General features: G+C 40.8%; 57 protein-coding genes and 1 pseudogene (1 of these 58 running past the window's edge). 47 read left to right on the top strand and 11 right to left on the bottom strand.

All coding sequences use genetic code 11. The features are described 5' to 3' along the window. From DP73_RS21945 to DP73_RS21935, 23 genes are all read left to right on the top strand, one after another. Nucleotides 1-279, top strand: the end of a protein-coding gene (locus DP73_RS21945) for a cell wall-binding repeat-containing protein (RefSeq protein ID WP_052090374.1). It extends 1,242 nt beyond the left edge of the window; 279 of the gene's 1,521 nt are visible here — the last part of the coding sequence; the start codon falls outside the window, past its left edge; it ends in the stop codon at nucleotides 277-279. 296 nt (nucleotides 280-575) lie between these two features. Continuing rightward, complete coding sequence (locus tag DP73_RS03835; RefSeq protein ID WP_034597558.1) at nucleotides 576-845, top strand: hypothetical protein; 270 nt, start codon at nucleotides 576-578, stop codon at nucleotides 843-845. A 220-nt stretch (nucleotides 846-1,065) separates the two neighbouring features. Continuing rightward, on the top strand, nucleotides 1,066-1,335 hold the full coding sequence (locus DP73_RS03830; RefSeq protein ID WP_034597556.1) for a hypothetical protein: 270 nt from the start codon (nucleotides 1,066-1,068) through the stop codon (nucleotides 1,333-1,335). Between the two features lie 2 nt (nucleotides 1,336-1,337). Next, nucleotides 1,338-2,951, top strand: a complete 1,614-nt coding sequence (locus DP73_RS03825; protein ID WP_034597554.1) for a chitobiase/beta-hexosaminidase C-terminal domain-containing protein — start codon at nucleotides 1,338-1,340, stop codon at nucleotides 2,949-2,951. 157 nt (nucleotides 2,952-3,108) lie between these two features. Continuing rightward, complete coding sequence (locus DP73_RS03820) at nucleotides 3,109-4,839, top strand: tetratricopeptide repeat protein (protein WP_165574377.1); 1,731 nt, start codon at nucleotides 3,109-3,111, stop codon at nucleotides 4,837-4,839. Between the two features lie 240 nt (nucleotides 4,840-5,079). Further along, nucleotides 5,080-5,214, top strand: coding sequence for a hypothetical protein (locus DP73_RS24155; protein WP_282432650.1), 135 nt, complete (start codon nucleotides 5,080-5,082; stop codon nucleotides 5,212-5,214). Between the two features lie 225 nt (nucleotides 5,215-5,439). Beyond that, nucleotides 5,440-6,585, top strand: a complete 1,146-nt coding sequence (locus DP73_RS03815; RefSeq protein ID WP_034597551.1) for an AAA family ATPase — start codon at nucleotides 5,440-5,442, stop codon at nucleotides 6,583-6,585. A 20-nt stretch (nucleotides 6,586-6,605) separates the two neighbouring features. After that, nucleotides 6,606-7,823: a CpaF family protein gene (locus DP73_RS03810; RefSeq protein ID WP_034597548.1), complete on the top strand. Its 1,218-nt coding sequence runs from the start codon at nucleotides 6,606-6,608 to the stop codon at nucleotides 7,821-7,823. Between the two features lie 23 nt (nucleotides 7,824-7,846). After that, nucleotides 7,847-8,770, top strand: coding sequence for a type II secretion system F family protein (locus tag DP73_RS03805; RefSeq protein WP_242865683.1), 924 nt, complete (start codon nucleotides 7,847-7,849; stop codon nucleotides 8,768-8,770). 4 nt (nucleotides 8,771-8,774) lie between these two features. Further along, on the top strand, nucleotides 8,775-9,626 hold the full coding sequence (locus tag DP73_RS03800) for a type II secretion system F family protein (RefSeq protein ID WP_034597547.1): 852 nt from the start codon (nucleotides 8,775-8,777) through the stop codon (nucleotides 9,624-9,626). A 32-nt stretch (nucleotides 9,627-9,658) separates the two neighbouring features. After that, nucleotides 9,659-9,874, top strand: a complete 216-nt coding sequence (locus tag DP73_RS03795) for a Flp1 family type IVb pilin (RefSeq protein ID WP_034597545.1) — start codon at nucleotides 9,659-9,661, stop codon at nucleotides 9,872-9,874. 19 nt (nucleotides 9,875-9,893) lie between these two features. Further along, nucleotides 9,894-10,529 (top strand): hypothetical protein, encoded by a 636-nt coding sequence (locus tag DP73_RS03790; protein ID WP_034597544.1) that lies wholly within the window; start codon nucleotides 9,894-9,896, stop codon nucleotides 10,527-10,529. Between the two features lie 24 nt (nucleotides 10,530-10,553). Beyond that, nucleotides 10,554-12,578, top strand: coding sequence for a DUF5702 domain-containing protein (locus DP73_RS03785; RefSeq protein WP_034597543.1), 2,025 nt, complete (start codon nucleotides 10,554-10,556; stop codon nucleotides 12,576-12,578). 11 nt (nucleotides 12,579-12,589) lie between these two features. Continuing rightward, a complete protein-coding gene (locus DP73_RS03780; RefSeq protein WP_034597541.1) occupies nucleotides 12,590-13,393 on the top strand; it encodes a TadE family protein in 804 nt (267 codons plus the stop codon). Then, the gene (locus DP73_RS03775; protein WP_052090373.1) at nucleotides 13,384-13,929 is read left to right on the top strand and encodes an A24 family peptidase; all 546 of its coding nucleotides are present in this window, start codon (nucleotides 13,384-13,386) and stop codon (nucleotides 13,927-13,929) included. The genes DP73_RS03780 and DP73_RS03775 overlap by 10 nt, the downstream gene beginning before the upstream one ends. A gap of 11 nt (nucleotides 13,930-13,940) precedes the next feature. Further along, a complete protein-coding gene (locus tag DP73_RS21940; protein ID WP_052090372.1) occupies nucleotides 13,941-15,338 on the top strand; it encodes a DUF6382 domain-containing protein in 1,398 nt (465 codons plus the stop codon). 5 nt (nucleotides 15,339-15,343) lie between these two features. Then, nucleotides 15,344-16,240 (top strand): protein phosphatase 2C domain-containing protein, encoded by an 897-nt coding sequence (locus tag DP73_RS03765; protein WP_034597540.1) that lies wholly within the window; start codon nucleotides 15,344-15,346, stop codon nucleotides 16,238-16,240. 261 nt (nucleotides 16,241-16,501) lie between these two features. Continuing rightward, a complete protein-coding gene (locus DP73_RS03760; RefSeq protein ID WP_034597537.1) occupies nucleotides 16,502-18,499 on the top strand; it encodes a serine/threonine-protein kinase in 1,998 nt (665 codons plus the stop codon). Nucleotides 18,500-18,514: 15 nt separating this feature from the next. After that, nucleotides 18,515-18,904, top strand: a complete 390-nt coding sequence (locus DP73_RS03755) for a hypothetical protein (RefSeq protein ID WP_034597535.1) — start codon at nucleotides 18,515-18,517, stop codon at nucleotides 18,902-18,904. Nucleotides 18,905-18,948: 44 nt separating this feature from the next. Then, complete coding sequence (locus DP73_RS03750; protein WP_034597532.1) at nucleotides 18,949-20,019, top strand: tetratricopeptide repeat protein; 1,071 nt, start codon at nucleotides 18,949-18,951, stop codon at nucleotides 20,017-20,019. 459 nt (nucleotides 20,020-20,478) lie between these two features. Beyond that, complete coding sequence (locus DP73_RS03745) at nucleotides 20,479-21,675, top strand: tetratricopeptide repeat protein (protein WP_034597530.1); 1,197 nt, start codon at nucleotides 20,479-20,481, stop codon at nucleotides 21,673-21,675. A gap of 6 nt (nucleotides 21,676-21,681) precedes the next feature. Beyond that, on the top strand, nucleotides 21,682-23,043 hold the full coding sequence (locus DP73_RS03740; RefSeq protein WP_128751376.1) for a tetratricopeptide repeat protein: 1,362 nt from the start codon (nucleotides 21,682-21,684) through the stop codon (nucleotides 23,041-23,043). A gap of 159 nt (nucleotides 23,044-23,202) precedes the next feature. Then, nucleotides 23,203-24,453 carry a tetratricopeptide repeat protein gene (locus DP73_RS21935; RefSeq protein ID WP_052090371.1) on the top strand — a complete coding sequence of 417 codons (1,251 nt, stop codon included), beginning with the start codon at nucleotides 23,203-23,205 and terminating at the stop codon, nucleotides 24,451-24,453. Between the two features lie 163 nt (nucleotides 24,454-24,616). On the opposite strand, the gene DP73_RS03730 is transcribed toward DP73_RS21935, so the two are convergent. Further along, on the bottom strand, nucleotides 24,617-25,417 hold the full coding sequence (locus DP73_RS03730) for a DUF3102 domain-containing protein (protein ID WP_034597524.1): 801 nt from the start codon (nucleotides 25,415-25,417) through the stop codon (nucleotides 24,617-24,619). 220 nt (nucleotides 25,418-25,637) lie between these two features. Here DP73_RS03730 and DP73_RS03725 point away from each other — a divergent pair, with 220 nt between their 5' ends. Continuing rightward, nucleotides 25,638-25,922: a hypothetical protein gene (locus tag DP73_RS03725; protein WP_034597521.1), complete on the top strand. Its 285-nt coding sequence runs from the start codon at nucleotides 25,638-25,640 to the stop codon at nucleotides 25,920-25,922. A gap of 155 nt (nucleotides 25,923-26,077) precedes the next feature. Here DP73_RS03725 and DP73_RS03720 read toward each other — a convergent pair whose 3' ends face one another. The 5 genes and pseudogenes from DP73_RS03720 to DP73_RS22330 all read right to left on the bottom strand — a co-directional run. Continuing rightward, a complete protein-coding gene (locus tag DP73_RS03720; protein WP_034597519.1) occupies nucleotides 26,078-26,317 on the bottom strand; it encodes a DUF2922 domain-containing protein in 240 nt (79 codons plus the stop codon). 70 nt (nucleotides 26,318-26,387) lie between these two features. Beyond that, nucleotides 26,388-26,612, bottom strand: coding sequence for a DUF1659 domain-containing protein (locus DP73_RS03715; protein WP_034597517.1), 225 nt, complete (start codon nucleotides 26,610-26,612; stop codon nucleotides 26,388-26,390). Between the two features lie 214 nt (nucleotides 26,613-26,826). Next, complete coding sequence (locus DP73_RS03710; protein ID WP_034597515.1) at nucleotides 26,827-27,456, bottom strand: membrane protein; 630 nt, start codon at nucleotides 27,454-27,456, stop codon at nucleotides 26,827-26,829. Nucleotides 27,457-27,906: 450 nt separating this feature from the next. Next, nucleotides 27,907-28,218 carry an AbrB/MazE/SpoVT family DNA-binding domain-containing protein gene (locus DP73_RS03700; RefSeq protein ID WP_034597511.1) on the bottom strand — a complete coding sequence of 104 codons (312 nt, stop codon included), beginning with the start codon at nucleotides 28,216-28,218 and terminating at the stop codon, nucleotides 27,907-27,909. Nucleotides 28,219-28,339: 121 nt separating this feature from the next. Next, nucleotides 28,340-28,510 (bottom strand): annotated as a pseudogene (locus DP73_RS22330) (helix-turn-helix transcriptional regulator); the annotation flags it as partial. An 88-nt stretch (nucleotides 28,511-28,598) separates the two neighbouring features. On the opposite strand from DP73_RS22330, the gene DP73_RS03695 reads away from it, so the two are divergent. From DP73_RS03695 to DP73_RS03635, 14 genes are all read left to right on the top strand, one after another. After that, a complete protein-coding gene (locus DP73_RS03695) occupies nucleotides 28,599-29,552 on the top strand; it encodes a multidrug resistance efflux transporter family protein (protein WP_034597510.1) in 954 nt (317 codons plus the stop codon). A 246-nt stretch (nucleotides 29,553-29,798) separates the two neighbouring features. Beyond that, nucleotides 29,799-31,376, top strand: a complete 1,578-nt coding sequence (locus tag DP73_RS03690; RefSeq protein ID WP_242865682.1) for a sodium-dependent transporter — start codon at nucleotides 29,799-29,801, stop codon at nucleotides 31,374-31,376. Between the two features lie 36 nt (nucleotides 31,377-31,412). Further along, entirely contained in the window at nucleotides 31,413-31,517 is a 105-nt protein-coding gene (locus DP73_RS22325; protein WP_081962936.1) for a methionine/alanine import family NSS transporter small subunit, read from the top strand. 194 nt (nucleotides 31,518-31,711) lie between these two features. After that, nucleotides 31,712-32,878, top strand: coding sequence for an ABC transporter substrate-binding protein (locus DP73_RS03685; RefSeq protein WP_034597509.1), 1,167 nt, complete (start codon nucleotides 31,712-31,714; stop codon nucleotides 32,876-32,878). A gap of 19 nt (nucleotides 32,879-32,897) precedes the next feature. Further along, a complete protein-coding gene (locus DP73_RS03680) occupies nucleotides 32,898-33,776 on the top strand; it encodes a branched-chain amino acid ABC transporter permease (protein WP_014904824.1) in 879 nt (292 codons plus the stop codon). Further along, a complete protein-coding gene (locus tag DP73_RS03675; protein WP_034597508.1) occupies nucleotides 33,777-34,718 on the top strand; it encodes a branched-chain amino acid ABC transporter permease in 942 nt (313 codons plus the stop codon). Further along, entirely contained in the window at nucleotides 34,715-35,476 is a 762-nt protein-coding gene (locus DP73_RS03670; RefSeq protein WP_034597507.1) for an ABC transporter ATP-binding protein, read from the top strand. The genes DP73_RS03675 and DP73_RS03670 overlap by 4 nt, the downstream gene beginning before the upstream one ends. A gap of 3 nt (nucleotides 35,477-35,479) precedes the next feature. Continuing rightward, nucleotides 35,480-36,196, top strand: a complete 717-nt coding sequence (locus tag DP73_RS03665) for an ABC transporter ATP-binding protein (protein ID WP_034597506.1) — start codon at nucleotides 35,480-35,482, stop codon at nucleotides 36,194-36,196. 116 nt (nucleotides 36,197-36,312) lie between these two features. Continuing rightward, a complete protein-coding gene (locus DP73_RS03660) occupies nucleotides 36,313-38,475 on the top strand; it encodes an LUD domain-containing protein (RefSeq protein WP_034597505.1) in 2,163 nt (720 codons plus the stop codon). Between the two features lie 5 nt (nucleotides 38,476-38,480). Beyond that, nucleotides 38,481-39,548: an LUD domain-containing protein gene (locus tag DP73_RS03655; protein WP_034597503.1), complete on the top strand. Its 1,068-nt coding sequence runs from the start codon at nucleotides 38,481-38,483 to the stop codon at nucleotides 39,546-39,548. 31 nt (nucleotides 39,549-39,579) lie between these two features. Next, the gene (locus tag DP73_RS03650; protein ID WP_034597501.1) at nucleotides 39,580-40,275 is read left to right on the top strand and encodes a FadR/GntR family transcriptional regulator; all 696 of its coding nucleotides are present in this window, start codon (nucleotides 39,580-39,582) and stop codon (nucleotides 40,273-40,275) included. A 282-nt stretch (nucleotides 40,276-40,557) separates the two neighbouring features. After that, nucleotides 40,558-40,872, top strand: a complete 315-nt coding sequence (locus DP73_RS03645; protein ID WP_034597500.1) for a nucleotidyltransferase domain-containing protein — start codon at nucleotides 40,558-40,560, stop codon at nucleotides 40,870-40,872. Further along, nucleotides 40,844-41,251, top strand: coding sequence for a nucleotidyltransferase substrate binding protein (locus DP73_RS03640; protein ID WP_034597498.1), 408 nt, complete (start codon nucleotides 40,844-40,846; stop codon nucleotides 41,249-41,251). The genes DP73_RS03645 and DP73_RS03640 overlap by 29 nt, the downstream gene beginning before the upstream one ends. 130 nt (nucleotides 41,252-41,381) lie before the next feature. Further along, nucleotides 41,382-42,248 (top strand): chemotaxis protein, encoded by an 867-nt coding sequence (locus DP73_RS03635; protein ID WP_034597495.1) that lies wholly within the window; start codon nucleotides 41,382-41,384, stop codon nucleotides 42,246-42,248. A 40-nt stretch (nucleotides 42,249-42,288) separates the two neighbouring features. On the opposite strand, the gene DP73_RS03630 is transcribed toward DP73_RS03635, so the two are convergent. Beyond that, nucleotides 42,289-42,603, bottom strand: a complete 315-nt coding sequence (locus DP73_RS03630) for a hypothetical protein (protein ID WP_034597493.1) — start codon at nucleotides 42,601-42,603, stop codon at nucleotides 42,289-42,291. A 42-nt stretch (nucleotides 42,604-42,645) separates the two neighbouring features. On the opposite strand from DP73_RS03630, the gene DP73_RS03625 reads away from it, so the two are divergent. Beyond that, nucleotides 42,646-43,248: a hypothetical protein gene (locus DP73_RS03625; protein WP_034597492.1), complete on the top strand. Its 603-nt coding sequence runs from the start codon at nucleotides 42,646-42,648 to the stop codon at nucleotides 43,246-43,248. A 536-nt stretch (nucleotides 43,249-43,784) separates the two neighbouring features. Here DP73_RS03625 and DP73_RS03615 read toward each other — a convergent pair. From DP73_RS03615 to DP73_RS03605, 3 genes are all read right to left on the bottom strand, one after another. After that, nucleotides 43,785-45,719, bottom strand: a complete 1,935-nt coding sequence (locus DP73_RS03615) for a cell wall-binding repeat-containing protein (RefSeq protein ID WP_052090369.1) — start codon at nucleotides 45,717-45,719, stop codon at nucleotides 43,785-43,787. A 287-nt stretch (nucleotides 45,720-46,006) separates the two neighbouring features. Further along, on the bottom strand, nucleotides 46,007-46,345 hold the full coding sequence (locus tag DP73_RS03610; RefSeq protein ID WP_034597488.1) for a P-II family nitrogen regulator: 339 nt from the start codon (nucleotides 46,343-46,345) through the stop codon (nucleotides 46,007-46,009). 21 nt (nucleotides 46,346-46,366) lie between these two features. Continuing rightward, nucleotides 46,367-47,710, bottom strand: a complete 1,344-nt coding sequence (locus tag DP73_RS03605; RefSeq protein WP_034597486.1) for an ammonium transporter — start codon at nucleotides 47,708-47,710, stop codon at nucleotides 46,367-46,369. Between the two features lie 582 nt (nucleotides 47,711-48,292). Here DP73_RS03605 and DP73_RS03600 point away from each other — a divergent pair. Together DP73_RS03600 and DP73_RS03595 are read left to right on the top strand one after the other, a co-directional pair. Further along, on the top strand, nucleotides 48,293-49,654 hold the full coding sequence (locus DP73_RS03600) for a DUF5667 domain-containing protein (protein WP_034597484.1): 1,362 nt from the start codon (nucleotides 48,293-48,295) through the stop codon (nucleotides 49,652-49,654). 523 nt (nucleotides 49,655-50,177) lie between these two features. Then, entirely contained in the window at nucleotides 50,178-51,125 is a 948-nt protein-coding gene (locus tag DP73_RS03595) for a hypothetical protein (RefSeq protein WP_034597483.1), read from the top strand. Nucleotides 51,126-51,263: 138 nt separating this feature from the next. On the opposite strand, the gene putP is transcribed toward DP73_RS03595, so the two are convergent. After that, the gene (gene putP, locus DP73_RS03590; RefSeq protein WP_165574379.1) at nucleotides 51,264-52,733 is read right to left on the bottom strand and encodes a sodium/proline symporter PutP; all 1,470 of its coding nucleotides are present in this window, start codon (nucleotides 52,731-52,733) and stop codon (nucleotides 51,264-51,266) included. A gap of 490 nt (nucleotides 52,734-53,223) precedes the next feature. Here putP and DP73_RS03585 point away from each other — a divergent pair, with 490 nt between their 5' ends. From DP73_RS03585 to obgE, 6 genes are all read left to right on the top strand, one after another. After that, nucleotides 53,224-53,616, top strand: a complete 393-nt coding sequence (locus tag DP73_RS03585) for a hypothetical protein (protein WP_034597482.1) — start codon at nucleotides 53,224-53,226, stop codon at nucleotides 53,614-53,616. A gap of 643 nt (nucleotides 53,617-54,259) precedes the next feature. After that, a complete protein-coding gene (gene rplU / locus DP73_RS03580; RefSeq protein ID WP_034597479.1) occupies nucleotides 54,260-54,571 on the top strand; it encodes a 50S ribosomal protein L21 in 312 nt (103 codons plus the stop codon). Then, nucleotides 54,477-54,923, top strand: a complete 447-nt coding sequence (locus DP73_RS03575) for a ribosomal-processing cysteine protease Prp (protein ID WP_348982378.1) — start codon at nucleotides 54,477-54,479, stop codon at nucleotides 54,921-54,923. Before rplU ends, DP73_RS03575 begins: the two co-directional genes overlap by 95 nt. Further along, on the top strand, nucleotides 54,917-55,225 hold the full coding sequence (gene rpmA, locus DP73_RS03570) for a 50S ribosomal protein L27 (RefSeq protein WP_034597477.1): 309 nt from the start codon (nucleotides 54,917-54,919) through the stop codon (nucleotides 55,223-55,225). Before DP73_RS03575 ends, rpmA begins: the two co-directional genes overlap by 7 nt. Nucleotides 55,226-55,415: 190 nt before the next feature. Further along, complete coding sequence (locus DP73_RS03565; RefSeq protein ID WP_034597474.1) at nucleotides 55,416-55,940, top strand: Spo0B domain-containing protein; 525 nt, start codon at nucleotides 55,416-55,418, stop codon at nucleotides 55,938-55,940. Between the two features lie 164 nt (nucleotides 55,941-56,104). Then, a complete protein-coding gene (obgE, locus tag DP73_RS03560) occupies nucleotides 56,105-57,373 on the top strand; it encodes a GTPase ObgE (protein ID WP_034597473.1) in 1,269 nt (422 codons plus the stop codon). The last annotated feature ends 298 nt before the right edge of the window (nucleotides 57,374-57,671 follow it).

Below are 57,671 nucleotides of genomic sequence, written 5' to 3'. Positions count from 1 at the left end.
ACCTTTGTAGGAGATGATATATCATTAGTCTTAAATAGGTTTAGGAATGATGATTACCCAGTTGAATATAACAACGGTTATATGTACAAACCACTCTACGGTAAAGACTATAAATACATTGATGGACATTATTGGGGTTCGGCAAGCTGTGATCAGTCTGGAAACTTAACAAGTGTATACTATGGTATTGATGGTCCTGGGTTTGGTAGCTATGGACTTAGTTATATGGTAAACAACGGAAAGGTGATGGAATACTCAATTGGACTAGGTATTATGTAAATGTATAAACTGGTCGGACTATTAGGCCGACGACAGTTATAAAGCAGGTATGAGAAAAGTTAATGAAATAGGCTTATCTTATAAAGGATGTGTTGATATAAAATGAATTAGAGATATTGTAATAAGACCTGAAGGCTCGAGGATTATCTTCGAGCCTTCTTGTTTTATCTACTCTTATATATAATCGGATAGTTAGACAATTCTAAAAAATGTGGGTATTAGTACTTAACACTGACATAATTAATTCTTTTGAAGTATATATTTAGCTAGGATATTAAGGAGTAAGGGGGAATTGCATGTCTGATCAACAAGCTGGTAATGTTCAAACCGTAGTCACTGTTTCAACCAAAAACGTAGGTGTATCGTTAATCCTTACGTTTTTATTTGGTTCACTCGGTATGTTTTATTCAACGATTATTGGTGCAATCATTATGTTGGTAATCGAAGCTATCGTAGGGTTTCTCACCGTCGGATTTGGCCTTTTAGTTACTCATCCAATATGTATGATTTGGGGCGCAGTAGCAGCTAATAGATATAATAAAAAGCTATTACAGGGCAATGTCTGATAATTACGTTTATAAGTCTTAACGGCGATTTCAGCAAGCAAAGCTGGATTAAAGCCGTTTTTTACTTCAATCTCGTTACGACGATTTTAAATCACCACACTTTCTTGAGCTGAAAAAACTTATATATCCCGTCGTCATCCTAAGAAGTTCCTTATCAAGAAAGCTTGAGATAAGGAACTTGTGCTTTGTTTAGCTACGCCCTTAAAGGAGTGTGTTTAGCATGTTTAAAAAAGGTTTGCAGCGGAATATTATTTCCGCAGTGGTTCAACTAATTGCCTTGGGGATATATGCAGTAAGCATCATTAAGATGATTAAAGTTGAATCCGTAGTACTTAACCCTATACCCTATTTCCTAGGTCTTGGCATGGTAATAATTGTGATTGATACCTTAATACTTCTATACCTTTTAAAAGAACAGGATGCTCCGGATAGTGCATCGCCCAATGTAGAACCGACAGAAAATCCTATCCTCAACAAGGAGGTGGATTAAAAATGTTGAGTGTTAATCTTAATAAAAGACTTCCCAAGGTACTTATTATAGTGTTAATGACAGCCATACTAATGGCTGTATCCAGTGCGAGTATTTACGGAAACATTGCTAAGCCGGAATTCTATCAGAAATTTATGGATTTAGGTAATAAATATTTGCAAGAAGGAAAGTATCAAGAAGCCATTTTAGAGTTCACTAAAGCAATTAAGATAGAGGCGAAGAGTACAGGCGCCAGGGTAGGAGCTGCTAAAGGTTATATTGGTATCAGTGATCTCCCGAATGCTGAAAAACTTCTGCGTGAAGCTCAAACGATAGATCCTAAGAATGAAGCTTTACTCCTGGAAATGATCGATATTCTCAAGGATCTTGCCCCGCAGACTGCCTACGAGATGCTTCAAATATACTTGAAGTTAACAGATGGAATGGAATTATCAGATCCCATGAGAGCTTTGCTTGATTCTTCCATAGAGAAGCCGGTTATTCCTCAATTACAACCTGCTCCGGGGGCCTATGTTCAGCCAATAGTAGTAACCTTAAATTCAGATAAGACAAGACTAGGACATGTATATTACTACACAGCTGATGGAAACGAGCCGGACAAATCTTCTGCCCAATACCAGGCTCCGATTCCAATTAACGAAGGTTCGGTGACCATTAAAGTTATCGGGTATAACCCTAGTGATGAACTGACAGAGGTTTTTACGGCCCAATATTCCATTGATCCCCAACTGAAACAACTGGTTGAAGCAATCTTTGATGAAGCCCAAAAGGTTTATGATAATACAACTGAAGGAAATGACATTGGAAACTCCGTACCTGGCGCAAAGGAAGAATTTATGAACGCTATAACTAAGGGTAAGGAGCTGTTTGACAATCCGATCCTAACTGTCGGGCAAACTCAAGAAATTAACAACTATCTAAAAGGTGCCTTAGACAACTTTAAGCTCAAAATCATAGAACCTTGTGACAAAACTGCCTTGAACAACGTCATAGAAAAAGCTAAAAAAGTAATGGCATCCAGTGTGGAAGGATCCCAGGATGGTCAAATTAAACCCGGCTCGAAAAAGATCTTAAATAACCAAATTGAGGCGGCCACTAAAGTAGCTACTGATATTTTAACAAGACAATCTACTGCTGATAGTGCTGCAAGTAATTTGCAGGCTGCAATAAAAGCATTTGAAAATTCCAGAGTCAGGGTTGTAGTAAATCCGGATGGCACAAATTTCACCTATGGATTTAAAACTTTGATGGGAGATGCGAAGAGCAGAACCTTTACCGGAAGATTTACCGTAGTTACCACCGGAACAGCACATTTGTATAGGGCTGATAAGAAGATTTACAAGGGGGATACGGGGACTATAAAAATACAGCTTACAAGAAGGGATAATTCTGTAACGACTTATGCAACGGAAACATGGGATAAGGATAAATCGTCCGTGCTTACTCGTGGAACCTGGTATGCTGAGTACAACGGGGCGGATAATACTTTTAAACTTTATCCCGAAGGTGGAAGTGATAGTGCGGATAGGTTTGTTGGTACTTATATCAACGGGAAAATGACAGGGAAGGTTTATTTGAGTGGAGTAGGATATTGTATGGATTTTACAGCCCAATAATTGAACGGTCTGCCATGGGCTCAGGGAGTAATCCTCGAGCCCTATTTAGTAGAGGTCGGATTTCTTACAACTTTGGCAATAAAGTGCTAACCTGTAAGAAAACAATATAAATGTAGAATAAAGGAATTTCATTAATTACATAGAATAGATTGATTTGGTGGAATTAAGGAGCAATTCAGGCGATGATATTGTATCCCATAAATATGATGAAGTAAGGTGGGGAAAAGGTGAAATTATGATAAGGAGATTTATAGGGGGAAATATTAATATGCTAAAGACTACCGGAGTAAGAAGATTATTCTCGATACTACTTGTATTTACAATATTATCAGGCTCGATGATAGGATGTTCCAGTACGCCTGTTACTGCTAAGGTCGATGATAAACTGGAGTTGGCAATTAAATACCTTAGTGAAAGCAATTACGAAGAGGCTATATTAACATATCAAGAAGTTATTAAAATTGATCCCAAGAATGTTCAGGCTTATAAAGGTATGAGTATTGCATATTGTTTAAATGGTAAGCCTGATGAAGCTGAAGAAATTTTAGTTGTTGGCCTGAAACAAACAGAAAATGATCGATTACTCCAATTAACTAAAGCTGGTTTGTTAGAGGATAATGGTAAAAAAGAAGATGCTGAGAATTATTACAAGGATCTAGCTGCAGCAGATAAAAAGTACTCAAAATACTACGTATCATCTTTGATTAGACATGAAAAAACTGAGAAAGCAATCGAATTTCTTGAGTCTATAGGTGTACAAGAAAACTACGAATTATTGAACTTATTAGCAGAGACTTATTTTCTGAATGATGACAAGGATAAGGCATTAGCATGTATCTCTCAATCGCTTTCACTTCAGCCTGACCAATCCGGTGCATATAATCTGGCCCTAAAGATTTACATAAATAGGTCAGAAGAACTTATTGTTTTAAGCAACAAGCTCTTAGAACAAAACCTTGATATTCAAAGTCAGGTTCTAAAATTTATAGCCTTAAGTAAACAGAAAAAATATGATGATCTATTCAAGTTTTACGAACAGCTAGCGGATCAAACTAAGAACATGGTCCTAGTAAAAACAACTATAGCATCGGCCTGGTTTGATCAAGGCAACATTGATAAAGGAACTGAGATTTTAACCAATATTAAAGTTGACGAACTATCAGACGCTGGCATATTAGCTAGTTTGGGAAATTATTATCTGGCAAATGGGGATAAACAAAAAGCTCGTTTATTTGCTGAGCGAGGAGTAAGTATTAACAGCGAAAAGCTGGACAATTATCTGATACTATACAAAAGCTACCTTGAAGAGGACGATTCGCTGGCAAAAATATGGCTAATGAGATTTTTACTTAGCAATCCATATGGGTTAAAGGAAGCAAAATCAGAGTTATTTAAATCTGGAATTAAGATTTTCTTAAATGAAATAGAACAAGAAGATATAAGTAAGGATATTGTATCAGACATACTGCTTGATGGTGAAGAACCTGATGACTGGTGCGCCTACTGGATGAATTCTGTCTATCTTGATATCCAAAATAATGTTGCCTACTTTAATGTAATGACAAAGGATGAAGCGGTGACATGGGTTATCCCAACAGCGAACGGCCTTGTGACTCACACCTTTAACAATATTGAGAAAAAGAATTATATAATGCGTATTCATAATCCTGTTGTTGTATCCTCAGAACTCGAGATGTATCCATATTCTAAGCAAGGCAATGGTGATAGATATCAGCAAGCCATAATTCAGTGTTTGAAAGATGATAGTGAGGATTCAGAGGATTCACTGGGTGTAATTATTGGACAGGGTGGCCCATTTGAAGAAATCCTAGCGAAATCGGGTTATTCATTAGATAAATTTACTTTTATTGATATTGGTAACAATTAGGGGTTCGAGGAGTAATCCTCGAAATTAGTTAAATCAGAGACTTAAAACAAAGGAATAAATGTCTGATCAAGGGAGAAAATTATCTGAAAATTAAGTATTAAACACCACATTCTGACAAATAATTTAGATTTCGGAAGATATAATTATTAGTGGTACTGTTGCTTGATTATACATAAGAGGTTCACCATAACTCGTGCTCGAATTTAAATTATAGTTATCCGTAGAGGTGTTATAAAGGGGTTGAGAAAATGGCAAGATCTAAAAGAATTACCAGTAATAATGACGGGTAATGATTTTGAAAATGACCTTATTAAGGCTGGTATTTCATTAGAATCTATTACATTTGCGGATAAACCGAGTTATCCAGTTAACTAATAAATGAAAAAATTTAATGGATTAGAGGTATTGGAATACTTAAAAATGATATCGGTAATAAGTCTTATACTAAGACGAAAAATATTGAGAGGTGTTTTTAGAATTGAGTGATGATAGACAAACGCTCAGAATTGTTATCATGTTGGCAGTCATGGGAACTGTTTTGGTTCTTGGGGGAGTATTGAAACTTTCAGGTATAATTTAATATCGTCCGGAGGGTAGATAATGGGTAAGCTAAACTTAGTTATTGCTGACAATGACACTTCCTATCTCGAATCATTATGGAAGTATATGCAGTTAATTAATGTCAGCGAAGTAGTATTAATTCATAAATTCACGAGCAGGGAAGCATTGGAATCCTTTCTTGAACAAAGAAAAAGAGGGGACATTCAAGAAATCAACGTGCTATTGGTAAGACCTGATTTGTTGCCATTAAGTTATATTACGCCAAAAGGCCAAGAGAATATTGATATAGCAATGATACTGTTTTTAACAGACAATCCCGTTGACAGCAATGAATATACATTTCCCCAAGTCTATAAATATTTAACAGCAGATGCCCTCTTGAAAAAGGTTACAGACCTTTATCTAAAGAAGATGCAAATTAACTCAGCGCTAAGAACGAGTCAACAAAGATCAACATGTTTAGCACTATTTTCTCCATCGGGAGGCGCAGGAAAGACAACTTTATCCCTGGCTCTGGCAAAAACTCTTGGTCAAGAAGGAAAACGAGTTCTCTATGTTAATCTCGAGTCCACAAATAGTCTAAACAAGTTATTGCCTAACCAAACAGGAGCTAGTGCTTCTCAACTTTTGCTATATATCCAGGATGAAGAAGCTGATTCAATGCGAACAAACGAGAAAATACAGGAAGCAATTGCTCGTAATGATGAATTAAATTTGGACTACCTAAATTTATTTGATAATTCCTTTCATATACTTGATTTGAGTAAAAAGAATTTGATTTCTCTAATGAAATTAGTATTGAACATGAGCTTATATGATTTTATTATTATCGATTTGGAATCGAGTCTCAATGCCAGGACTATCACGGTTTTGGAGGAGATTTGCGATCGTTTTTTCTGGGTTCACGGCACTTTGGACGACAATTACCACCAAATGAAATCACAACAGTTAGAGAAAGATATAGACAATCTTTCGTATGAACGCTCCCAGAAATACATAAAAAGGTGTATTCCGGTTATAAACCGGTATTACTACGGAGATACGGAAATACTGGGGCAGACTGTTATGCTCAAAATACCATATACCAGAGATATCTTTAATCTTGAAAAGGGTTTTTCTAACCAAGTTGACGGCATTAACTTTTGGAGAGGAGTATCGCAGATCGCACTTACCGTTTCCAATTAAAACTAAGAAGGTGATCCTTTATGGATGATTTAGTTAGCCGCTTGCGTAAGGAAATCAGAGTTGGTATAGACTTATCAACAGAAATCAATGATAGAGACTTAAGAGAGAAAATTCGCTCCAAAGTATTAGGTGACCAAGAAGCGCGCAGGCTAAGTATATCTGAACAAAAAGAGATTATTGATAGGATCTACGATTCCATGCGAGGGCTTGATATTCTTGAACCTCTTCTGAGAGATCCTACAATTACTGAAATAATGATTAATAGCAAAGATGAAATATTTATTGAACGTAAAGGGAGCACACAACAAATTGAGTTAAAATTCGAAGACGAAGAAAGGCTGCTTAATGTAATTCAGAGTATCGTGGCAACGGTTAATCGGAGAGTTAATGAATCTAGCCCGATTGTTGATGCTAGGCTTAAAGATGGATCCCGGGTAAATGTTGTTCTTCCCCCGATTGCCCTCAAAGGCCCAACCATGACTATTCGGAAATTTCCGGCGAAACCTGTTACGATTGAGGACCTTATCGAATGGGGTGCCATCAGCCAAGAAGCAGCCGATTTTATACAATCTCTTGTTACCGCTAGATACAATATTTTTATTAGTGGTGGTACAGGTTCAGGAAAAACAACGTTTCTAAACGCTTTATCAAACTTTATCCCAGAAGATGAGCGGGTTATTACTATAGAAGATTCGGCGGAACTCCAGATTAAGAAGGTTAAAAATTTAGTGGCTATGGAAACCAGAAATTCCGCCTCCGGTAGTGAGGCAAAGGAAATATCTATTAGAGATTTGATTAAAAGTTCCTTACGAATGCGGCCTGATCGTATTGTTGTGGGAGAAGTACGGGGGGCGGAAGCTTTAGATATGCTTCAAGCTATGAATACAGGTCACGATGGTTCTTTGTCAACGGGACATGCGAATTCTCCACAGGATATGCTAAGTCGTCTAGAAACAATGGTTTTAAGTGGTGGGGCGGGCTTGCCAATTGAAGTTGTGCGTAAGCAAATCAGTTCAGCCATCGAAATTATGGTTCACTTAAGCAGATTAAGAGATAAAACACGCAAAGTCATGGAGATATGTGAAGTTACAGGTTATAGCAATGGGGAGGTGAGGCTAAAAACCTTGTACAGTTTTGAGGAAGAAGGTAGTCGGAAAAAGGTGGAAGGAAGACTTGAAAAAGTTGCTGAACTGAAGAATACATCAAAACTTAAAACATACGGTATACAACTCAGTTAGTTTCTTTAAAGGAGTAACTGTTTATGAAAATTGCAATTATTGCGGGAATCGCAGGGATGCTTACTTTTTTTATATTCATCATTCTGGATAAACGGAAATTGCGTAATTCTGAAGAGTCGGAACTCAAGGTAGATTCTATAATTAAAAAAGAAAAGTTTAAAATAACGAAAAAAGATAAGGCCCCTGTTGTCAATGAATTAGGGTTACCGTTCTATGATGAGTACGAAATGAGCAAGAAAGAAAAAGTTGGCTACAGTCTACTAGCTGGAATGATCTTGTTTTTAATCGGATATCTTTTTTATATGAATCCGATTATATCGCTAGGTTTTAGTCTTCTAGGGTTATTCTTTCCTAAGATTAGAAGAAAGCAGATTATCGCTCAACGTAAAGATAACTTAACAAATCAATTCAAATTTGCGCTGGCCTCGATTTCCTCTTCTTTATCCGCAGGCAAATCGGTTGAGAATGCTTTTAGGTCTTCCTTGGATGACTTAAAGTTACTGTTTCCTGATGATAATACGGATATTTTGCGTGAACTTAAATGGATAGTTGCCAAGGTTGATTTGAATGAACCCTTAGAACAAGCACTTCAGGATTTTGCACAACGAGCAAATATCGAAGAAATTTTCAGCTTTGCAGAGGTCTTTACGACCTGTAAAAGAACCGGCGGGAATTTAGTAGAGGTTGTGAGAAAAACAACTGTTGTCATTCAAGAGAAATTGGAAATTAAGAACGAAATAAAAATAACGCTAGCAGCTAAGAAAATGGAGCAAAAAGGAATTGTTATTGTTCCATTTTTCATTATCGGATATCTAGCCTTAGCCACCGGAGATTTTATGACCCCTATGTATAATACCCTTCAAGGGAGAATAGTGATGACTGTGGGATGGGTAGTTATAGCAGTAATTATATACGTATCAGACCGTATTATGGATATTAGGGTGTGAGATTGTGATTGTTTTGATTTTTTTTGTAACTTTTAATATTGGGGCCGGATTTCTCTTCTTGATGGGCAAAAAGAAAAATCCCAATATTATAGCAGATAAGGCACAGGGTTTTCGTTTAGGGCCTTTATATCCAATTGCTTACGCAATTTTAGATCGAATATCAATTACTTCAATTCCATTGTTTCAGAGATTAATGACGAAGTTGGCACAACTATATGGCAGTGAAAATATACATACAACAACCAAGAATTTCATTGCTGAACAAGTTTCGCTATTTCTGCTGGTAGCTGAATTTTTCACACTACTATCCCTTTCACAGGGTCCGGATCAAACTGTTTTTGCTATAGGTCTTGGGTTGGCAGTCATAATTTTTATCTATAGATTTCAGAAAGTTGAAAAAGATACCCTGAATAAAAAACGGGAGATAGAATCTGATCTGCCTGATTTTTTAAGTAAGTTGGTACTTCTGGTTAACGCGGGGGAAAGCATGCAGAATGCTATCATAAATATTGCTAATTCCAGCTCGAGTGAAAGACCTTTGTACAAGGAGCTTAAGACGCTGGCAAAAGAACTAGAATATGGCAAGTCCTTTACTCAAGCGATCGATGAGTTTGCCAAGCGATGCCTAGTCCAACAAGTAACCGTGTTTGCTACTTCAGTCATTCTCAATTATCGGAGAGGAGGGGAAGAGCTGACTGAGGCACTTAATGCCTTGGCCAGAGAAAATTGGGAAAACCGTAAGCTAATAGCTAAAACTTTAGCGGAGGAAGCATCATCAAAACTGTTGATTCCTATGATGTTCATCTTTGTTGTAGTTGCAGTCATCGTGGTAACTCCGGTTTTGTTAATGATGTAACTAAAGAATATCAAAATGAAGGGGGAATCGAAATGTTTGGTAAGTTAAAAAGCTTCTGGCAGGAAGAAGACGGAGTAACAGTGGTAGAACTATTGATAGTCGTAGGAGTTCTGGTCGCTATTGCATCGTTGTTTAGGAAGCAGATTTTTTTATGGGTTGAAGGTCTTATGTCGGATTCTCAAGAGCAGATGCAGGGCGGGCAGGATACTAATCTTAATAGTACTCCCAAACCATCCTCCAAAAACTAGTGAAACAGGTAATAGCATAATGCAATGTCTAAAAAAGCAGTTATTTAAAATTTGGAAAAGCGAAGACGGAACATATACCCTTGAAGCGACCCTGATTTTCCCATTAATCATGTTCCTTACGCTCCTTTTTTTGCTTGTTGCTGTTGTCCAATGGCAACAAGCGGCCCTTAATCAAAATGCAACCATTATTGCCGAGCAATTGGCAGCTAACTGGGATGTCAGTGCCAAGGAGATTACCACAGGAAATTTTGCTTTGATTAACAATGATTTCAAGGATACTCGGGGAGATGATGGCCTGTACTGGCGGATTTTCAATGATGGTGCCGCTACCTCGCAAGAACCGGCCTCATTTTTTAACGGACTGTCTAAGGAAAAGATTGACGTGGCTATGGAGTATCTCCACGATAAAGGCGTGTCGGGAACAATTTCTTACAGTGGATTACCTGCGCGAACCATCACAGTCAAACTAAACAGAGACGTTTTTCCGAAGTTACATCTACCTTTCCTAAATAGTTCGATATCAGCTACTTCAACAGCCCATGTGGCAGAACCTGTTCAATTCATGCGTAATATTGATATGGCAATTTACTATTCAAAATCAATTGAAGAAAATTTTAAAATCTTTGAGTCGTTTAATAAGAAAAAGAAAAAGTAAAACATAGTTTTGAGGGTGGAGAGTTTGAAGCGAATTTTTGGTGATGAACGAGGGGTTATAACTGTATATTTGCTGATTATTTTGATAGCAATGGTCTTTTTTTTGGGAGTTTTGATTGACTTGTCCCGTATCTCTGCTGCAAAAAAGGCGTTAGAGAAAGCAGCCAATGCCTCAGCACGTTCAGTGCTTGCCGACTACAATCCAGCCCTCAGAAACTATGGCCTGTTTGGACTTAATAACAAAGATAAGGCTAATCATAATTTTAAGGATTACTTAGAAGAGAATTTAGCTCCCACAAAACTATTTGACTATAAAATTGAAAGAACAACAGCAGACACAAGTCTACTTGAGCAAAGTGCTTTGGATAATAGAGCAGTCACTGAACATCAGATACTTGATGAGATGAAATACCGAGCTCCTATTGAGTTGACGGCGCAAATTATTGAAGCTTTTCGTCCGATTAGTAAGATGTCGGAAAATACTGATAAGGGAAATACGATAGTTGACCTTCAACAGGAAAGAGACGGGTTAATTCAGGAGGCCAGAGATGAATTTTCCTCCGCTCTAAAAAATTATAGTACATTAAAAAATGAGACCTACAAAGATTTTGATACCGCCTGGAATGAACTAGATTCACTATCGGACGATAAATGGAAAGAAGAGAGTAAAGATAAGCTAAAGCTCCAACTGGATAATTCTATTAAAGAAAATGGAATTATTAACTTATCAAACGTTATGTCAGAAAAACTTGATAATGTAAATAATAAGCTTTCTGAAGCAAAAAGAATTGACGATCAAATTATAGAGTTAAGTAAGAAAAAAGATGACAGGTATTCTTTGCCGGAAACAAATGGAACAAAAATAAATGCTCCGGACGTACCGGATCCGACACAGGTAAATACAATTTATATAGGTTCTGCTAAATTCAAAGAATGGGAAATTATTACTACTGAATATAAGAAAGCAATGGATGACATTAACTCATCTGCTCAAAAACTTGATGATAAGATCGATTCTTCTAGTAAAGAAAAAGCAAAAACTTTCAATAACAAATTAGGGGATGCTAGGACTTACTTTGAAACGTTTAACCAAAAGAATAAAAAGTTTTTCGATAGAGAGCCTGTTAATCCCACAAATGAAAAAGATACTAATTCTATAGTAAAAAAAGAGAAAGAAAATATTGAGAGTGAGTTAAAAGAATTACAAGAGCAGATCAGTGAGCAATTTACACAGCGAGATAAATTAAGAAATGCTATTGACTATTATAAAAGTGTTCCAATATCTCCCAAAAGCAATAACGATACGCCTCGAAAGCAAATATTCAGCTTTTTGCCAAGCCTATTTGAAAAACTTAAGAATATCCCTTATGCGGCAAGGGATGAATTATACGTGAATGAATACGTGCTATCGAAGTTTACTAATTTAACGACGGATAAACCTTCAAATCCAGATCCCATAACGAACCATGCTATGAAGAACGGTGAAGCTGAGTTTGTCTTATATGGTAATCCTTTGCCGCTTAATAATTTGGCAGCGGCCGCTGGAGAACTTTTCACAGTGAGATTAACCATAAATACAATTTATCATTTTACTTTTTCCACTGATGCTGAGCTTGTGTCTAGAATTTTAAGCTCAATTATATTAGCTGCAGTTGATACAGCATTTGATATGAATGATCTTCTAATACGTAAAACTCCAATAAAGCTGATGGGTGAAAGGATTAAATACGTTCATGCTGTCAAGCTAGTCGATGCCTTACCTAGATGGGATTATACTGACTATCTACGGCTCTTTATGCTGTTGCAAACCAATAATATGGATCAAAAGATAGCTCGAATTCAAAGTCTTATATCCTTAAATGAAGACGATTGTGATCTAAATCCCCCAAAATTGCTCCCTTCAGCCTCAACAGTAGGGAAATTCCAAGCGCAAGTATCTATAAGGCTTTGGTTTATTCCAAAAGTTATGAAAGTACTAGGAACTGCCGCAAATTATGCCGTAAACGGAGATCGTGTTATCCTCACACAAGAAATAACTGCTTCTTACTAGGAGAGAGTTAAATGAAAATGTGGCTAAGAAAAGTAGACAATGGTAAGAAAAACGAGACGGGAAGCATTGCTCTAGAAGCAACAATGGTATTTCCGATCTTTATGCTATTCATAATATTCCTAATTGGTTTTATTAGGCTTGCATCAATACAGATGGCCTTAGATCAGGCGGTTGGGGATGCGACAAAAGAAATTGCCACTCATTATTATCCAATTGCTCTATTAAAAGATAAGACGAAGGAGGTCATAAAGGAAAAAACATCTGAGATAGCAGGAAAGCTTACCTCATCGGATCAGGACGATGGTCCCATCGTTTACATAACGTTAACGGGAAAGAGTTATCACACTCAAGACTGTGGCCATCTCTATAATAGCAAAATTCCTATGACACTTAAGGTTGCTAGTGCTAGTCATTATGCTCCTTGCAAAGATTGCAAGCCGCCAATCGAGAATATTAATAAGGATAATTCAACTAAGCCCAAAAATACAGCTGATACAATCAAAGATATTTATGGTCAAATCCCGGGAGTCCTTAAAGACTATTTAAAAGGTATACTTGACTCCGCTAAGGAAAAAGGGACTGAAATGCTAGACGAGAAACTCTCCGGGGTAGTAAAAGTCTTTGTTTTATCCCTACAAGGAACCAATAATGACCAAGGGGTATTAAAAGGAGAACAGTTACACATAAGAAATGTAAAAATAGTTGAGGGAGAAGATATTGTTATCGAAGCAACTTATGAGGTGAAAATACCTACCCCGTTAGGTACAAAAACAATTCAATTAGAAAGTAAGGCGACAGAAAAAACATGGAAATAAAACTTGAATCTTCTTGGGTTAACTTGGTCGTATTATTTATTACAATTGGTCTGGCGTGGTGGGGGGATATCAGAACTAAGAAAATTAAAAATAAGCTCACTTTATCCGCCTGTCTAATAGGATTCGCTCTTAATGCAATCTTCTACAGTACTCAAGGGCTATATTTTTCTTTAAGAGGGTTAGGTGCCGGGTTTCTGCTTATGTTTTTACTTTATTTGGCCGGTGTCGTTGGGGCTGGTGATGTAAAGCTGTTCGGAGCCGTTGGATCCATTATGGGAATGGCCTATGTTATTACCTTGTACTTTTATTCCATACTTATGGGAAGTCTAATTGGTTTAGTTCTAATGATATGGCAAAAACAATTTGTCATAAGGGTAAAGGGCTTGTTTCAGGCTTTAAAGGGATTGATATTCTTTAAAAGTTTAGAACCGTTGCGTGACTTTTCCAAGGGTAAAGGACTGAAAATACCCTATATGTACGCAGTATTGCCATGTTCGATTATCGCTGTAATTTTGCCGATTCAGGCTTTGATGTAGGAGGAGAGAAAATGGGCAGCGGATTATTAGGGTTCTCTTACGATTATGAGGAAAGTGCAAGAGGACGATTATTAATTGTGGGTACAGATCAAATAGAAGCAAATAGGTTGGTGGATGCTGGAGTTCATATGCTTAAAAGCCACACTATTACAGGCGTCCTTCCTCTTGAAGTGGAATTTACTAACATGAAAGCGAAGCTTTGCTACTTAGTTAAAGGAAGAAAAACATTAGCCGAACTTCTAAAAGGGCGAAAGTTATCTTTACAGGAATTTATAAAAATTCTCAGTCAAATCTTAACTGCAATAAATGAAAGTCCGAGATTCTTCCTCAATGAAACTAATTACATAATAGATATAAACTATATATTTTCGACACAAGACTATGATATTGGACTTATTTATTTACCGCTAACTAATTTGGAAAATAAGGATTCTGCATTTGACGAGGTTAAAAACAATATTGTCAGTGTTCTTTACGCACATATTGATGATCAATATGCGATAAAAGCTAAATCAATTTTCGAAGAATTTCTTTCTGAGGAATATTCTCTCATGGAAATTAATGAGCGTTTAAAAAGATTTAACAACCCGTTGCCGTCCCCTCCTAGAAAGCATGAATCCAATAAATCTATAGAACCAATTTCTCCTTCTCGAGCAAACTCTATGGATCTTTTGAATAACAAAGCACCTCAGCAAAAATTTCCAGATGAACCGTTTAAACCAAATTCAAAGCCGGACAAATCAAAACAAAAAAATCCAGTAAAGGGAGCATTATATGAAGAAAAGCCTACACCAGGAGTGAAAAGAGGACTTAACTCTAAAGAGCGAAAAATATTGGTTACTCTGGCAGTACTATTTATCCTACTCTACTGGATAGGGTTTGTACTTTTCGGAAAAGGAACTCTTCAGGAAGGGATATTATATATTGCGATTGGTCTCACTATCTTAACTGCTGATGGCACTTTTGCGGCAATCAAACTGTTCAAAAAGATGGACATTGTACCTATGTCAGCTAAGAAAGAAATAGCTGCATCTGCCCAGCAGAGGCAACCTCAGATCGCTACCCATACTACTTCTTTAGGCAACAGTAATGCTACCGTTGCTCTATGTCAGGCGTATTTTGATGTTGAAAGTGGAACCCAAAAGGGACGGATTGAACTTAATCGTCTGCCTTTTTTGGTCGGACGCGGAAAACCCTATGAAGCGTATGTTATTGAGGATGGCTCAGTTTCGGGTGAACATGCACGAATAGAAATGTTCGATGGCCAATATGTCATCACTGATCTAGCTTCAACAAATGGTACCTATGTACATGGGTCAAGGTTAGAGTCCAATCAACCATACCCTATATGCGATGGCGATACTATTCGGATGGGGCGAACGGAATTCATCTTTCATATAGGGATGTAAGATATATGAAAAGTTCAAAGTATGAATTCGCAATGGCAACAGACAAAGGGGTCGTAAAACCTATTAATGAAGATAGGGGATTATATAAAGCCGATTTGGATCATGAGGGGAATACAATAGCAATATGCGCAGTGGCTGATGGAATGGGCGGGCTTGCTGCGGGTGACATTGCTAGTGGCATAGCTATTCAGTATTTACACCAATGGTGGGAAGAACGAATTCCTGCCATATTTACCGAAGAGGCAAGATTGGACTCTAAAAGAAACTCGTCCAGGACAATCAATCTGAAGTTGTCTTCAAAACTTCCGCTCTTCTTAGAGATGGTGGATAGCGAACTTACCCGCGTTTTTCATCAGATTAACGATACCCTTATCATGGAAGGGGAGCAGAGAGGAAAGAAGATAGGAACAACCCTCAGCGTTTTCTTTCTCTATAAGGATGATTACTTAATCAAACATATAGGCGATAGTAGGATCTACCAAGTTAACAGACATTTAGAACAACTCACTGAGGATCATTCGTGGGTCGCCGAACAGCTCAGAAAAGGAAGGTTAACACCCACGGAAGCCAAGAATCATCCTTCCAGACACATATTAACAGAATGTCTAGGAGTAAAAGAAAGAATAGAACCCTACATTTATCATAGTTTTTTTAAGGGGGATGAAACAATCCTAGTTTGTAGTGATGGATTTTATACCATGGTCGAAGAGTTTGTTTGGTTTAATTATCTGCAAACAGTAAAAAAGAAAAACCATAAGCTGCAAATTGCAACAGAGACATTGGTATCAATGGCTAACAACGGTGGAGGGCTTGACAATATCACAGTAATACTGGTAAATGCTAATTTCCAGAAAAAGAACTGGATTAGGGACATATTTCGAAAAATAAATAATCATGATTAATACGTAATAAGAGTTTACTTAACCAATGGTATCCTTTAATACAGTCCTGCCCCTTAATTTCTTTTCCCCTTACATAATCACCAGGGATAATTTTCTTCTCTAATTCTTTATAGTAAAGCCAATCTTTAGATTATGGGGGGCAAAAAAACTTCTTGAAATTATTATATTAATTGTAGTCTTTTTTACTATTTATTTAATAGATCCTAACGATCATGAAGAACATTCCTTCTATATATATTTTCAGAATGTGAGGAATTGGTTGTGATTAATGAAAAGGTGTTCGAAGGTAAATACGAAATCATAAAACCATTAGGCTCTGGAGGCATGGGCACGGTCTACCTTGCACGAAACGTAAAACTGGACTCGTATTGGGCAATCAAGGCGGTGAACAAGAAAAATAGTGAGAAAGTTGATCTTCTTGCCGAACCTAACATTATGAAAAATTTAAACCACCCGGGAATAGCTAGGGTCTTTGATATTGTTGAAGACGATGACAATATATACATTATTGAAGACTATATAGAAGGGGTTTCTATTGAAGATGAGTTAAAACAAATAAAAAGAATTCAGGAGAAGAATGTAATAAATTGGGCAAAGCAAATAACAGAGTCTTTGATCTATTTGCACAATAGTAAGCCGAATCCAATTATCTACCGGGATATGAAGCCTTCTAATCTGATTTTGAATAAAGAAGGGAAAGTAGTCATTGTCGATTTCGGTATCGCTCGTGAATATAAAAAAGACTCTCAAAGTGACACGACCTACATAGGAACAAGAGGATATGCAGCTCCAGAACAATATGGAACTTCACAAACAGACGCAAGGACAGATATTTATAGCTTGGGTGTAACTTTATATCACTTAGCAACTGGGAAAGGTCCTAACGATCCACCGTATGATTTAAGGCCAATCAGAGAATTAGACCCAAAACTTTCGGTTGGACTGGAATATATAATTGCAAAATGCACAAAGGCTGATCCCAACTCGCGATATCAATCGGCTTTTGATTTACTGCATGATCTCAACAATATCTACAAATTTGATAAAGCGTATAAGCGCAGACATTTAATTCAAAATACCTTGACTGTTTTCTTAATAGTGTTAATTGTTGGATTTTCATATCTAACTTGGGCTGGGTTTAAACAAATTGCTCAGGAGAAACTTGATGAGTATAATTCTATGGTCAATCAAGGAATAGAGCTCATGCACGCAAAGCAATACCCAGATGCGCTCAATGTCTTTGAACAAGCAATTGCTAAAATGCCCACAAGAATTGAGGGCTATAAAGAAACTTCACATACCTACCTGAATAAAGGTGATTATGATGGATGCATAAACTATCTTAATAAGACGGTCTTCCCTAATGTACAAAATGCTACTTATGATGCTGAAATTTACTATATTCTTGGTACTGCGTACTTTGAAAATCATGATTACAAAAATGCCACAGATAATCTTACAAAAGCCGCAGAGCTCAATCTTTCTAGCGTTACCTATCGCAGAGATAGGGCTGTCAGCTTAGCTAGAAGCGGGGAACTAGATGAATCTATGGCTCAGTTAAATGAATTAAAGAACAAGGGGTTAGGGGAGGACGTAACTTGGTATGTAAGTGGGGAATTAGCTCGTGCTCAAAAGAACTTTGCTGAAGCAGAATCGGACTTTACCAAATGTTTAAATATAACTCAAAGTGAAGACTTAAAGAGGAAAGCGTTCATTTCCCTGGCTGAAAATTATAAGGATTCTAAAAGCATTCTTGGTGACTTAGCTGTGCAAAAAGAAATTGCAATATTAGAGCGTGCCAAAAGCGATTTAAAAGATAAAAGCGACATTGCTATTACCGAAATGTTGGGAGCGGCGTATTACGATAACGCTGTAAATACCTCTGGCAACAGAAATGAACTATTTAATAAGGCTTTGACAAATTTCAATCTTCTGTTAACCCAAGGATTTTCCTCTAGGTCTTATATCTATAGAAACGTCGCCATAATCTATCAACAAATAGGAAACTTTACCGAAGCTGAAAAAACACTTTTGCAAATGAGAAAGCTGTTTTCGGAAGAGTATACCTGCTATATGCAATTAGCATTTTTATATGCAGATATTGAGAATCGAAAAGCAAATGAGCTTCGAAATTATCAAAGAACCTATGATAATTATCTTCAGGCTGTTAAGTATGCTCCACAGGGGGAAAACACCCCATCCATACAACCGTTGGCTAATCTTATTAGTGAACTTAAAAGTAAGAACTGGATTACATAAGGAAGTGATTAAGTTATGATGACCATGACCAAAGGCATGCTGATGATTATATTCGGTATAAGTGGGTTAATAATTACTGTGATTTTGGCTATTTTTTTCTTTGTGACCATGCGGAAAAGAGAACTTAAAGCTCAGAAAGAAGCAGCTGATTTTAGTATGATATCTAACAGTTCAAAACCAAGTAGTTTGTTTAGCCAACATTCAGATGTAGTTGCTACTGAAAGTATCTATGGAAATGACAAGGGGACTGACATTTTGCCGGAATCAAGAACTGGGACGGATGTACTGGAATCTAGGAATTTAGCTACCGGAACAGGAACGGATATATTAGCATCTGAAGATAATCAGGGTGTTTTTGGAACTGAGCTTATAGGGCAAACAGGGACAGAGGTGATAGGGAAATAAAAGAATCTCTAATATGGATTTTGTGTGGAAATGAGGGGATCGCGTTGAATACTTCCAAAAAAATAGCTGTCATTATAGCTTTTGTAGTGATTCTTATCGGTGGTGGAGTGGCTTATGCAACAAATAATCCAACATCCCGTGCTGAACGCCAATTAAACCTTGGAAATAAATATTTGCAAGAAGGAAAATACCAGGAAGCTATTTTAGCTTTTCAGAAAGTAATTGAGATTGAACCTAAAAATATCCCTGCAAGGTTGGGTCTGGGCAAGGTGTATGTGGCTAGGAATGAATTAGAAAAGGCAGAAGCAGTATTGAAAGAGGTTGTCAGTATAGACGACAAAAATATCCCAGCGAGGGAGGATTTGTTTAATGTGTACTTAAAAGAAGGCAACTTGGATATGGCTCATGCTATATTAAACGAAATAATTCAAATTGATCCTAACAATAACATGGTAAAACAATATACCTCAGATCTTGCTGCAGCCAAAGCGCTTAGTGAGTCGAAAGCTAATTATGACAAAGGAATTCAGCAAATGAATAATAAACAATACCTTGAGGCAATGCATCTATTCGAGAAGGTGATTGAAGTAGACAAGGAAAGGTTCACGGATGCACAGACTAAGATTAGTGAGTGCAATAAATCATATGTAGATAATGGTATTCAAACCGCTACGGATTTGGTCAGAGCAAATAAATATGAGGACGCTATAAAGATATTAAATGATGTGCTGAAAATGGATACGAACAACCAAGACGTAAAAAAGTTAATTGACCAATATACTCAAGAAATTACCAAGATAAAAGCATCTGCTGCTGCTACAAAGATAGCACAAGATATCCCTACATCTAAAACGGATGACAAGATAACTTCCATAGATCAAGCACGTAAGTTAATTGAATCAAAAGGTTTAGTATGGGCTGAGTTACATTACTACCGTGAAGGGACGTTTAAGAGCGATGAAGAGATTTCTCAGTATGCGACGGCAGTGGACTGTCATCCTCCGATAGCAGGACTACCATATTATGAGTTTTATATTAACGCGCAATGCATCTACGTAATTAAAAAGACCGGAGATATTTATACAATTTCAAAAAGCAAATGGTTTAAACATTAAAATAAGATATACTTGTTGCGACCGAAGAGTTCGAGAAAGCTGAAACAGTATTTAAAAAATACAACCAAGAGAATATCTTAATAAGTGCTATTTCCTAGAAGAATATATATCTAAAGAGCCAATAACAGATAAACTTATTGAAGATTATTGGAATCAGAATGAACTGTATAATTCTCGCGCATTAGATAAAAGTAAATCCTTTGTGAACGATACGTATAGCATACGCACAGGTGACAACATCGTTTTTGAGGGTAGCGGTAGTTACTATGCTGCTGTATTTTATTTAGATGAAAACGGTCAAATAGTTGGAATTAATTATTATCCAGGAACTATTAATATAAATTGATTTTGGACTTTTAGTTTCAACTAACCAGTTACCTGATTACACCGTCTATTTTAATAAATGACGAATTACAAACTTTAAAAGGTAAAGAAGTTAGTAAAGCGAGGCAGAGGAAAATGAAAATTACAAAAAAGATTGTAATAATCGTAATTACTGCACTGGTATTGCTGATCGGTGGTGGAGTGGTCTATGCCACAAACTCGACTGCTGCTCGGGCAGAACGTCAATTAAATCTTGGAAATAAGTATTTGCAAGAAGGTAAATATGAGGAAGCTATCCTGGCGTTTGAAAAGGTAATCCAGATTGAACCTAAAAACATCCCAGCGAGATTGGGGTTGGGTAAAGTTTATGTAGCAACTAATGAGTTCGAAAAAGCGGAAAAGGTTTTGCAAGAAGTATTTGAGATAGAACCCAATCATCTTGAATCACATGAAGATTTGTGTAGAGTCTATTTAATGCAGGGGAAATTAGAGGAAGCAAATGCTATGTTACAAAAAATAATTAAAATAGGCACAAGTGGGGATGTGAAGGAACTAAGTTCAGATTTAGAATCTGCTAATGCAATTAATGCCTCAAAAGCAAGTTATGACCAAGGGGTTAAGCAAATGAATGAAAAGCAATACCTTAAAGCTGTAGATTCATTCCAAAAGGTAATTAGAGAGGATACTGAGAGGTATTCAGATGCTCAGACGAAGATTGGTGACTGCAAGAAGGCGTATGTGGAGAGTAGTTTACAAAGTGCTTCAGATTTAGCTAAAGCGACAAAGTACGATGATGCTATAAAGATCTTAAATGATGTATTAAAAATAGACGCGAATAATCAAGATATAAAGAACCTAATTGTCCAATATACTCAAGCAATTGCTAAGGCAAAGGCCGATTCGGCGAAGCTTCAAGCTGAAAAAGATACAGCAGTCAAAGTTACAAGAAATCAAACTTCTAATGTTATTGATAAAAACACAGTTAAAGTTGGAGATGTAATTGCAGGCTTAACTGTAAAAACAATTGACGATTATGGTTATGGCTCAGTTCAAGCAAGCTTTTCTGGTCAAATAGAATTAGATGGTACTTACGAATATAGTGAAAATTATGGTGATGGTGACGGATACGTCTTCACTGTCAGTGTAGCGGATCAAATGAAACTTCCTTATTTTAAGGGCGATAGGAGCGTTACTTCTTTGCCAATACTTAATGCATCAAAACACCTTACAAATAAAAGTGGTAAAGCAAAGGTCGTGATTGATAATTATCGGGTAAACATTGGTATTCAAATACAAGCAATAGCAGATTTAGTCAAAGCGACTGTCGAATAGGTAAGCGTGGAACAAATAGCGTTACCCACAAAAATCAGCCCTGATTTTGAGGATAAAAAACTTTGTATAATGGTTAGAATCGTCAGATGCCAATGGAAGAACTTAGTATTAATAAGCCAATTTAACTTAAAGTTAAAAACAATTACTTTTAATAAAATTTTGGTAAAAGGTGGGGAAAAGGTGAAATTATCCAAGAAATTCATTATTATTATTGCTACAATTCTAGTTTTAATTATCGGGGGAGGAGCAGTCTATGCAACAAACACTCCAACGGCTATAGCAGAACGGCAACTAAAATTAGGTAATAAGTACCTACAAGAAGGTAAATACCAAGAAGCTATTTTAGCTTTTCAAAAAGTAATTGAGATTGAACCTAAGAATATTCCTGCAAGACTTGGCTTAGGCAAGGCTTATATCGCTGCCAAAGAATATTCTAAGGCAGAAGCTGTGTTGAAAGAAGTTATTAGTTTAGACAAATACAATATACCGGCTCGGCAAGATTTATTTAACTTATATATGAAAGAGAAAAAACTAGATGATGCAAATAGTATTTTGCAGGAAATCACTACAATCGATCCTAAGGCTGATACCAAGCAATTAGACTCGGAATTAGAATCTGCTAAATCGATTAATGCCTCAAAAGCTAGTTATGACCAAGGGGTTAAGCAAATGAATGATAAGCTATATCTTGAAGCGGTAGATTCTTTACAAAAGGTGATTAATGAGGATACTGAGAGGTATTCAGATGCTCAGACGAAGATTGGTGATTGTAAGAAGACATTTGTTGATGTAACTCTGCTGAAAGCAAAGGATGCTGGTTCAAATAAGGATTATCCAATAGCATTGGATTTATTAGATCAGGTTCTTAAGGTTGATCCTAATAATCAGGATGCTTCGAAGTTGAAGGATGATTATTCGAATGCTCAACAAGAGGAGAAGAAAAAGGCTCTTGAGGTAAAGGGGTCGAATGATACTGCTAAAGCACCTTCTAAAGGTTCAATTGTCTATGAAAATAAGACATGTGGTTTCGCTATAGATATACCTAAAATTTGGGAAGGAAAATATACTGTTGAAGAAACATCTTATAAGGGCTATAAAAATGTTGATACTTACCGTGTGACTTTCAGCTATAAAGCGAAAGAAGGAAAAGAAATGATTTTCAATATCTGTACTGTAAGGGGTACAGTTAATGATCTATATGATGAGGTTGATAGACTCTCTGTATTTGCGACTCATAATGACAAATTATATATTTCATATGATAAAAATGGTTATGATTGCATTTATGGAAATGAAAGTGAAATGCAAGAATTTGGTATAATCCGTAAGGATGTGCCGAGGATTTTTGATACTTTTAGATTTATTTAGGGCTTATGGAAATTAGAAATAGTGAGAAATATATAAAAATGTTTTCTTCAGATTTTCCGGTTTTTTTAGATTTTATTCATAACGTAATATGTTCTTTTAGATTGGATTAGTTCGCGGAATCTAACTTTGTGAATTTATCATTTATAAAGGGGGAGAAGGGTGAAAATTTCAAGAAAATTAGTAATCATCATTGTTTCGGTTCTTGTTCTGATCATCGGTGGAGGAGTAGCCTACGCAACAAACACACCGATCGCCAGAGCGGAGAGGCAACTAAATCTCGGTAATAAGTATTTGCAAGAAGGAAAGTACCATGAGGCTATTCTAGCTTTTGATAAAGTACTTAAGATTGATCCTAAAAATATTCCTGCTAGATTGGGATTAGGAGACGCTTATATTGCCACCAAAGATTATAAAAAGGCGGAATCAGTTCTTAAAGAGGTCATTGATTTAGACGAAAACAATGTCCCTGCAAGAGAAGAATTGTTTACGGTGTATATAAAAGAGGGCGATCTAGTCTCAGCGAATAATATTTTAAAGGACATAACCACAATTGACCATGAAAAGGATACTACGAAATTTAATGCTGATTTAGAGTCGGCAAAGGCCATTAGTGCGTCTAAAGCGAGTTATGACCAAGGTGTTCTATATATGAATGAAAAGCGATATTCACCGGCTATGGATTCATTTCAAAAGGTAATTAAAGAAGACACTGAAAGGTATGCAGATGCACAGGTAAAGATCGATCAATGCAAGAAATTGTTTGTAGATGAAACGATAGAAAAGGCAAATAAATCTGCGGATAGTAAAGATTATAAGAAAGCATTAAATTACCTGGATCAGGCCATTAAAGCTGATCAAAATAATCAAGAAGTGTTGAAATTAAAGATCGATTATGCCAATCTTCAAAAGGAAGAAGAGGCTAAAAAGGCACAGGAAAATACGGATGATTACACAGAAAGATTTAAGGCGATCATAGGAAAAGATTTAAAAACCGCTTATAGTATTTTCGGAAATCCGATTAAAGAGGATTATTCAGATAAAACAGGTCGCATGACTACGCAGCCTAATTATGAAAACGGGATGGTTTCTTCCCGGTATCCAGGGTTTGATACCTTTTGTTTAATTTCGAAGGGTGTTCAAACTATTAGTGGAGTCTTTATTCGGAGGAATAAGGATATAAAAGCATTTGGGGTTAAATATGGTATGAACAGTGATGAAGTGAAAAATGTACTTGGCCCACCCCATAAATCCAATATAAATATGGAAGAACCAGATAGAACAATATATTATCTTATAGATCGTTACCAACTAGTAATTTTCTTTGAAAACGAGAGTCGTCAAAAAGTTACCGATATTCACATAATGATAAACTCCCATGATGAATTGTTGAATCAACTAAACAATGGTTAGTTGATAGGGGAGTCTTAAAACTCCCCCCCTGTCATTCCCAAGACCGGTGATATTCTCTGGGAGTAATCCTGGTCATAAAATATCTATGCTAAATTAGGCCCCAGGGGCCCAATTAAGCATAGGCAATCTTTACATGTTTCAGAATACGCATAACAATAACCTGTCAGATTGTCTCCTTCAAACCTTTCGTTAAAAAATCAAGCACCTTGCTTTTATACACTTCATAGGTATCCTTATCCTTGTCAGCGAAGCTGCTCAATTCCCAGACCAGTTGCTTGAAGGTTTTGTCCAGACTCTCGTATAAAAAGGCAATTTGATTGGCGTTGGTCTTGTGCTGCGCGGCAATAAGGTTCTTGTTTATCTTTTGGAGGCCTTCATAAGATGTGCTTTTCTTAAGAGATTCCAATTTTTTCTCCAGATTTACCGCCTTGGTCTCCTGTTCTCCTTGAGACTTACTTAATTGCTCTGCCTTAGTTTTCAGGTGGTTGCGCTCAGTGGTCAACTGGGTTATTTGACTCTCTTGCTCACTCAGGGCTTGCCGGAGTTCTGTTTTTTCCTGCAGAGCCTGGTCTCGCTCCTGAAGGGCTTGGCTCCGCTCTTTAACTGCCTTTTGCAGTTCCCGGGTAGACAAGCCTTCCACATCAATCTCCGCCATGAACTGAGCCCGTTCTTCCTCTGGGACTCCTAAGAGGATATAAGCCTGGGTGAAATTTAAATTCGGCGGCTCTTGGGTTCCGTAGGCATCAAAGATACGCAGCAGCTTTTCAGCGGTTTTCTTGGAATAGCTGCATGACTCCACCAGCCACTTGCCCCATTCCCCATGGGGAAGCAATTCCTTGGCTTCCTTCAAGCGCCGGCCAATCTCTATGGCACTGGCCAGGAGAACTTTTCTGGTCTGGTATTTAATAGTGTTTATTTCTGCCGCAATCACAAGAGGGTTGCGATCCGAGATCAAATCATTCATTCTGGTACCAGTCTGTCCTTTCTGTTATATATTCATAGAATATGTGGACAGATCACCGAGTGTGCCAACTTATAAAAATAGGCTTGTCCGAAAAACGAATGCGCATTCGTTTTTCGGACAAGCCTAACCACTGTTTCGATTTCGCAGCTGTTATACCTGTTGTTAGATGGTATAATAATTCATATAGACGAGTGAGAAGAAGAGGGGGGAGGGTCTTTAAATGGATCAGAAAGTTATGGAGCTTCTTGCAAAAATATATCAAATGCAGACTGAAATGCAAAGTGAATTGAAAGAGCTTAGAACAGATCAAGACACCCTTGCTCAAAATATTGCTAGGGTAATAGCAGTTGTCGAACATGATGTAGCTCAAAAAATTGGGGCGATCTTCGATTTCCGTGAAATACAAATAGATCATATTCAAAAGACTGGACAAGCACTGGAACGCATTGAGGCCAAGGTCGAAGTGTTACAATTAGAAACAGCCAGCCTGAGACGAATTAAATGACTCATGTTCAATTTATCTCCGAGGTTAACGCTATCCTAAAGGTCGCGAGATTAAGTATATGGGAAAAATAATACTATCAGGCCTGTCCAAGAAACGAATGCGCATTCGTTTCTTGGACAGGCCTGATACAAGGAATCTAGTTAATGAGCTTACATTTATCCTTCAGGTTGCTCATACAGATCTTCTGTAGTTGTATCCACTATTTTAATATCTCTTTTGGATACCAGTCCCCCACCTGAAGTGAAGAAAATATCCTTAGAGATGATTTGATCCATGACGGATTCGATTTCTGCAACTGTTATACCTTCCTTTGGTTGGTTTAGACTTATAGTGACCGCTTTGCCTGCGGCATTACTAAAGGTCATTCTTAAGACCTTTTTAGTGGTAATTGCCATTCTCGCCACCCCTTTCCTTCTTTAAATAGTCTCCTGTCATGCTTAGACATGAACATGCCTCCGATCAGCTCTAGCCTTCAATAAGGTCGATGCGATTGTCTCTTCGCACTCCGATTAAAGAGAGATCCTGAAGTCCATAGAGGGCGACAGCGATATCGTAAACATCTTGGTCTGTGGCAGCTGCTCTCACATTAGAGAAACTACGCTGTCTTAAAATGGGTGCACCCTCCGGGGTTTGCCCCGTTTGAACGGTAACGACTATAACACTATCTCTGTTGCTGGCTATAACAGCCATTGTAGTCAACTCCTTTATTAAAATAGTCAGGACAGAAGGTTTGTCCCGTGTGTCTGTCCTACTCTATACTATATTAGCGTTGGCCAAGGCTTGTTACATATTTTAACGAATTTCGGTTTTCGGATTACTTCCAGAGGAGAGGGAAAGCAAAAGAGCAAGTAGCCCATCCCTTTCCCTAGGGAGCTACTTGCTCTTTCTAATCAATAATGTGTGTTTAATCCCCGGAAGCAGGTTCGGTCTCCTTACCCTTGTTTAAACGTGCCGTATAGGGCATAAAGAATTTTATAAACACCCCGGTGAAAAGGGCAGAAAATAAGGTGCCGATACCGATTGGGCCGCTAAATAGGAAAGCAAGTATTACCAGGACTAGGCTTACTATTGCCCGTGAAATTGCAACATTAAGACCCGTTAATTGATTGATAACCAGCATAGAGCGATCCATGGGATTTGGGGCAAAGTCAGCTTGTAAATTTACAGAAACTCCTAAACCTACAATCCCAACCCCAAGTATTAAACAGGAAGCTTGACCGAACAGTGTGAGAGGACTAATTAAATCCCCCAATACAAAAAGCCAAAGGTCTATTCCCATACCGGTAATGAATGAGGTAAGTAAGGCAAAATATTCAAGCTTCCGGCGCTGAGCAGCTGCGTTAAATAATACTAGAGCCAGACCTACAACTATTTCCCAACTGCCAATCGTTAAGCCAAAGGTCTGAAATAATCCTACCAGGAGTGCGTCAAATGGGGAGGTTCCCATTAACGAACGAATTGTTAACGCTATCCCAAAGGTCATGATAATAATACCTGAAACGTAGAAAATAAAACGCTGTCGTGACTGATGCATCTGTTTCCTCCTCAACTCTGCTCCTGGAAGTCTTAACCCCTCTATAAGAGCAATACTATTAAGTATAGTTGAGAAAAATAATATTTCAAGGTTTTATGACTTAAGAGCATCTAAATAACAAGGAAAAGAGCAAGTAGCCCATCCCTTACCCCAGGGAGTTGCTTGCTCTTCTATTCAACAAAGACTTTTATTTAGTACGGAGGACGCAAACAATGGTCATGGTCCCCGATATTTCTTATTAGGCAAACATCGTTGTCGTTATCATCAGTAATCCATTCAAATGTAAAACGGATGGACATATTCAAGCTGCCTTCCCAAAGGCTATCGGTTCCTTGAATACGTTTGATCCTAAAAGAAGGATGCTCTTGAAACTGAAACATCTTGTCTATAAAAAGAGCTTGAATGTTTTTAGGCAACTTCTTAAATGCTCGCTTGAAACGAGGGGTGCTATTAATCCTCATCTTCTTTTCCCAAATCTGTAAGGAACTCTTCCATTGAGTTAAAGTGTTTAAGGTTTCCGGCTTGTATTTCAGCTTGTGCTTCCCGTTCTCCAACTTGCCATTCCTCAGTCCAGAACCATTGCTGGTCGGCTGGAATAAGTTTCTTAGGTTCCAGGATGATTCTTCCATCCTCAACACATAGCTCAAAAACATCACCATCAACTAATCGAAGTTCCCTTTTCACTTCGGCTCCAAGGGTCACTACAGAACGTTTTCCTAGTCGAACTAAGCCGAAGGATTTTCTTTTAGCATGTGTTTGCATATCACACCCTACCTTTCAGTATTGCAGATATTCTGTAAGTATAGTGTACCATTAATTGCTCAAACATACACTACGAACAAAACATTTGAGATTGCTTTTGTGATTAGATTTTTATACCAGTTTAGTAGGGCTTTTTATTATTAGTTAGCCCCAATAGATAATCAATACTGGTTTTGTAGAATTTGGCCAACTGAATGAGGGAAGTACTAGGAATATCCAGGGCCCCGCTTTCGTATCTGGAATAGGTTGCTTGGCTTACCTTAAGTAGGGTTGCAAGCTCTTGTTGGGTTAAAAAGGATTTAGATCATCCGAAGAAGAAAGAATAATAGGCGTGGTTGCGCTAGATAGATTAATTGTACTTAAGTTAGGGAGGAAAAGCCTTGAAATCTGTTCTTTTGGGTATTTTAGCATCATTGTTTTTTGCAGTTACCTTTGTCTTAAACCGGGCCATGGATCTTTCCGGAGGGAGTTGGGTGTGGAGTGCGGTTCTGAGATATCTCTTTATGGTGCCTCCGCTGCTGCTGATCGTTATGGTTCGAGGAAATTTAAAACCTTTGTTATTGGATTTGAGGAAAAGGCCTGGGGTTTGGTTGATCTGGAGTACTGTTGGCTTTGGTCTGTTTTATGCTCCTCTATGTTTTGCTGCCGCCTTTGGGCCTGCCTGGCTTGTGGCCAGTATGTGGCAGATTACCATTGTGGCCGGTTCCTTACTTGCTCCGCTATTTTACTTAGATCTGAAAATAGGCAGCAGCACCCAAAGAGTTCGTTCAAAAATTCCTGTTCGAGGAATGATCATCTCTCTGCTGATTTTAGTGGGGATCGGATTAATTGAATTCCAACAGGCCAGTGAGTTAACCAGCAGGGAAATGATCTTGGGAATTTTACCGGTTATTTTGGCAGCCTTTGCTTATCCCTTAGGTAACCGTAAAATGATGGCTGCCTGCGGGCAAAAGTTTGATACTTACCAGAGAGTCCTGGGAATGACTCTGGCCAGTATGCCCTTTTGGCTTGTTCTAGGGGTTCTAGGAGTTGAAATTGATGGACTTCCCAGTACCAATCAGCTTTTGCAAACAATCATTGTAGCTCTTTCCTCAGGTGTCATTGCCACGGTGTTATTTTTTTCCGCTACTGATATGACTCAAGGGGATCCCCATAAATTGGCTGCTGTAGAAGCCACTCAGTCCGGAGAGGTTATATTTGCCCTGATGGGTGAATTAGTGTTTTTGCAGGGGGTCTTTCCTAACACTGTATCTTTGATGGGAATAACACTTGTTATAATCGGTATGATGCTGCACAGTTTTTTGAGCATTACTCCGACATCCCAAGGTTCTTAAGTTAGAATAGGTGGGTAATATGAAATAAATAATCAGTAGTTATTAGCATCGGTGGAGTGAAAAGAAGTGACTTGATTCCACTAAACTGGTATAATGATTGAACTGTGCCTTTTTAAGCCTAAATTGAATAACGAAACATCTCCCAAATTAAAGGTATGTCGGAAGGAGAGATAAGATTTTAAGATGAGTAGATCATAAGTAGGAACAACTTTTAAGGCTTGTTTCGAGGAGAAGGGGCCTTATTTTTTGTGGTTAAAATCGAATGGTATGACAAATACTAATAAAAAAAGAAAAGGTGATAAAATAGTGGAAGGCCGTGAACAATGGGGAACTAGAGCTGGTTTTATTTTGGCTGCTGTGGGGTCCGCTGTCGGACTAGGAAATATTTGGCGTTTTCCTTATGTAGCTTATGACAATGGTGGAGGAGCATTTTTCATTCCCTACTTATTTGCGCTGTTAACTGCGGGTATCCCGCTGCTGATTATGGAATTTACAATGGGTCACAAATATCGAGGCTCAGCACCCTTATCTTTCGCGCGAATGAATAAGAAAACTGAGTGGATCGGTTGGTGGCAAGTAAGCATAGCTTTCGTGATTTCTACCTATTACGCCGTTATTATTGCTTGGGCCATGGCTTATACATATTTTGCGGTAAGCCTGCAATGGGGGAACGACCCCGGTGGCTTCTTAATGGGTGACTACTTAAAGCGAGTGGATCTTGTTAATGGTGCCTCTGTCGGTTCCGTGGGCTCGGTTGTTCCCGGTGTATTTATTCCGTTAGTACTTGTCTGGGTAATTAGTTTAGCAATTTTGTTTAAGGGTGTTAAACAGGGAATTGAAAAGGCGAACCGGATATTTATCCCCACCCTGCTTATTATGTTTTTAATCATTGTTATTCGCGCCCTGACCTTAGAAGGTGCTTCTATAGGTCTCGAAGCCTTCTTTAAACCGGATTGGGATAAGATTGCTTCTCCGGGAGTTTGGGTTGCCGCCTATGGGCAAATTTTCTTCAGCTTATCTATTGCTTTTGCAATTATGATTACCTATTCCAGTTATTTGCCGAAGCATGCTGACATTAACAATAATGCCTTTATTGCGGCTTTCAGTAATTCCAGCGTCGAGCTTTTAGCCGGCTTTGGTGTTTTTGCTACCTTAGGATTTTTGGCGAAACAAGCCAATCTTCCCATTGAAGATGTAGCAACTGCCGGGATTGGTTTAGCCTTTGTGGTATTTCCCGAGATCTTAAACTCCTTCCCGGGTTTTAATGGTTTGTTCGGAGTGTTATTCTTCGGGTCCTTGGTATTTGCAGGGTTATCATCGTTAATTTCTATTGTAGAGACCTTTGTTGCTGCGATTCAAGACAAATTTGATGTTTCCCGGACAAGAGCTGTTATGGTTGGTGGCGGCTTGTCGGCCTTGATTTCAATTTTGTTTGCAACCCAAGGAGGATTGTTCTTTCTTGATGCTGTAGACTACTTTATTAACACCTTTGGGATTGCCTTAGCAGGTCTTGTCTCGGTTATTACGATCTCTTGGATTGTAAGGAACTTGAAGCCGTTTCAAGAGCACGCTAATCGTACCTCAGACTTACGCACGGGTTTATGGTGGAAAGTCTGCCTAGGTGTAGTCACACCGAGTGTATTAGGCTACATGTTTGTCCTAAATCTCATCGATAACTTGCAAAAAAATTATGAGGATTACCCCACCGCATTTTTAATATATTCCGGTTGGGGAGTGGCCGTGGCAGCAATTATTTTCGGCTTCATCTTGGCCTCACTAAAATGGAAAAAAAGTCTGGAAATACCAGAGGGACCTGAACAATAATTCAATTTTCATCCCCAGACTAAGGAGCTGATAAATATGAGTACTAGCGCTATTGTAATGATGTGCGTCGGAATTATCGTAATTTGGGGCGGACTTGCCGCCAGCATCTGGCATGCAGTAAGAGCTTCCAAGCAAAAATAGCATCTACATTTAGTTGTGTGATAAAGTATATTGGAAAGATATTGATGCCCAGACGGGTATTGGAATTAAATCCATGAAAATTGTACAGAGTATACAATTTTCATGGATTTTTTTTATTCTAAAGCAGGTATTCCATAAAATATGCCGAATATCTAAATCTATTATAAAACACATTTTTATTTAAGGAAGGTGTTATGATCACGATGAAAAAAGGACTTATAAAATGGTTTAGTGGTATGACCATTGGTGCACTGCTGTTAACCACAGCAGGCTGCGGAGGGGGAGCTGCTCCCACTGCAAATTCGGGCTCCCAAGGGGGAGAGGCCGCTAAAATCGGGGTTATCTCTTATCTGACCGGTGGCGGAGCTGCCTATGGCCAAGCCATTAAAGAAGGTTTGGATCTGGCTAAGGAAGAGATTAACGCTCAAGGCAAAGTTAAAGTTGATCTGATTTATGAAGATTCCCGGGGAGACAAGACGGAAGCCATTAATGCTATTAATAAATTAATCAATAAAGATAATGTTGTCGGTATCATTGGACCTACCCTCAGCGGAGAGATGTTTGCCGCAGGCCCGATTGCTGATCAAGCAGGAGTTCCGATTATGGGAACCTCGACCACAGCGGAAGGGATCCCGGCTCTGGGTAATTTCGTCTTCCGGAATGCTTTGCCGGAGTTCTTAGCGGTTCCCCAGGCAGTGGAGAAAGCAATCTCTACTTATAACTTGAAAAAAGTCGCTGTCATGTACTCTAACAATAATGACTGGGCAGTGTCCGGATATAAGACCATTGAGAGCACTCTCAAGAAAAACGGTATCGAAATCGTTGCTACCGAAACCTTTGCCGATAAAGATACGGATTACTCCGCCCAGTTGACGAAGATTGCCTCCTTAAAGCCGGATGCCGTCATGGTATCCAGTCTCTATCAGGAAGCCTCCCTGGTCTTGAAGAAAGCCAGAGAAATCGGGATCACTGTTCCTTTTGTGGGAACGAATGGTTTTAACTCTCCTGAGCTGATCAAAATTGCCGGACCAGCTGCTGATGGTGCCATCGTGGCCAGCCCTTGGTTCCCCGGTAAGCAAGATGAGAAGGTTCAAAAGTTTATTGCTGACTACAAAGCTAAATACAACAACAAGGTGCCTGATCAGTTTGCGGCCCAAGCCTATGATGCCTTATATATCTATGCCAGTGCTTTGGAGCAAGCCGGCTCCACCACAGATCGTCAAAAGCTGCGGGATAGTATTGCAGCCATTAAAGGTTTCCAAGGTGTAACCGGAAAGTTCGCCTTTGATGAAAAACGTGAACCGGTTATGAGTGCTACTGTTTTGATTATTAAGGATGGACAGTTTACGGAACTCAAATAATTATTGGGAGTGAAGGTTTTTGTTCTGGCAACAATTGGTCAATGGCTTAACTCTGGGTAGTACCTACTCACTGGTCGCTTTAGGATATACCCTGATTATGGGAGTTCTGAACATCATCAATATGGCTCATGGAGAAATATTTATGATCGGGGCTTTCGTCGGGTTGTACCTGGTGACTTATCTAAAAGTTAATATTTTTGTGGCCATGGCGGGAGCTATGTTGGCCAGTGCGTTGCTGGGTTGTTTAATGGAAATGCTGGCCTTGCGTCCTTTGAGACGCAGGGCTGTTTCCCACCTGGCACCTTTGATTAGTACCATTGGGGTATCAATCTTTCTGGAAAGTCTGGCCTTGAATCTCTTTGGGCCTCAATCCCAGGCCTTTCCTACGGAATTAGCTGCAGTTCAATTTGAGCTGGGCCCCATCCGAATTACTCTGGTGCAAATTATTATTCTGGGCATATCCTTTGGTTTGATGTTTATTCTCCGTTTCTGGCTGGCCAAAACTCGGGTGGGCAAAGCTATTCGAACCACCGCAGAGAATATTGAGACAGCCAATCTGCTGGGTATCAACACTAACCGGATTATCTTTTTAACCGTTGCCCTGGCTTCAGGCTTAGGAGGGGTTGCGGGGGTATTGGTAGGACTATCCTTTAATGCGGTGGAACCCACCATGGGCTTATCCATGGGACTGAAAGGTCTGGCGGTTCTGATCCTGGGTGGTATGGGTAATATCACCGGCGCCATGCTCGGAGGTCTGATTTTGGGCATCGCGGAAGTTTTCACCGTGGCTTACGGTGCATCTTCCTATCGAGATGCAGTGGCTTTCGGCATGATTATTCTCATTCTGTTTATTCGTCCTCAAGGACTTTTTGGCAAACGACAAGGGGGACGTTTTTAGATGGCTATTTTACTAAATCAATATTATTTGCAAATTGCTGTTTTTGTGATGGTCAATGCAATTTTAGGCGTAAGCATTTATTTGACTTTATCCACCGGCCAGTTGTCTTTGGGTAATGCCGGTTTTATGAGTATTGGAGCATATACATGTGCTATTTTGACTGTTAAAGCCGGGCTGCCCGTTTATTTGGCTATTCCACTGGGTGGCCTTGCCGCCAGTTTCATTTCGATAATTATTGGTTTTCCCGCTTTGCGGCTGACGGGGATTTATCTGGCCATTGCCACCTTGGGCTTTGGCGAGGTTGTCCGGGTTATTGTCTTAAATTTGAAAATAACCAATGGAGCCTTAGGGATCTCCGGAATCCCAACACTGGGGACAAAGATCGGTAAAATCCTGTCGTCTTTCGGTCTGTCCAAGTTCGGAGGATTTTCCGCCCAGCAAGTAAGTACCTTGCTGGTTCTGGTTATTTTACTCCTGGTTCTGGCTTTTCTGATTTTCTTCTGTATCAGACTTAATCGTTCCAGAGTCGGTCGGGCTTTTGCTGCTATTAAAGCCGATGAGTCGGCGGCGGAAGCCATGGGGATTAATACCACCTACTACAAGCTGCTGGCCTTTGCCTTAGGAGCCCTGATCGCCGGGATTGCCGGTGGATTATCTGCTCATCTGACCTTTTTCATCGGGCCTAAAGACTTTGCTTACCACCGTACGGTTGAAATTCTGCTTTACGCCGTCTTGGGCGGGAGTGACCTGGTTATTGGCCCTATCGTTGGAGCCTTAATCCTAACCTTGCTCCCTGAAGTATTGCGTTCCGCATCCAATTATCGGCTGATGATTTATGGAGCTCTTTTAGTAACGATGATGGCCTTTCGGCCTCAGGGTCTGATCAGTGAGGAGACGGTTCGTTATTGGAAGGGTAAGCTTGGAAGGGGGAGTAAGCAATGAAATTAGTCCTTGACCAAGTGAGTAAAAGCTTTGGCGGCTTGGCTGCCTTAAGTAATGTCAGCTTTAAAGTCAATGAGGGAGAAATCGTTGGAATTATCGGCCCCAATGGAGCAGGTAAGACCACCCTCTTTAACCTGATCACCGGGATTTTCCCTCCTACTGAGGGAAGTATCACTTATAAAGAGAAAAACATCTTGGGCATGCGCCCTTATAAGGTTACTGAACTGGGCTTAGCTCGAACCTTTCAGAATATCCGTCTTTTTGGTCATTTGAGTCCTTTGGAAAATGTCATGGTCGGGGCTCATTGTCGAACCAAGTCCGGGGTTTGGAGAGGGTTATGGCACACTCCTGCCCAACGCAAAGAAGAGAAGAAGACCAGGGAACGGGCCCAAGAACTCCTGAAGTTAGTGGGAATTGAGGAGGACATTGATTCTCCTGCCAGCTCCTTGCCTTATGGACAGCAGCGTCGGTTGGAGATTGCCAGGGCACTGGCCACTGAACCGGAGCTAATTCTTCTTGATGAGCCGGCGGCGGGGATGAATGAGAGTGAAACGGAAGACTTGCGTCATCTAATTAAGAAAATCCAAACCATGGGCAAGACGGTGATCCTGATTGAACACGATATGAACCTGGTGATGAACGTTTGTGATCGTCTGATGGTGATCAATTTTGGACAAAAGATTGCTGAAGGCACACCGGCAGAGATTCAGCAGAACCCATTGGTCATTGAAGCCTATTTGGGCCGGGAGGAGGACTAAGAGATGCTGAATATTAGCGGTTTGTCCACAAGTTATGGTAGTATTCAAGCCATCAAAGGAATCGATATTGATGTTCCTGAAGGTTCGATTGTTTCCTTGATCGGAGCCAATGGGGCCGGGAAGACAACCACGATGAAATCTCTGGTTGGGCTTCTCAAGCCTCAGGCCGGTCAGATTAAGTTTTTGGGTCAGGAGATTCGAGGTTTGGCTCCTCATAAAATTGTCAATTTGGGAATGTCCTTAGTCCCCGAAGGGCGCAATATATTAGCTGGGATGACGGTTCTCGAAAATTTAGAAATGGGAGCCTATCAGAGGAAAGATAAAGAGGTTCAGAAGGATTTTGAGAAGGTCTTTAAGCGTTTTCCCATTCTGGAGGAACGGAAACAACAGTTGGGAGGAACTCTTTCCGGAGGGCAACAGCAAATGCTGGCCATCGGCCGGGCTCTCATGGCCAGACCTAAGCTTCTCTTGCTGGATGAACCTTCTATGGGCCTGGCTCCTCTGGTTGTGGCAGATATCTTTAATGTCATTCGGGAGATTAATCAGGAAGGAACCACCATCCTTCTCGTTGAGCAGAACGTTCGTCAAGCCTTAAAGATTGCCAACTATGCCTATGTTTTAGAAACGGGAAAAATTGTGCTCCATGGTAAAGCAGATGAGGTTGCCAAGAATCCACGGGTTATGGAAGCTTATTTGGGCGGGGCCAAGGCAGGAGCTTAAACTTAGATCAAAAAAGCCCCTCTTTTATTGCGAGGAGAGGGGGTTATTCTCTGGGGAGGGTTATTCACTTAAGCTTATCGGTCCGACCAGTAAACCGTAGAGGGAGATGTATACCAGTGGGAGATCAAACCCATAAAATTGTAAAAACCAAGGTTACCGAAGGACTCCGGGACATGGAGTCCCGCAAAGGGAGATTTCGGGCTTTTGATGCCATTCGTCCGGCTATGTTAAAAATGGTTCCTAATTATCCTGAGCTTTCCAATCGTTTGCGCCGGATTAAGGAATACAGTATTGATCACCTAGATGAAGTCATCGCTAAAGCTAAACAGTCCTTAGAAGCTAAAGGGTGTAAGGTCTATCTGGCGGAAACTTCCGAGGATGCCCAGAGGTATATCGCCGGTTTGATTCCTAACGAGGGTTTGGTGGTTAAGTCCAAGTCCAATGCCGGGAAGGAAATCAATATTTCCCATTACCTGGAGGACCTGGGGGTAACTGTCGTGGAGACGGATCTGGGAGACAGAATTAACCAACTGGCCAAAAGTGAAGCAAGTCACTCTCTCGCTCCGGCTATTCATATCCCCATCGAGAAAATTACCAAGCTCTTTTCTGAAGAAGAGGGCAAAGAGTTGGAATGTACTCCTGAGGCCCTGGTGGTTTCCGCCCGCAAAGGCCTGCGGGATTTTCTGGTCAAAGCGGATGTGGGGATCTCCGGGGCCAATGCAATTTCAGCTGACACGGGAAGTGTCTTCGTCACTGAGAATGAGGGAAATATTCGGGCGGTTTCCATGATGCCTAAAGTGCACATTGTCATCGCCGGGGTGGAGAAAATCGTCCCGACCCTGGAAGATGCTCTGCAAGTTGTCCGAGCCGCTGCAGTTTATGGCGTGGGTCAGGACATTGGCACCTATGTTTCCGTGATCTCGGGAGTCAGTGAATCCTTGGATCCTGATCTGGAGGAGTTTTCCCAGGGGCAGGGTCCCAGGGAAGTGCATATCGTTTTATTGAAAAATGGCCGTCAGGACGCTATTAAGGTAGGGTTTAAGGAATCCCTTTATTGCATTAATTGCGGCAGCTGCTTGAACTTTTGTCCTGTTTATCAGGAAGTGGGCGGCAAGTACGGGTATAAGTATCTGGGCGGACGGGGCCTGGTCTTTGCCGCTTTTCACGGTGACTTAGGGAAATCTGAAGAAAATGGATTATCCCTCTGTATCGGTTGTCAAAAATGTCATACTGCCTGCCCAGTCCAGATGGCCACCCCGGAAATGCTCTGGAAGCTTCGTCAAAATGCGGTGGCTAAGAAAGGGGTTGGCTGGAAGAAGGACTTGGTCTTCTCCATGTTAACTAAACCGAAGACTTTGCCTATGGTCAGTAAATTGGCGACAACCTTTGGAAAATTGGCCTTGAAAGATTCGGAGAAGGGGACTACCTCCCGCTTGACCTTCAATTCCTTCGGGCTGCCCCAAGAGCGGGTGATTCCCAAGTTCTCCGGTAAATCCTTTGCCGAGATTGCTCAGCCTAAATCAGTGGCTAAGCCGGTGAAGAAAGTCGGTTTCTACCCGGGGTGTGTTGTAAACTATACGGAGACTGACCTGGGTGAAGCCCTGCTCCACGTTTTGGGAGAAAACCGGGTTGAGGTGAAGCTGGCTAAAGAGGATGTGTGTTGTGGAATTCCCAGTATTGTCAGCGGGGATCTAGAACATGCCAAATCTATGGCTCTGAAAAATATTGAAAATTATAGTGGCTTGGAGATGGACGCCCTAGTCTTTGTCTGTCCCAGTTGTGCTGTAGCCTTCAAAGAAGAGTACCCTAAGCTGTTTGCCGATGCTTCCCCTGAACTGCAGGAAAAGATTAAAAAACTCGCCGAGAAGGCTAAAGATATTAATGAATTCCTAAGTAAGGATATTAAATTGAAGCTGCCGAAACAAAAAGTCACGGAAACTGTGACCTATCATGATCCTTGTCATTTGGCCCGCAGTATGGGTGTGAAAAAAGAACCCAGGGAAATTCTCCAGAAGATTCCCGGCCTGAAATACGTAGAAATGCAGGATGCGGATGCCTGTTGTGGGTTTGGCGGTTCCTTTAGCTTAAGCTTCTATGAACTCTCCCAGCGGATTAATGAAGGCAAACTAAAGAATGTCACAGACACTCAGGCCACTACCCTGGCGACCAGTTGTCCGGGCTGTATGGTTCATTTCCGAGATGGGGTGGCTCAGCACGACATGAAGCAAAAAGTTTCTCATGTGGTTCAAATTCTAAGCCGAGCCTATGGGAGGAGATGAGCAAAATGAGTACTAAAGCCCAAACAATCTTAACGAAAATTCGTTCCCGTCGAGACACCCTGCTCCTGGAATATCCAAAATTGGCAGGCCAGGTGCAGGACATCAAAAGTGGGGTAGCGAATAACCTTAAGGAACATGTGGATTTGGCAATCTCTTCACTCAAAGGTAAGGGTTGCCATGTGATGATTGCTAAGAACGCGGCAGAAGCTCAGGAGCAGATTCTGAAAATCCTGGCGGGTAATCAGAATGTGGCTATGAGTAAAAACCCTGTTTTCAGTGAAATTCGTTTACGAGATTATTTAAAGTCGAAGAGTGTTGAGGTTTTGGAGACTGACCTGGGGGAGAGAGCTGCCGGGACCCAGACCGACCTTCACCCTTGGATTGCCAGTATCAATACGCCGATTACGGATAAAGAATGGGTAGCACGGACTAAAGAAGAGATTAAGGAGAAGGCTGCCCATCTCCAGTTTGGAATTACCGGTGCTGAAGCCATTGTGGAACAAAATGGCACCATAGCCCTCTTAGAAAGTGAAGGAAATGTGCGCTTCACCTCGAATCTCCCCTATAATCATATTGTGGTAGCGGGAATGGATAAGATTGTCCCTTCCCTGGAAGATGCTTTGGCAGTTTGTCGGGGGATCAGTGTTTATGGGATGGGAAAAGATATTCTGAAGTATATATCCTTTATCAGCGGTCCCAGCAGAACGGCGGATATCGAGTTTAGAATGGTTCAAGGGATGCACGGGCCTAAAGAAGTCTATGTCATTTTACTGGATAATGGGCGACTTGAAGCGTCGAAAAGTAAGCAGTTGGATGCCCTCAAATGCTTGCACTGCGGAGGATGTCTCGTGGATTGTCCCCACTATCTCGTCGCTGGGTTAGAGAAGGGTTATTATTATACCGGGAAAAGGGCAGAAGTCCTGGCGGCGTTTATGAAGGAAGGTAAACCGCTGGATCCTAGTTCAAGCCTAGGCGGCAGTACTGAAACTAAAGCTAACACTAAATCTGAAACTGAGGATTGTGGAGATTGCTCGTTGTGCAATAATAGCTGTCCTGCGGGTATCAAGGTTTAACGGGTTTAAAGGGTCACTAGGGGAGGTTTCCATGCAGTTTGAGAAGATTATTAAACCTCAGCGCACCTATCAAGAGGTTTTAAAGCAAATCAATAATATGATTATCGATGGTAAGCTGCGGCCCGGGGATCGACTGATGGGTGAGAGGGAAATGGCTGTTGAGCTGGGGGTTAGCCGGACGACCTTGCGTGAAGCCTTAAGAACCATGGAGTTCTTAGGCTGGGTGGAGATTAAGCCGGGGGAAGGCACTTTCATCCGTAATCCTCAATTAAGTGAGGTTATTAGTCCTTTGGCTTTAGCCCTCTCCGCCGAGCAGACCCAAATTGATGAACTTTGGGAAACCCGAATTACCCTGGAAGTGGAATGTGCGGGCTTAGCAGCGGCCCGAGCCTCTGAAGCAGACTTAGGGCGGATTTCAAATATCCTTAAGGAAATGCAGACTTCCTTAAAAGATCTGGACGCTTATGTTAAAGCGGATATGCGCTTTCACTATCTGGTGGCCCAAGCTTCCCAGAACTCTATGATGAATCGACTGCTCCAGACCTTTGTTGTTCATATCCTAGAGCTTATCAAGAAGGCTGGCCCTCTGCGGTTTAGTCATGATATAGAGGGACTCTATACAATTCAAGAGCATATCTCTATTTATGAAGCCATTGCCGGGCATGACGAGGATCAAGCCAGAAGTCTAATGAGAAAACACCTGGAAGGCTCAAGAAGCGAGCGCTAGCGTGTTAGGGGGACGGTCCTATTGACACATTATGTGTCAATGGGACCGTCCCCTGATCATTCTGCTTCATACTGATTCATTTAGGACGCAAGTCAGGAGTTACTGAAATTCATATTAAGATGCGTTTTGCTAAGGGTATATAATATTCTGTCTTGAAAGGCGTCATCTAGATAGACTTTATAGTACATGATAAAATAGGTTAACAATTAGCTGATCCAAGGTAACCGAATAATGCTGGTCTAAAGTTTAGGACATATACACCTTTAAAGAGGAGGGCCATAAGTGGTTAATAATTTAGATGAAAGGATCGTTCAGCGTATTAGGGAAATCGGACAACTTTACCCTATTGAAAGAATTGTTCTTTTTGGTTCGAGGGCCCGAGGTGATCATAGGCCTACAAGCGATATAGACTTGGCGATTTTTCCATTGCTTGGGCACAATAGCCGAGGGCATATGATCAGTGACCTTGAGGAGCTTAACACCCTGTTAAAAATAGATACCCTAATAATTAATCAAGGCGTTGAACCTAAAATAATGGATAATATTTTGAAAGAAGGTGTAACTCTATATGAGCGAGCCGGCGACAAAACTCCATAACTTTACTAACGCACTTAATAGGTTGAAAGAGGGAATAGGAAAATACGATAGTTCCAACGATCTATTAAGAGATGGGGTAATCCAACGCTTTGAGTTTACCTTTGAACTGGCCTGGAAGACGCTAAAAGCAATATTTGAAGATGAAGGGTTAAGGGGCTTGAATTCTCCGAAAAGCGTATTACGAGAAGCTTTTACTGCAGAACTGATTAAAGACGATGAATTGTGGTTGGCGATGCTAAATGACAGAAATTCAACTGCCCACATCTACAATGAACAGATAGCAATTGAGATATGCGACAATATACAACAAAGATATCTTATCGAACTTGAAAATTTGCTTGAGAGAATCAATATAAGGTTTGCTAATGATATACAATAAGGATGTCCTGCAGATTCTCATGCAGATTGTTTTCTGAAAAAAGATCTTTCTTTCCACTCTGAATATGGTAGAATAGTTACATAATAAATCGAAGATTGTCGGACGTTGCAGATATTAAGGGGGAGTTTGTTTGAAGCAAGATATACTTTTAGAAAGCGGTATTAATGAGTTAGAGATCGTGATTTTTAAAGTTGGAAGCAGCACATTAGGGGTAAATGTGGCTAAGGTTGAATGTATTCTTACATACCAACCAGTGACTGAGGTGCCAAATTCTAATGGAAATATAAGCGGTGTCATTAACTACAGGGGGCGAGTCATCCCTGTCTTGGACTTAATTAAAACTCTTAAGCAAGAATGTCCCAAGCAATCGAAGGAGAGACTCTTAATCCTGATAAATATTAATAACAGTGATTTTGCTGTGGAAGTAAGTTCTGTCAGTGGGATCAGACGTCTTTCCTGGAAGGATATAGAGACCCCCTCCTCAATTCTGCTTAGTCAGAATGAAACTCCGATAACCGGAATTGTCAAAGCAAATGATGAGATTATTTTAATGTTGGATTTTGAAAAGATTCTTTCAGATATCGACCCTTCCCTGGCTCTAAAGGAATCAAGGGCTATTAAAGGGTTAGAAGGGAAAAAACTTGTGGTGGCTGAGGATTCTACATTCTTGTTAAAAGTAGTTAATGAATCCTTGGTCAAAGCCGGGGCAACCGTAGAGAAATTCGGCAATGGGCAGGATGCCCTTGATTTTCTGGAGCAGAGTTCTGTCGATGAAATATATTGTGTCATTACTGATATTGAAATGCCTGTGATGGATGGTCTGACTCTAACTAAGCAAATAAAAACTAATCCCAAATTGAAAGATATTCCGGTTATTTTATTCTCCTCAATCGCTAGTGAAGGGTTGGCCCATAAGGGTTTAAGTGTTGGTGCTGATGCACAAATTACTAAGCCGGAAATTGAGAAACTGGTGGAGCTTGTGATCAATTTAAGATAGGGATGACTAAAGGCATCGGGTTATCCCGATGCCTTATGGGTTAATGATTCTGAGGAGCCTGAAATGCCGTTGCTAAGGTGGCACCATCAGAGGATGAAAATAGGGTCGCTCGGGGCTGGGCGGTTTCGTCCACATCCGTGCAAGACCAGCTAATTCGTGCGAAGACAGTGTCTTCGTACTCAGCACTCCGAGGCTCGCCTACTCGCATGGGCGGGAGCTTCACCAAACCTCTGGGTAATACCTGAGGTGAACCACTGGCTACGCTTCCCACCCATGCTTTGTAGGCCTTACTGCCTCTCCATGCAATGAGTTCACTACTGTGGATCGAAGCCGCCCTGTCTTTCGGGTCTATCAATTTTTTGGGGGAGACCTTTATAGGAAGGTTGAGGTGAGTTAAATGAAAATCCTAAGGATACTTGTCCTAATCTTAGTAACCTTTTCACTGGTTGGGTGTAGTGGTTCAAAATCTGAAGCTCCAACAACTGCAAATTCTGATACTTCGCCAGCAGAGTCTGAAGCATCAGCCTCGCAAACTCCAATCAGTGCTCCGCAACAATTGACGGCTGTCTCCTTTAAATGGATAGGAGTAGATCAGGATGTCTTAAGTCCTAATGAGGTAAAGGTTGATACGAAACCTGATGGACACTTTCATATAACCGTGCCCTTTGGGACACAGGCAGGGGTAAAATCTATCTGGATCAGGTATTCAGAATTTGGTAAGTCTCTGAAATGGGGCTGGATTTACAATAAGAATCTTTCGATCAATGGATATTTATTAGCAGTTTTAGATAACAGTGGTAAGGTAATCTTGCCTCAAGCTGACAATGGGTTTACCGTTGAGGGGGTAGCAGATTTTGACTTATACCTTTCTGAACTGGAAAGTGAAAGTGGTCGGGATACTTTCAAGTTTATGAAGGGGCAAAGGTTTGAGCTGGAAATCAATTATGTAACCCAGAATAATGTGGAGCAGCAAGTTAAGAGTTCGGTTACTATTGAATGATTGATTTGAAGATCCAATGGGCATGAAGCAGCATTATGAAGGAATAGACTGTTATGCTTAGGCCCATTCCATAGATGATCAACCTGCGGGACTTGTCCTTTGTCCACCAACAAGCTGTCCCTAAGATAATAGGCAATAACAGTTTAAAGCTTCGAAGGTAGTTGGGGTTCATCTCAATAAGCGGTTGCATAAGGGGATTTCCTTCAGTTATTAGGTGGAGATTAATACCCCATAGAGTTAGTTCGACATCAATAATATTTAAAATCAGCAAAACTAATGTTGACGTAATGATTTGACTCTTAAGGGACTTTAGATTTGATTGAGAGCTTTGCAAGGATTTCGAAGCGGGATATTCTGAAGCAGACAGACCTATGCACTCCTTTCGGCTTTAGGGTTTTGTCTAGCTGTTTCAGCATATGTAGGCCTCTAGAAGAATATGTAAATTTAATACAAATAGCCCCATTATGCTACATCCCTAGAATGTACATAATGGGGCTATGGTAGTCTTTAGAGCCAGTTGTTTCAGTCTCTACACTCTAGAGACTAAAATCCTTCTTGTCCAGATTATCATAATAAGCTCGGATTGGGCTGTAATCAGGAGTATATCCATCTACATCATCGAAGGGTTCATTATCATCTAAGTAAAGAGTGGTTAATTGGGTCAAACCTTTCAGGGGTGTGAAGTTTGTAATATAGTTATCAGATATATCCAAGTAGGTCAGGGAGGTTAAGGTTTTTAGAGCACTGACATCCTTAAGACCATTATCATTGAGCTTCAAAGTTCTAAGGTTTTTCAGCTTACTAAGAGCGGCAATTTTAGTCAGTTGATTATTACCAACATCCAGAGTTTTTAAGTTAACGAAATACTCTAATCCGGTTAGATCCGTAATGTCATCATTGCGGAAGTTTAAGGATGTGATATCCAAAACATCACTTTTATAGATTGATTCAGAGCTGCTCTTGCTTAACTTGCGCCTTACGGCTGAATGCAATTCCGGGTCGGTAAAAGTGATTTTGGCATCTTCAGAGACTTTTAGAGTAAGAGTTAGTTTCTGGGTTAGGCCCTCAATGGTTCCCTGAAAGGAGTAGCTGCCTGCTTTGTTCAAGGGAACAATCTTCGTGTTCCAAGTCACCGGATAGGTTTCTGAGCTGCCGTCGCTCATGGCTACTTCGACAGTTTCCGGGAAATCATAGGATTCTCCCAGGATGATTTCGGCAGTAATGTTCTCGGCTTTGGAGGCCTTTGGATAGATTGTTAATTTCAAAAAGACGCTGTCGCTATAGTTTTTTACCCTGCCTTCGAATCGGTAGGTGCCTGACTTTAAGGTTTGCACAGAGGAAAGGGTCCAGGTCACCGGAATCTCTTCTGTGGATCCGTCCGATTTAGTTGCCGTAACGGTCTTCGGGGGTTCGTATTTTTGCTGCTCGATAATACTGTCGGTAACGTCAGCTACTGACTCAATTTCAGCGGGAAGTTCAGCCAGGGCAGATTCTGTTGAACTGCTGATAACACTTGTACCCCCTAAGATGAAAAATTTTGAGATTAGCCTGGACTGGATAAAGGGAAGGGTGGAGTAGGGAATTGTGTTGCCCTGAAGCAGGATAATAGGGTTCTTTTCTTTTTGCGCTAGGGCAGAGGCGGCTAGAGCATCAGAAAAGCCCCCACCTGTTGAGACATAGACTGTGTCTAAATTCAGATCACCGGAAAATCGTTTGATCAGCTTAATATTTCGATCATAGGCGTCATAACCGGAGATTAGTTCGTTTTCAGGAAACTGGTTGAGCACATTGTCACTAAGGTCATAATAGCCTGCAACAATTATAGCGGAAGAGATTTTGTTTTTCGATAAAAAATCCTTTTGAGTGGGGGTAAGCTCAGTCGGCGGTACCAGGAGAATGGGCATTTCATTGGCTGCGGCAATGGGGCCGATGGATAAAGCATCGGGATAATTCATACCGGTTGTTACAAAGGCTCCCTTGCTTAAGCCAACTGCCTGAGCAACGATTAGGGCGGTTTCATAGCGATCCTGGCCGGCAAGGCGTTCAGTGGGAATTTTCATGGCAGTAAGCTGTTTTTGAACTTCGTTGGAGATAACTGCTTGGCCTCCGATGATATAGACTTTCTTTACTTTCAGCCGTTTTAACTCAGCCGCCGTGTCACTGTTTAAGGTATAGGAATCGGTTAAAAGTATGGGCGAGTTGTACTTGTGTGCTAATGGTCCGGCACTCAAGGCATCCGGGAAATCCTCGCCATAAGCGAGAATGGCTGCATCAGCCCCATCTGGCCAGCCTTGTTGACTGATGGCAGCAGCGGTCTGATATCTATCATAGCCGGCAATTCGTACTGTGGACGTGGATGCGCTGGCTATTAGCGGGCAGGTGAACAGAAATAAGCTGATAAGGAAAAGGGATAGTATGAAGTTTTTCTTTGTAGGATTCAGAAAGCTAAACTTTCGTTGTTTTCTCATCATTAAATGATCGTCCTCCTTTTCCTAAGTATTTCTCTAAATAATGACTAAATCCTCCCTTTAATCTTAGCATTTGATTAATTCATTGTCGTAAGTGGGGAAAAAGAGTTGTATGTGTGTATGTCTAAGTGTAAAAAGAGATCGAGGTTCATCATGAAGATGTTCTCTTTACAGAAGGTAGTATCTTAATTCTACGCAGCTTGAAGAACGGAGTGCCCTAGAGCGCATACATGATGTCTTAGAGAAATAACTTAGAGGGCGTCCGCAGGCGCCCTCTAAGATTGAACCTATCAAATTGCGTATTTTCCGGAATCTCCGGATAGGATTCTTAAAGCGTTCTCAACATTGGAAATAAATACTTTACCATCACCGATTTCCCCGGTGTAGGACTCTTTGCTGATTACTTCTACGATCTGGTTGACCATATCATCTGTAACCACTATCTCGATCTTTGTTCTCAGAAAAAAGTTATTCGTTAGGGTATAGCCACGGTAAACCTCGGTTCGTCCTTTTTGTAGACCACATCCAAGTACGTTGGTGAGGGTCATCCCTCTAATTCCTAACCGACGGATGGAAGTTTGGATGGTTTCAAGTTTTTGGGGACGAACAATACATTCGATTTTTTTCATAGACAATACCTGACCTGACGTTTAGATATTTATTGAGGGTGCTTTCATCTCAAAGCCTGAGTAGGCTTCCATACCGTGTTCGCCGATATCTAGGCCTCTGATTTCTTCTTCTTCAGTAACCCTTAAGCCCAGGGTTGCTTTGATGATGCCGAAGAGAATAAGTGAAGTAACGGCGGTCCATGCGAAGACTGAGGCTACACCGATGATTTGGGTGATTAGTAAAGCTGTTCCTCCTCCGTAGACGAGTCCTCCATCTACTGCGAAGAATCCCACCATTATTGTCCCGAAACTTCCACAGACTCCATGTACGGAGATAGCCCCCACCGGATCGTCGATTTTTAGGAATTGATCAATGAACTCAACGGATAAGACGATAAGGATACCGGAGAAGGAACCGATAATAGCTGCTCCCAAAGGATCTACTGCCAGACATCCTGCGGTAATTGCCACTAAACCGGCTAGTGCACCGTTTAAAGTGAGGGAAACGTCCGGCTTTTTATATTTGATCCATGTAAAGATCATAGTCACGGTGGCTCCCGCTGCTGCAGCCAGGTTAGTGTTTAAGGCGATTTTTCCGATGTCCGGATTGGTTCCGGAGAGAGTGCTTCCGGGGTTAAAGCCAAACCAGCCAAACCAGAGGATAAATACGCCAAGAGCGCCCAAGGTAATATTGTGTCCGGGAATAGCGTGGGATTTACCGTCTTTACTGTATTTGCCTACCCTGGGTCCGATGAGAAGTGCGCCAATCAAGGCTGCCCATCCGCCGACGGAGTGCACCACTGTGGAGCCTGCGAAGTCGATCATTCCTCGTTCCATTAACCAGCCCCCGCCCCAGATCCAGTGGCCGACAACAGGGTAGATCACGGCACTGATGACAAAGCTATAAACTATATAGGACATAAATTTAGTGCGTTCAGCCATGGCTCCGGAAACGATGGTTGCTGCAGTTGCTGCAAAAACAGTTTGGAAGAGAAGGAAAGCGGGAAGAGGAATGGATAATCCCAAGTGTTCAAAGGTGTCCGACATACCAAAACCCGTTGTGCCGAAAAGCCCTGCTTGGTCAACGCCAAACATAATGGCAAATCCGAAGAGCCAGTAAATTAATGAGCCGATGGAAAAGTCCATAAGGTTCTTCATAATGATATTTCCGGCGTTTTTTGCCCGAGTAAAGCCTGCTTCAACCATGGCAAATCCTGCTTGCATAAAGAAGACCAGAAATCCGGCAATTAAAGTCCAGATGGTATCAATGGCGACGGCGTTGCTTTCAACGCTGGGTTCAGCTCCTAAGGCGATACCGGGGATTGCCAGCAGCAATGCTGTAAATATTCCGAGAAAAATTCCATTTTTCCTAAGACTTGTTTTCATTTTTCTTGCTCCTTTCAACTTCTAAATTTTATGGTAAACAAAAAGCGCCAAGGTTGCAGTACTTCAACCCATGGCGCCATTGCCTATCCTTAACCTTATAAACATAGCCTTAAAAACATAAATGCCCTCAGGTTTCCCTGAGGGCGTCATTGACCTCAATGCGTTTTAAAAGCTATCGCTGTGTTGACTCTATAGTAGCACTTCTGGAGTGAATGGGAAATAGGTTTTCGGTGTGAATTCTGTATTCTTAGTTGTTTGCCTCATACCTTTAGGAAGATACTTAAAGCTGTGAGGGTTATTTACAGTAAAAGGTTGTTTTCTGGTAAATATTCGCTATTTATGCGTTAATTAAAATACAACCTCACCTTAACCTGCTTTTTAATTTAAGTTTGTAACTAAATTCCCAAATATAACTACTTATATATTAAATTAATGGGTTGAAAGTACCTTTCTGCTAGTCCATAGGTCCCGATAAGAGGAAATATGCTTGTGGGAGTATTTGAGAAAATAGTATAATGCAAAAAAAGATAGAATTATTAATTTATCATTTATTTTTTTTATTTATTAAAGGGAGTGAATAGGATGAAAATATTAGGTAAGAAGATAGCAATGGCTTTAACCCTATCTCTTTGCGTTATGCCCCTCAGCGCCCCATTAGTTTTAGCAGAAACAGTAGTTGAGCAAAGCACTTCTGAAGAAATTCTGGAACCTACCCCTGTGGAGACAACTGAAGAAGTAGTTGAACCAAGTTCTAATGAGGATACTACCACAGATTCTGAAGTGACCGAAGAGACAGAGGGGAATACCGTACCTGATACTTCAACAGATACTGACACGGGTGAGGTTCCCGACAGCTCAGAAAATGAAGAGGATCTCCCTCCGGTGCTGGATGAAAACGGAGAAGAGGTAATACCAGGAACTCTGCCGGATTCGCCATTTTATTGGTTGACCACATTAGTTGAGAAACTCCAAGTTGCCCTGACCTTTGATCCTGCTAAGAAGACAGAGCTTTTAGCGGATCAGGCTCTGGAGAGGATTGCCGAAGCAGGGGCGCTAATTGAAGAGGGAAATGCCGAAGAAGCTGAAGTTGCCCTTACAGCCTACTCCGAAAAAGTTACTGAAGCCCAAGCCTTTCTGGCCTCACTCACTGAAACAGAGTCTGAGACCATAGATAAACTTGAGGCTGCCCTGAGTAAAACTCATGCCAATAATATTCAAACCCTTGGTGGTCTTATAGATAAACTGCCACCTCAGGCGGCTCAAAAGGTGGCCTTAAATGTTGTTCGGTCTATGGAAAAAAGCATTACCAAAATGGAGAAAAAGGATCAACTAAAGGTCGCTAAAGAATTAAGAAAAGCGACTAAGGGGTTAGAGGAAAGTGAGTTAACGGAAGAAGATGCAGCAGTTCTCGAAGGCCTTGAGGAAACTCTCGACCTTCAGGAAGATGGGACAGTGGAAGAAGGGCAAGACGCTATTGAAGTTGTTTCAGGTTCAGAGCTCAATACCATGGCTATCATGACCGTAACGGATACGAGTGCTGCAAAAGGCAAAAACAGTTCAAAATCTATCATGCAAAATGCAGACAGTAAAGCAATTAAAGTAAAAGCAGAGCCTAAAACTGAGGCTAAGGCAGCAGCGGAGATGAGCAAGCAGAAGGCCCAAGAACTGCAGTTGAAGGATGAAGTGGAAAAGAAAGCTTCTCCTAAAGAAGAACTTAAAGGTGAGTCAGAAGATAAAGGGAAGAGGGATACTAAAGCTCCGGAACAAAAACAGACTGAAGATCAAAAAGTACAAGACTCCAAGCTTAAGGCAGAGGAAGAGAGTGGGTTAAAAGAAAAAGAGACAAGTTCAAGTAACTCGGTTCAGAAGCAAAGTGCAGAGAAAACTCAAAAGGCCCCGAAAGAGAGTTCCAAAGGGGAAAAATCAGGAGGTAAGGATCGATAAACCTCCACCCACTTATAGTGGTGAGAGTATTGTGCTGAGATAACTAAGAAGGATCTTAACGAACTAAACAAGGAACGCTTAAATCCCCCAATTATAGGTTGGGGGATTTAAGTATCTTAGGAGCCATCCGGTTATTCGGTTACACGGTTAAAGGATTTATCCTTTAGTCAGCGTACTTATCTCTCAAAGCCAGAATTCATCCAGACAGTCTAGAAAGGTATCACCCAGAAGGGGATCAACAGTGACCTGGAATCCGGCTACATGATTTCAATTTATGGTACAAGTGATCAATCGAACGTTAATCTCGAGATATCCCCTGAAGATATTAGTGGAATTTAGTTGGTGTACAATGTATTTTAAGTTATTGAAGGAAAGTATAGGTCTTAAAGTCGTAATGTCTTGGTTTTTAATGGAAATAAAATCATGATACCCCCCTTAAAACAGTCGGCGAAGTTCGAAATACTTACTAAGAGGCTTAATCCTTTAGATCCCGCCTCGTAAGATTTTAAGGGAGGTATAGTACGTGAAAAAAGTTATTTCCAGAATAGTACCCCTTGCCTTAGTTTCCTTGTTAGCATTGCCTGGAGCAGTACAGGCCAAAGGATTGGATGACTTAGCAAAGATGAAGAATCATGAGAATAAACATTATCAAAGTTCCCAAATGAATGCTAAGTGGAGTCGGTTCAAGGTTGAGCTGCAAGGAAATAATGAAGAGGGCCAGGTTATTAAGATTATTGATAATAACCCGGTCTTTGATTACGTATTGGCAAGCGGGGAAGATAACGGGAACTTAGCCAATGGAGATACGGTCATCATTAATGTCATCAATCGCGGGGGGAATATCGTAAAACGTTTAAATTATTCTATTGAGAGTCTGGAAGAGGTTGACGAGGTTGACGAAACTAAGTCCCTACATCTAAATACTACAAACAAAGCGCTAGAGACAACCTATGGTGCAGTTAGATTTTTGAACTTTAATAACCAAGCTAGCGGGGCGGAAGTCTATCTGACCAATGCCCAGGAGAAACTGGGTACAACCAACCGTACTCAGATAGATTTCTATCGTGGTACCACGACAGAGGATGAGAACCCCCTTGGAGACTGGGAACAGAGAAATAAGGTGCGTTTCGGCTATGATTCAGAAGACGGGAAGGTTTGGGTTGAATTGAATGCTGAATATGAGTATCTGGCAGAGTATAATACTTTGAAGGATGCCGACTTCGATGCTATTCAATTGATGCTTTTGAACCGTGAATCTGACTCAGTGGTGAAACTGGAGAACATTAAAGTTAATGGCAAGAGTCTGGGTGATACGGTTCTAATTGGTGATACGAACTGGACAAAGTGGAATCTGGAAGGGGCTATTCAGAACTCTCATGGGAACTTTGTCGTTGAAGCCGATCTGGTGATCACCGGGGATCAGCCAAAGGGTGAGCTTAATAAGCTGGAGATTGTGTTTGGGAAGAAGTAGAGAGATAACCCATTAAAAGGTTAGGACGGTTAATCAGTTCCGTTATAGGAACTAATTAACCGTCCTAAGTTTTGTTTAAGGATGTCTCTGGTTGCTTTAGAGATTAAAGAATGACAGCGTGTAACTATGTTGCTTAATCTAAGACAAATCCGTATTTTGCTTACAAAGCTCGAACTCGGATTCCATCTTAGCAGAGGGTTTTCCCGTCAGCAAACTGACTAGAACAATAGCAACTAGACAAGCGAAAAATCCCGGTACTAATTCATAGAGGGCGTTTTTTAGGAAGGGGAAGCGGGTCCAAAGAATGACTGTGCCGGAACCGGCGATCATGCCGGCTAAAGCACCCCATTTGTTCATTCGTTTCCAATATAGGCTTAAGATGATGACCGGTCCAAAGGATGCACCGAAGCCTGCCCAGGCGTAACCGACTAAGTTTAGAATTGTTTCATTACGCTGATAGGCTATCAGTATGGCGACAACAGCAACCATCAAGACACAAAGACGACCCACTAAGACCAATTCTTTATCCGAGGCATTACGTCGAAACAGGCCATATAAATCTTCTGTTAAGGAACTTGAGGTAACCAGGAGCTGAGAAGAAATAGTGCTCATGATGGCTGCTAAGATGGCAGCCAGCAGGAACCCAGTGATGATTGGATGAAAAAGTAACTTACCTAGTTCGAGAAAAACAGTTTCAGGATCTGCCAGAGTTATGCCCTGGTTAGCAAAATAAGCAATTCCTATTAGTCCGGTAAACATGGCACCAACCACTGAGAAGATCATCCAAGTCATCCCAATACGGCGTGCCTTGACCAGTTCCTTGATGGAAGAGATAGCCATGAAACGAATAATGATATGGGGCTGCCCGAAATAGCCTAATCCCCACCCGAAGAGGGAGATTATTCCCAGGACTGTTGTACCTTTGAAGAAGTCTAGGTAGGCTGGATTAAGGCTATGAATGGTATTGATGGATGTCTGGAATCCTCCGGATGCTTGAATTGTAATCAGCGGAACCATGACCAGGGTGGTGACCATAATGAGGCCTTGGACAAAGTCAGTGATACTGACGGCTAAGAAACCGCCGAATAGGGTATAAGCTACAACGACTCCTCCCACAACCCATAGTCCGGCATGGTAATCAACGTTAAAAGAGTTTTGAAATAGAACTGCACCGGATACAAGGCCGGAAGATACATAAAAGGTAAAAAAGACAATAATGACAAAGCCTGACACCAGTCTGAGGATTCTGGAGCTGTCTTCAAATCGATTACCGATAAAGGCCGGGATTGTGATAGAATTATTGGCTAGTTCAGTATAGGTGCGCAGACGAGGAGCAACATAAAGCCAATTCAGATAGGCTCCCAGGGTGAGGCCAATGACGATCCAGGAGGCGCTGATTCCTTGGGCAAACATTGCGCCGGGAAGTCCTAACATCAGCCAACCGCTCATATCCGAGGCCCCGGCGCTTAAAGCCGTTACCGCAGGGCCAAGATTTCGTCCTCCCAGCATGTAATCTGATAGATCTGTGGTTTTTCTGTAGGAGTAGTAACCAATCCCTAACATTCCTAGCATGTAAATAATAATGGCGATTAATGATTCCAAGCTGATTCTCCCCCTTAATTATGCTGAATAGATTTTGCTTTGGGCTAGGTTATTGTACCATATAAGTGATAGGCGGAAAAAGACATCTGAAGTATTATGCTCGCTACTTACGAAAAAGATTAGAGAGTAGTCCTTTCATGCGAGAGGGGACCTGTGGCTCGCTTCCCACCCAAGCTTTGTAGGCCTTACCGCCTTCCATGCAATGGGTTCACTTCTGTGAATCGAAGCCGCCCTGTCTTTAGGTCTATTATGCTTAAGAGTGTTTTGGAGTTTTTTTAGAGTATAGTACTAAAGACCTTAGAATTATCCAAAAGATGGTATAATAGATAGTGATGCGAGCCGCTAAGCGGCACGCTAATGGTGAACAAGGGCTAAAGGCATAAAAATAAGCTCCAGTAAGGAGCTTAAGGCTGTTTAGCTGCATAGACTGTTAAAGAATGCTTTGCTTAAGAATGGTTGTTAATTCAGGTTAGTTAAGATCTTGGGGGAATCAATAATGGGTAACGCTTTAAAATTTATTACCAGCATCATGAATTATTTCCACGATACGTTAATCTCGCTGACAAAGTTTATGGGGTTTAAAGTTAACGATAAACAGCTGCATTTTTTGGTGATAGGAATTATTGGGATCCTGCTGTTTCTCGTTGTACATAAGCTTTTCAAGTATCTTGTTAAGTATAGTTTAACGGCGATTTCCTTTATCTATACCTTTACGGTATTGGTGGTGCTTGTTTTTGCCATCGAGATTGGGCAAAAGGTTACCGGGCGTGGTAATATGGAATTTCAAGATATCGTAGAAGGTTTATGGGGCTTTCTGGTTGCCTTTGGGATTTATCTGGTAATCGTAGTTGGGGTTTATGGGCTAAAGAAGCTAAAAAGGCGCTTATAGTATAGTAGTAAGATAAATTTATTGGTTGTAAAATATATTATTAGCACTAAGAGAGATGATAGGCCAAAAATATATTTCTTTATAGGGTAAAGTAATGGAAATCCTATTTGGTTAGGTTGTTAGAAGAAAAAAGGCAATTATGATAACACAGATGGCGCTAGAAGCCGCAACAATTATAAGTTCTTGACGTGTCGGCAAATGGAACGAGGAAGATTTGTATTGCTTCCAGGGCATATCACTCAACTCCTTACAATTTATGGTATTATAGTATTCTCCAGAAATAATCTTATTCCTTTAAATTGGCATTGGACGAGACCTGCTTAAAGGGGGAATTTAACCTTCAAATACCAATATTTTCGGCAGAAGAGTGCATATATACAGAAGTTATTATGCTACTGTTACCCTAGTTCGTTCTATTGTTACAATAATGTAAAAATGTTCCGATAATTATGCCGTAGATAAACCGGAGGTCTAGGTAATTAGATCCTTTACTATTAAGTAGTTGACAACTCTCGTGCTTAAATGCTAAAATATCTAAATGTGGTGACTTCTCACCGCAACCGCTCTAATCAGGTATTAACGGGTTTCTTTACTGAAATCGACCTGCAACGGCGAGTCTAGGGTAACGGGAGGTGTAACAAAAATGTACGCAGTTATTGAAACAGGTGGTAAGCAGTTCCGTGTTCAAGAAGGCGACGTTATTTACGTTGAAAAATTGGATGCTAATGTTGGAGATGCCGTAACGATTGATCAGGTTCTCCTCGTAGAAAAAGACGGTTCGGTGAGTGTTGGTACCCCAGTTGTAGCAGGTGCTACAGCAGTGCTGAAGGTTGTGGAGCACGGTAAAGGGGAGAAGATTATTGTCTTCAAATACAAAGCCAAGAAAAACTATCGACGCAAACAAGGGCATCGTCAACCCTACACGAAAGTTGTCGTCGAGGCACTCCAAGCGTAAGGGTCAAGACGGTATTCGCCTAGTAGTGTGGGAGAATGACCAAGGGCAGATTCGAGAATTCGAGTTGTCCGGACATGCCGGGTATGCAGAAGAAGGTCAGGATATTATTTGTGCAGGGGTTTCTGCACTGAGTATCGCGGCTGTCAATGGGCTGGAACGTTTCTTGACGGTTGCTCCTAAAGTAGAGGCGAGGGATGGATATATCTTTTGTCAGCTTATAGGAGAGGCTGAGCAGGATTTAGAGAAAGCACAGCTGATTTTGCAGACGATGGTGTTAGGTATTGAACAAATACAAGCTGATTATAGTGAAAAGTATATATTAATTGATCGAAGGAGGTGGACTCCATGCTAAAAATGAACCTGCAATTATTTGCCCATAAAAAAGGGGTAGGTAGTTCGCGAAACGGTCGGGATAGTAATGCTCAACGTCTGGGCTTAAAACGTGGTGACGGACAATTCGTTAAAGCTGGTACGATTATCGTACGTCAACGTGGAACGAAGTTTCATCCCGCTAAAAACTGTGGTCTGGGTAAAGATGACACCTTGTTTGCTTTAATCGATGGTTATGTTAAATTCGAACATAAAGATCGTACTCACAAACAAGTAAGCGTTTATGCCGAGCGCCCGAAAATGCCGGTGGCTATCGCCCAATAAGCTGTCTCAAACGTTACCCCTGGGAAATCCCCAGGGGTTTTTCGTGTATAGTTTAGAATATATGCCTAGGCGATCCAGTATATTGAGAACATTGTGACTATATAGTTCGTTGTATGTACAGTTAGGATTAGTTCGAGCTCTACTTTTTATTACATATTTTTCTTTGGTTATAGTTTAGAGGACCTTAAATATGAGAGAAGAGAGGAAAACGATGACTATGTCTGAGGTAGAACAAGTTCTTTTGTCAGAAATGTTATATTGGTATCGCCTTCAGAGGCATGACTTCCTGAATCACTGGCAAGTGATTATGGGCAATTTGCAGCTTAATCGGCCGTCGGAAGCCCTTACCTACATGCAACAGTCTGTTCCCATATCGCCGGAAGAGCAGAAGATAGCGCAAATCACCGAACCTTCTGTAGGGGCGATTCTTTTAGGTTTTATAATTCGTCTTGAGCAAGCTAAAGTTGATACAACCATTGATTTTCCCAGCGAGATGAAAGAAAAAGACTTTTGGAAAGATCATTGGCGGGAAGAATATGCAGGAGGGTTATACGGGTACACTACTGAATGCATGGCCAACGTCATTCAGTCTAGCGGGGTAAAAGGCTTGACTGCTGAAATATATCTGTTTGATGAACCGAGAGGGTTAACTTGTCAGTTCATGCTATCTGATGAGGAGACCATTCTCTGTGACAAAGTGATTACCTTAGGTTAAAGTAAATTACGTCTGGGATACAACCATTTGGAGTAGGCAATCTATCCTGTAGACTCTACTGTCTAAGTGGAAATGAAGCTGAAGAAGCGATTAGAAGAAACTAAACTATGGGTTTAATTCTAAGCCCAAGGTTTAATGATATACGAATTAAGGAGAATTAGTCTATGTTTTACGATCGTGCGAAGATTTATGTTAAAGGCGGAGATGGCGGTGCTGGTATAGTTGCTTTCCGCCGAGAAAAATATGTCCCGGAAGGCGGTCCCAGCGGTGGAGACGGCGGTCGCGGGGGGAATGTGGTTTTTGTCGGGGATGAGGGCTTAAGAACCTTGGTTGACTTCCGCTATAACCGTCATTATAAGGCTGATCGCGGAGATAACGGGATGGCTAAAAATATGAGTGGTAGGAGCGGTGAGAATACAGTTTTGAGGATTCCTGTGGGGACTGTGATCTTTGACGATGGGACAGGGGAAGTTATTGCGGATGTCACCGAGCATGGACAACGAGTGGTTGTGGCATCCGGCGGCCGAGGTGGCCGAGGTAATGCTCGGTTTATGAGCAATACCAATAAAGCTCCGACTCTTTCGGAAAATGGCGAACCCGGGGAAGAACATTGGCTCCGTTTAGAATTGAAACTATTGGCCGACGTGGGGTTGGTTGGGTTTCCTAATGTGGGGAAATCCACGATTATTTCTAAAGTGTCAGCGGCCAAGCCTAAGATTGCGGATTATCATTTTACCACCTTGGTGCCTAACTTAGGGGTTGTGGATGTTGAGGATGGGGAAAGCTTTGTCATGGCTGATATTCCCGGACTTATTGAGGGTGCTCACACGGGGGCTGGCTTAGGTCATGAATTTTTACGTCATACTGAGCGAACCCGGTTAATCTTGCATGTCTTAGACATATCCGGTTCGGAAGAAAGGGATCCCTTGGAGGATTTGCGGATTATTCAGGATGAGCTAAAACTTTATAGTCCGGCATTAGCCGAGAGGCCCGTAATTGTTGTGGCTAACAAAATAGATATTCCCGGTGCTGAAGAGAATTTGGAACGGTTGAAGGGGGAACTTAAGGACCGTTACGAAATTTTCCCAGTATCCGCCGCTACCGGAGAAGGTTTACAGAATTTAATTTATCACATTGCAAAGGTTCTGCCGGATATCTCGGCACCGACAATTGTCACTTTGCCGGATGAACACAGGGTTACTAAGGTTAAATCTGATAAACGATTCGAAATTCGCAAAGAAAACGATCTCTTTATTGTTGAAGGTGACGAAATTGAAAAGCATGTTAAGATGACTTTCTTTGATCAAGAGGATAGTGTTTATCGCTTTCAAAATATCTTAAAGGCTATGGGGATTGATGCTGCCTTGGTGGCCGCAGGGATTAATGAAGGAGATAAGGTGGAGATCGCCGGGGTCACCTTTGACTGGGTATAGTAGAACTCCATGCCGCTACGGCTGAAAATAGGTCATTAGGGTCAGGCGGCTTCGTCCACATCCGTGCAAGACGAGCTAATTCGTGCGACGAAGACACTGTCTTCGCACGGGTTAAACCTTCTTGCAGCAGTGTCTTCGTTCTCAGCACTCCGAGGCTCGCCTACTGGATTGGGCGGGAGCTTCGCCAAACCTTTGGGTAATACCTGAGGTGAACCAGTGGCTCCGCTTCCCACCCAATCCTTCTAGGCTTTACCGCCTCTTCATGCGATGAGGTTCACTCCTGTGGATCGAAGCCGCC

This window comes from Desulfosporosinus sp. HMP52 (assembly GCF_000765145.1).
GTDB lineage: Bacteria > Bacillota > Desulfitobacteriia > Desulfitobacteriales > Desulfitobacteriaceae > Desulfosporosinus.
This window is presented reverse-complemented; position numbering and strand designations above follow the sequence as displayed.

What these genes read in the sequence shown, in the direction of transcription:
- DP73_RS03830 (WP_034597556.1), top strand. Translation starts at nt 1,066, where the DNA reads ATGTTTAAAAAAGGTTTGCAGCGGAATATTATTTCCGCAGTGGTTCAA.
- DP73_RS03810 (WP_034597548.1), top strand. Translation starts at nt 6,606, where the DNA reads ATGGATGATTTAGTTAGCCGCTTGCGTAAGGAAATCAGAGTTGGTATA.
- DP73_RS03790 (WP_034597544.1), top strand. Translation starts at nt 9,894, where the DNA reads ATGCAATGTCTAAAAAAGCAGTTATTTAAAATTTGGAAAAGCGAAGAC.
- rpmA (WP_034597477.1), top strand. Translation starts at nt 54,917, where the DNA reads ATGCTAAAAATGAACCTGCAATTATTTGCCCATAAAAAAGGGGTAGGT.
- DP73_RS03625 (WP_034597492.1), top strand. Translation starts at nt 42,646, where the DNA reads ATGAAAATCCTAAGGATACTTGTCCTAATCTTAGTAACCTTTTCACTG.
- DP73_RS03715 (WP_034597517.1), bottom strand. Translation starts at nt 26,612, where the DNA reads ATGGCTGTTATAGCCAGCAACAGAGATAGTGTTATAGTCGTTACCGTT.
- DP73_RS03685 (WP_034597509.1), top strand. Translation starts at nt 31,712, where the DNA reads ATGATCACGATGAAAAAAGGACTTATAAAATGGTTTAGTGGTATGACC.
- rplU (WP_034597479.1), top strand. Translation starts at nt 54,260, where the DNA reads ATGTACGCAGTTATTGAAACAGGTGGTAAGCAGTTCCGTGTTCAAGAA.
- DP73_RS22325 (WP_081962936.1), top strand. Translation starts at nt 31,413, where the DNA reads ATGAGTACTAGCGCTATTGTAATGATGTGCGTCGGAATTATCGTAATT.
- DP73_RS03665 (WP_034597506.1), top strand. Translation starts at nt 35,480, where the DNA reads ATGCTGAATATTAGCGGTTTGTCCACAAGTTATGGTAGTATTCAAGCC.
- DP73_RS03775 (WP_052090373.1), top strand. Translation starts at nt 13,384, where the DNA reads ATGGAAATAAAACTTGAATCTTCTTGGGTTAACTTGGTCGTATTATTT.
- DP73_RS03755 (WP_034597535.1), top strand. Translation starts at nt 18,515, where the DNA reads ATGATGACCATGACCAAAGGCATGCTGATGATTATATTCGGTATAAGT.
- DP73_RS03765 (WP_034597540.1), top strand. Translation starts at nt 15,344, where the DNA reads ATGAAAAGTTCAAAGTATGAATTCGCAATGGCAACAGACAAAGGGGTC.
- obgE (WP_034597473.1), top strand. Translation starts at nt 56,105, where the DNA reads ATGTTTTACGATCGTGCGAAGATTTATGTTAAAGGCGGAGATGGCGGT.
- DP73_RS03825 (WP_034597554.1), top strand. Translation starts at nt 1,338, where the DNA reads ATGTTGAGTGTTAATCTTAATAAAAGACTTCCCAAGGTACTTATTATA.
- DP73_RS03720 (WP_034597519.1), bottom strand. Translation starts at nt 26,317, where the DNA reads ATGGCAATTACCACTAAAAAGGTCTTAAGAATGACCTTTAGTAATGCC.
- DP73_RS03805 (WP_242865683.1), top strand. Translation starts at nt 7,847, where the DNA reads ATGAAAATTGCAATTATTGCGGGAATCGCAGGGATGCTTACTTTTTTT.
- DP73_RS03610 (WP_034597488.1), bottom strand. Translation starts at nt 46,345, where the DNA reads ATGAAAAAAATCGAATGTATTGTTCGTCCCCAAAAACTTGAAACCATC.
- DP73_RS03675 (WP_034597508.1), top strand. Translation starts at nt 33,777, where the DNA reads ATGGCTATTTTACTAAATCAATATTATTTGCAAATTGCTGTTTTTGTG.
- DP73_RS03700 (WP_034597511.1), bottom strand. Translation starts at nt 28,218, where the DNA reads ATGCAAACACATGCTAAAAGAAAATCCTTCGGCTTAGTTCGACTAGGA.
- DP73_RS03650 (WP_034597501.1), top strand. Translation starts at nt 39,580, where the DNA reads ATGCAGTTTGAGAAGATTATTAAACCTCAGCGCACCTATCAAGAGGTT.
- DP73_RS21940 (WP_052090372.1), top strand. Translation starts at nt 13,941, where the DNA reads ATGGGCAGCGGATTATTAGGGTTCTCTTACGATTATGAGGAAAGTGCA.
- DP73_RS03835 (WP_034597558.1), top strand. Translation starts at nt 576, where the DNA reads ATGTCTGATCAACAAGCTGGTAATGTTCAAACCGTAGTCACTGTTTCA.
- DP73_RS03745 (WP_034597530.1), top strand. Translation starts at nt 20,479, where the DNA reads ATGAAAATTACAAAAAAGATTGTAATAATCGTAATTACTGCACTGGTA.
- DP73_RS03670 (WP_034597507.1), top strand. Translation starts at nt 34,715, where the DNA reads ATGAAATTAGTCCTTGACCAAGTGAGTAAAAGCTTTGGCGGCTTGGCT.
- DP73_RS03585 (WP_034597482.1), top strand. Translation starts at nt 53,224, where the DNA reads ATGGGTAACGCTTTAAAATTTATTACCAGCATCATGAATTATTTCCAC.
- DP73_RS03640 (WP_034597498.1), top strand. Translation starts at nt 40,844, where the DNA reads ATGAGCGAGCCGGCGACAAAACTCCATAACTTTACTAACGCACTTAAT.
- DP73_RS03710 (WP_034597515.1), bottom strand. Translation starts at nt 27,456, where the DNA reads ATGCATCAGTCACGACAGCGTTTTATTTTCTACGTTTCAGGTATTATT.
- DP73_RS03780 (WP_034597541.1), top strand. Translation starts at nt 12,590, where the DNA reads ATGAAAATGTGGCTAAGAAAAGTAGACAATGGTAAGAAAAACGAGACG.
- DP73_RS03815 (WP_034597551.1), top strand. Translation starts at nt 5,440, where the DNA reads ATGGGTAAGCTAAACTTAGTTATTGCTGACAATGACACTTCCTATCTC.
- DP73_RS03730 (WP_034597524.1), bottom strand. Translation starts at nt 25,417, where the DNA reads ATGAATGATTTGATCTCGGATCGCAACCCTCTTGTGATTGCGGCAGAA.
- DP73_RS03795 (WP_034597545.1), top strand. Translation starts at nt 9,659, where the DNA reads ATGTTTGGTAAGTTAAAAAGCTTCTGGCAGGAAGAAGACGGAGTAACA.
- DP73_RS03605 (WP_034597486.1), bottom strand. Translation starts at nt 47,710, where the DNA reads ATGAAAACAAGTCTTAGGAAAAATGGAATTTTTCTCGGAATATTTACA.
- DP73_RS03600 (WP_034597484.1), top strand. Translation starts at nt 48,293, where the DNA reads ATGAAAATATTAGGTAAGAAGATAGCAATGGCTTTAACCCTATCTCTT.
- DP73_RS03565 (WP_034597474.1), top strand. Translation starts at nt 55,416, where the DNA reads ATGAGAGAAGAGAGGAAAACGATGACTATGTCTGAGGTAGAACAAGTT.
- DP73_RS03655 (WP_034597503.1), top strand. Translation starts at nt 38,481, where the DNA reads ATGAGTACTAAAGCCCAAACAATCTTAACGAAAATTCGTTCCCGTCGA.
- DP73_RS03615 (WP_052090369.1), bottom strand. Translation starts at nt 45,719, where the DNA reads ATGATGAGAAAACAACGAAAGTTTAGCTTTCTGAATCCTACAAAGAAA.
- DP73_RS03725 (WP_034597521.1), top strand. Translation starts at nt 25,638, where the DNA reads ATGGATCAGAAAGTTATGGAGCTTCTTGCAAAAATATATCAAATGCAG.